The sequence below is a fragment of the Amycolatopsis sp. NPDC034160 genome (assembly GCF_055575355.1).
Genome location: NZ_JBVISU010000012.1, coordinates 202,614 through 248,507, shown reverse-complemented (window position 1 = coordinate 248,507; position 45,894 = coordinate 202,614). Strand labels below are relative to the sequence as shown.

General features: G+C 66.3%; 38 protein-coding genes, 1 tRNA gene and 1 pseudogene (1 of these 40 cut by a window edge). 17 read left to right on the top strand and 23 right to left on the bottom strand.

Annotation, left to right across the window (positions count from 1 at the left end):
- Positions 1 to 128: MerR family transcriptional regulator (locus tag ACZ54P_RS24265; protein WP_465463855.1), on the bottom strand; the 128-nt coding region annotated here is incomplete at its 3' end.
- Between the two features lie 428 nt (positions 129 to 556).
- Between ACZ54P_RS24265 and ACZ54P_RS24260 the strand changes: the two genes are divergently transcribed.
- On the top strand, positions 557 to 694 hold the full coding sequence (locus tag ACZ54P_RS24260) for a hypothetical protein (protein WP_465463849.1): 138 nt from the start codon (positions 557 to 559) through the stop codon (positions 692 to 694).
- A gap of 413 nt (positions 695 to 1,107) precedes the next feature.
- Entirely contained in the window at positions 1,108 to 1,653 is a 546-nt protein-coding gene (locus ACZ54P_RS24255) for a hypothetical protein (RefSeq protein ID WP_465463848.1), read from the top strand.
- Positions 1,654 to 1,765: 112 nt separating this feature from the next.
- Here the strand turns inward: ACZ54P_RS24255 and ACZ54P_RS24250 are convergent, their stop codons facing one another.
- Entirely contained in the window at positions 1,766 to 2,356 is a 591-nt protein-coding gene (locus ACZ54P_RS24250; RefSeq protein WP_465463847.1) for a dihydrofolate reductase family protein, read from the bottom strand.
- A gap of 395 nt (positions 2,357 to 2,751) precedes the next feature.
- On the opposite strand from ACZ54P_RS24250, the gene ACZ54P_RS24245 reads away from it, so the two are divergent.
- Together ACZ54P_RS24245 and ACZ54P_RS24240 are read left to right on the top strand one after the other, a co-directional pair.
- Positions 2,752 to 4,326 (top strand): hypothetical protein, encoded by a 1,575-nt coding sequence (locus ACZ54P_RS24245; protein WP_465463846.1) that lies wholly within the window; start codon positions 2,752 to 2,754, stop codon positions 4,324 to 4,326.
- A gap of 112 nt (positions 4,327 to 4,438) precedes the next feature.
- Complete coding sequence (locus tag ACZ54P_RS24240) at positions 4,439 to 4,738, top strand: hypothetical protein (RefSeq protein WP_465463845.1); 300 nt, start codon at positions 4,439 to 4,441, stop codon at positions 4,736 to 4,738.
- A gap of 134 nt (positions 4,739 to 4,872) precedes the next feature.
- On the opposite strand, the gene ACZ54P_RS24235 is transcribed toward ACZ54P_RS24240, so the two are convergent.
- From ACZ54P_RS24235 to ACZ54P_RS24225, 3 genes are all read right to left on the bottom strand, one after another.
- A complete protein-coding gene (locus ACZ54P_RS24235) occupies positions 4,873 to 6,303 on the bottom strand; it encodes a neutral/alkaline non-lysosomal ceramidase N-terminal domain-containing protein (protein ID WP_465463844.1) in 1,431 nt (476 codons plus the stop codon).
- A gap of 250 nt (positions 6,304 to 6,553) precedes the next feature.
- Positions 6,554 to 6,835 (bottom strand): hypothetical protein, encoded by a 282-nt coding sequence (locus ACZ54P_RS24230; protein ID WP_465463843.1) that lies wholly within the window; start codon positions 6,833 to 6,835, stop codon positions 6,554 to 6,556.
- 387 nt (positions 6,836 to 7,222) lie between these two features.
- Complete coding sequence (locus ACZ54P_RS24225) at positions 7,223 to 9,310, bottom strand: NACHT domain-containing protein (protein ID WP_465463842.1); 2,088 nt, start codon at positions 9,308 to 9,310, stop codon at positions 7,223 to 7,225.
- Positions 9,311 to 9,557: 247 nt separating this feature from the next.
- Between ACZ54P_RS24225 and ACZ54P_RS24220 the strand changes: the two genes are divergently transcribed.
- Positions 9,558 to 10,004, top strand: coding sequence for an NUDIX domain-containing protein (locus ACZ54P_RS24220; protein ID WP_465463841.1), 447 nt, complete (start codon positions 9,558 to 9,560; stop codon positions 10,002 to 10,004).
- 237 nt (positions 10,005 to 10,241) lie between these two features.
- Positions 10,242 to 10,697, top strand: coding sequence for a hypothetical protein (locus tag ACZ54P_RS24215; RefSeq protein ID WP_465463840.1), 456 nt, complete (start codon positions 10,242 to 10,244; stop codon positions 10,695 to 10,697).
- A 162-nt stretch (positions 10,698 to 10,859) separates the two neighbouring features.
- Here ACZ54P_RS24215 and ACZ54P_RS24210 read toward each other — a convergent pair whose 3' ends face one another.
- From ACZ54P_RS24210 to ACZ54P_RS24200, 3 genes are read right to left on the bottom strand one after another with little or no spacing between them, the layout of a single operon-like run.
- Entirely contained in the window at positions 10,860 to 11,540 is a 681-nt protein-coding gene (locus tag ACZ54P_RS24210; RefSeq protein ID WP_465463839.1) for a cysteine hydrolase family protein, read from the bottom strand.
- A gap of 44 nt (positions 11,541 to 11,584) precedes the next feature.
- Complete coding sequence (locus ACZ54P_RS24205) at positions 11,585 to 11,968, bottom strand: hypothetical protein (protein WP_465463838.1); 384 nt, start codon at positions 11,966 to 11,968, stop codon at positions 11,585 to 11,587.
- A 52-nt stretch (positions 11,969 to 12,020) separates the two neighbouring features.
- Entirely contained in the window at positions 12,021 to 12,881 is an 861-nt protein-coding gene (locus ACZ54P_RS24200; RefSeq protein ID WP_465463837.1) for an NB-ARC domain-containing protein, read from the bottom strand.
- Positions 12,882 to 13,160: 279 nt separating this feature from the next.
- Between ACZ54P_RS24200 and ACZ54P_RS24195 the strand changes: the two genes are divergently transcribed.
- Positions 13,161 to 14,522, top strand: coding sequence for an FG-GAP-like repeat-containing protein (locus ACZ54P_RS24195; RefSeq protein ID WP_465463836.1), 1,362 nt, complete (start codon positions 13,161 to 13,163; stop codon positions 14,520 to 14,522).
- 578 nt (positions 14,523 to 15,100) lie between these two features.
- Here ACZ54P_RS24195 and ACZ54P_RS24190 read toward each other — a convergent pair.
- Positions 15,101 to 15,934, bottom strand: a complete 834-nt coding sequence (locus ACZ54P_RS24190) for a hypothetical protein (protein WP_465463835.1) — start codon at positions 15,932 to 15,934, stop codon at positions 15,101 to 15,103.
- An 816-nt stretch (positions 15,935 to 16,750) separates the two neighbouring features.
- On the opposite strand from ACZ54P_RS24190, the gene ACZ54P_RS24185 reads away from it, so the two are divergent.
- Positions 16,751 to 17,494, top strand: a complete 744-nt coding sequence (locus ACZ54P_RS24185) for a hypothetical protein (RefSeq protein ID WP_465463834.1) — start codon at positions 16,751 to 16,753, stop codon at positions 17,492 to 17,494.
- 2,979 nt (positions 17,495 to 20,473) lie between these two features.
- Here ACZ54P_RS24185 and ACZ54P_RS24180 read toward each other — a convergent pair.
- The 8 genes and pseudogenes from ACZ54P_RS24180 to ACZ54P_RS24145 all read right to left on the bottom strand — a co-directional run bounded on the left by ACZ54P_RS24180 (position 20,474) and on the right by ACZ54P_RS24145 (position 26,665).
- Positions 20,474 to 20,547: transfer RNA gene (locus tag ACZ54P_RS24180), tRNA-Ile, on the bottom strand.
- Positions 20,548 to 20,883: 336 nt separating this feature from the next.
- Positions 20,884 to 21,660 (bottom strand): polyphosphate polymerase domain-containing protein, encoded by a 777-nt coding sequence (locus ACZ54P_RS24175; RefSeq protein WP_465463833.1) that lies wholly within the window; start codon positions 21,658 to 21,660, stop codon positions 20,884 to 20,886.
- Positions 21,657 to 22,241 (bottom strand): DUF4956 domain-containing protein, encoded by a 585-nt coding sequence (locus ACZ54P_RS24170; RefSeq protein WP_465463832.1) that lies wholly within the window; start codon positions 22,239 to 22,241, stop codon positions 21,657 to 21,659. The genes ACZ54P_RS24175 and ACZ54P_RS24170 overlap by 4 nt, the downstream gene beginning before the upstream one ends.
- A gap of 57 nt (positions 22,242 to 22,298) precedes the next feature.
- Positions 22,299 to 22,964 (bottom strand): response regulator transcription factor, encoded by a 666-nt coding sequence (locus tag ACZ54P_RS24165; protein ID WP_465463831.1) that lies wholly within the window; start codon positions 22,962 to 22,964, stop codon positions 22,299 to 22,301.
- Positions 22,961 to 24,358: a sensor histidine kinase gene (locus tag ACZ54P_RS24160; RefSeq protein ID WP_465463830.1), complete on the bottom strand. Its 1,398-nt coding sequence runs from the start codon at positions 24,356 to 24,358 to the stop codon at positions 22,961 to 22,963. Before ACZ54P_RS24160 ends, ACZ54P_RS24165 begins: the two co-directional genes overlap by 4 nt.
- A gap of 15 nt (positions 24,359 to 24,373) precedes the next feature.
- Positions 24,374 to 24,640: a hypothetical protein gene (locus ACZ54P_RS24155; protein WP_465463829.1), complete on the bottom strand. Its 267-nt coding sequence runs from the start codon at positions 24,638 to 24,640 to the stop codon at positions 24,374 to 24,376.
- A gap of 70 nt (positions 24,641 to 24,710) precedes the next feature.
- Positions 24,711 to 25,859, bottom strand: a complete 1,149-nt coding sequence (locus ACZ54P_RS24150; protein WP_465463828.1) for a N(5)-(carboxyethyl)ornithine synthase — start codon at positions 25,857 to 25,859, stop codon at positions 24,711 to 24,713.
- Positions 25,860 to 25,940: 81 nt separating this feature from the next.
- A pseudogene (locus ACZ54P_RS24145) lies at positions 25,941 to 26,665 on the bottom strand (SDR family oxidoreductase).
- Between the two features lie 146 nt (positions 26,666 to 26,811).
- Between ACZ54P_RS24145 and ACZ54P_RS24140 the strand changes: the two are divergent.
- The 6 genes from ACZ54P_RS24140 (at position 26,812) to ACZ54P_RS24115 (ending at position 31,260) form a co-directional block, all read left to right on the top strand.
- Positions 26,812 to 27,957 carry a CaiB/BaiF CoA transferase family protein gene (locus ACZ54P_RS24140; RefSeq protein ID WP_465463827.1) on the top strand — a complete coding sequence of 382 codons (1,146 nt, stop codon included), beginning with the start codon at positions 26,812 to 26,814 and terminating at the stop codon, positions 27,955 to 27,957.
- A gap of 59 nt (positions 27,958 to 28,016) precedes the next feature.
- Positions 28,017 to 29,192 carry an FAD-dependent monooxygenase gene (locus ACZ54P_RS24135; protein ID WP_465463826.1) on the top strand — a complete coding sequence of 392 codons (1,176 nt, stop codon included), beginning with the start codon at positions 28,017 to 28,019 and terminating at the stop codon, positions 29,190 to 29,192.
- A gap of 221 nt (positions 29,193 to 29,413) precedes the next feature.
- Positions 29,414 to 30,001 carry an RNA polymerase sigma factor gene (locus ACZ54P_RS24130; RefSeq protein WP_465463825.1) on the top strand — a complete coding sequence of 196 codons (588 nt, stop codon included), beginning with the start codon at positions 29,414 to 29,416 and terminating at the stop codon, positions 29,999 to 30,001.
- Complete coding sequence (locus tag ACZ54P_RS24125) at positions 29,992 to 30,561, top strand: Asp23/Gls24 family envelope stress response protein (protein WP_465463824.1); 570 nt, start codon at positions 29,992 to 29,994, stop codon at positions 30,559 to 30,561. The genes ACZ54P_RS24130 and ACZ54P_RS24125 overlap by 10 nt, the downstream gene beginning before the upstream one ends.
- Positions 30,551 to 30,958 carry an Asp23/Gls24 family envelope stress response protein gene (locus ACZ54P_RS24120; RefSeq protein ID WP_465463823.1) on the top strand — a complete coding sequence of 136 codons (408 nt, stop codon included), beginning with the start codon at positions 30,551 to 30,553 and terminating at the stop codon, positions 30,956 to 30,958. The genes ACZ54P_RS24125 and ACZ54P_RS24120 overlap by 11 nt, the downstream gene beginning before the upstream one ends.
- Positions 30,955 to 31,260: a hypothetical protein gene (locus ACZ54P_RS24115; RefSeq protein WP_465463822.1), complete on the top strand. Its 306-nt coding sequence runs from the start codon at positions 30,955 to 30,957 to the stop codon at positions 31,258 to 31,260. Before ACZ54P_RS24120 ends, ACZ54P_RS24115 begins: the two co-directional genes overlap by 4 nt.
- Before the next feature lie 60 nt (positions 31,261 to 31,320).
- On the opposite strand, the gene ACZ54P_RS24110 is transcribed toward ACZ54P_RS24115, so the two are convergent.
- The 3 genes from ACZ54P_RS24110 to ACZ54P_RS24100 form a co-directional block, all read right to left on the bottom strand.
- Positions 31,321 to 31,998, bottom strand: coding sequence for a fasciclin domain-containing protein (locus tag ACZ54P_RS24110; RefSeq protein WP_465463821.1), 678 nt, complete (start codon positions 31,996 to 31,998; stop codon positions 31,321 to 31,323).
- Positions 31,999 to 32,088: 90 nt separating this feature from the next.
- Positions 32,089 to 33,654, bottom strand: coding sequence for a molybdopterin-dependent oxidoreductase (locus tag ACZ54P_RS24105; protein WP_465463820.1), 1,566 nt, complete (start codon positions 33,652 to 33,654; stop codon positions 32,089 to 32,091).
- Positions 33,655 to 34,744: 1,090 nt separating this feature from the next.
- A complete protein-coding gene (locus ACZ54P_RS24100; RefSeq protein WP_465463819.1) occupies positions 34,745 to 35,059 on the bottom strand; it encodes a helix-turn-helix domain-containing protein in 315 nt (104 codons plus the stop codon).
- 337 nt (positions 35,060 to 35,396) lie between these two features.
- On the opposite strand from ACZ54P_RS24100, the gene ACZ54P_RS24095 reads away from it, so the two are divergent.
- Together ACZ54P_RS24095 and ACZ54P_RS24090 are read left to right on the top strand one after the other, a co-directional pair.
- On the top strand, positions 35,397 to 36,581 hold the full coding sequence (locus ACZ54P_RS24095; RefSeq protein WP_465463818.1) for a PQQ-dependent sugar dehydrogenase: 1,185 nt from the start codon (positions 35,397 to 35,399) through the stop codon (positions 36,579 to 36,581).
- Positions 36,582 to 36,698: 117 nt separating this feature from the next.
- Positions 36,699 to 37,988 carry an SON protein gene (locus ACZ54P_RS24090; protein ID WP_465463817.1) on the top strand — a complete coding sequence of 430 codons (1,290 nt, stop codon included), beginning with the start codon at positions 36,699 to 36,701 and terminating at the stop codon, positions 37,986 to 37,988.
- Positions 37,989 to 38,080: 92 nt separating this feature from the next.
- Here ACZ54P_RS24090 and argG read toward each other — a convergent pair whose 3' ends face one another.
- Both argG and ACZ54P_RS24080 read right to left on the bottom strand, forming a co-directional pair.
- Positions 38,081 to 39,529: an argininosuccinate synthase gene (gene argG, locus ACZ54P_RS24085; protein ID WP_465463816.1), complete on the bottom strand. Its 1,449-nt coding sequence runs from the start codon at positions 39,527 to 39,529 to the stop codon at positions 38,081 to 38,083.
- Between the two features lie 123 nt (positions 39,530 to 39,652).
- Positions 39,653 to 42,679, bottom strand: coding sequence for an AfsR/SARP family transcriptional regulator (locus tag ACZ54P_RS24080; protein ID WP_465463815.1), 3,027 nt, complete (start codon positions 42,677 to 42,679; stop codon positions 39,653 to 39,655).
- A 221-nt stretch (positions 42,680 to 42,900) separates the two neighbouring features.
- Between ACZ54P_RS24080 and ACZ54P_RS24075 the strand changes: the two genes are divergently transcribed.
- On the top strand, positions 42,901 to 44,112 hold the full coding sequence (locus ACZ54P_RS24075; protein WP_465463814.1) for a hypothetical protein: 1,212 nt from the start codon (positions 42,901 to 42,903) through the stop codon (positions 44,110 to 44,112).
- Between the two features lie 314 nt (positions 44,113 to 44,426).
- On the opposite strand, the gene ACZ54P_RS24070 is transcribed toward ACZ54P_RS24075, so the two are convergent.
- Positions 44,427 to 45,894 carry the 3' portion of a tetratricopeptide repeat protein gene (locus ACZ54P_RS24070; protein ID WP_465463813.1) on the bottom strand. Its footprint extends 554 nt past the window's final position, so the window shows 1,468 of its 2,022 coding nt (coding positions 555-2,022); the start codon falls outside the window, past its right edge — the gene reads right to left on this strand; it ends in the stop codon at positions 44,427 to 44,429.

Here is a 45,894-nt window from a genome sequence, read left to right as displayed (position 1 = left end):
CCGTACCGCCGGTAGCCGGAGCTGTCGCGTCGTGGTTCGTCGAGCAGCCCGTGCTGGTGGTAGTGCCGCACGGTCTTCACCGTGATCCCGGCGAACGCCGCCGCCTGAACTACACCAGTGTCAAATATTCTGGTCGTAGCGAAGCATTCTCATGCCGCGGACCGCGCTGCCATGGCGTGTACATGAGCCGATGTTCGGATGTCTCCTTTGCCGCGCATGACGGGACCGAGATTTCGATCCGGAACGCGAGGAACTGTAGTTGCCAGATCCTCGCCTGCCCCTTTGCCCGTCTCGCGTCCCTTACGTGCACACGCGTTGTCACCCGGAGTCGCATCGTGTACAGGATCAGGCTGCGGGCGACCGGTGTTGGCCATCAAAACCGGCACCAGCTTGCTCCAGAGGGCGAGCAACGGAGGCTTTCCTGCCCTGACATGTTGTTGCTACGCTCGATCGGCGACTGGGCTTCTCCCCGTCAGCTCTCGGTAACTAGCCCGAGAGCCCCGGGGAAACTCGGGGTCAAGGTTCACGCGAGTGAACCATCACCACGGAGAAGTCCATGGCGCATCGGAAGCACAACAGAGAAAAGAAGACGACGAGGTTGCGCGTCGCGGCAACCATTAGTTCGCTCGTCCTCGCCCTCACACTGGCCGAGCAGGTACTCAACCTGATCCACCAGTTGAAGGATCTCTGGTGAGGCCCCGGGACCTCCCCCCTCGCCGGGGGCCAAAGTTTCTCCGATGCGCATACACCAAGGAACGGGTCAACCTCGGATTCGCGGCGGTCGTATTCGCTGTCGACGTAGTTCGCCATACCCGTCGGTCGGTGCGGCTGCCGCCGAGATCCCGCGCCACCCGCAGATGCGTGCAGCACCCCGTCCTCACCGGCCAGCCTCATCGTCCTACCAGCCTTGGCGCGGCTCACCAGCCGCTCGACGATCTGGTCGTCCAGTCCATCTAAACCGGTCTTGAACTTCGAGCCCCTTGACGTTCTCCAAACCGGACACCATTTCAGTCCTCAGGCGCACTTCCATGATCGGGAGTTACACCGCTCGTTTTACAGTCCATCCGACGTCCGCTCATGCCGATGAGAGGACGTTAAAGTTGATAGGTGGACGATGGCTCGGTGCGAACGGCGCTCCTGGTGGCGAGGGTGACCGAGTCCCGTGGTGTCCTCCAGCCGGGCGACTGGCCGGATGTCGCGGTCAGCCTGCTTCTGGAAGGCAATGAAGATCCTGAGATCGCCGAACTGGCCGGCCTGAGCCGTCGGGTGAACGGGTGGGACACCGAACCACTGGTGGCCGCCGCGTGCGAGCGGTACGAGATCTCACTTCCCGGCCAGGATGAGTCAACGGATCTTGTCGCCCGGTTGATGGCGGACGACCTCCGTGCCCGGCCGGCCATGGTCACCGCCCCGATGATTCGCCTCATGGCCCGGTTCTGGTCGCCGGATTTCGACTCGGACTTGGCCAACCGATGCTTCGCCGCGGAGGAATACCTGGATTGCGGCTGTGCAGAGGTCGATCTTGAGTTCGAGGTGGAACTGCGATCGGCACCGACGCTGGGGCTACCCACGCCCGTTGTGCAGGCAATCGCGCGATCACTGCGTTCGACGCTCCCCACGGCTCAACCCCCTCACGGGCATCACGATCACTGAACGCGCAAGCTCCGCTTCGTCGCAGTCGCCAGCAAGTGTCGGTGGCCCGAGCAGTGCGGCCCTTCGGCGTAACCGCTGACGTCGGGGGCACCGATCATCGGCAACGCGGCGGTCATGGCTGTTGTGCTTCTTGGTGGACTACGCGGTATCGCAGGTGTGTGACGTCGCGGCCTTCGAGCCGCCGGACGGGCTCCAATTCGATGCGGCCGAGTCCGGTCGCCTCGAACAACCGCCGTCCGTCGCCGAGCAACACGGGGACGAGGTGTAGTTCGAGTTCGTCGAGCTGGCCTGCCGCCAGCAGAGCCCGCGCCGCACCCGCACCGTGGACCAGCACGGCTCGATCTCCCGCCGCTTCCCTGGCCTCGTTGGCACACGCGTTGACGTCGGTGTAGAACTTCGCGCTGCCCGGTGGCTCGTCGGCCGGGTCGATGGTGTGGGTGAGCACATGAATGGGCACGCCGTCGTGGTGGTCGCCGTTCCAGCGGCCGGCCAGCTCGAACGTGCGGCGTCCGGATATCACGGCGCCGGTCGAACCGGCCTCGGCGTACACCTGCCCGTTGATTCCCTCGGACATCCGGTCGTCGAGCCAGTTGAACAGCCGCCCTCCGCCGCGGCCGAGTTCCTGGCCAGGCCGGTCGCCCGGCCCGGTGATGTACCCGTCGACCGACATGGACATATACAGCCGCAGTGGTGTCCTACTCATCCTGAATACCCTTCCTCTGGCCAGTCGGCGGGGCCGTCGGTGTGACATGCGGGCCACTGGACACGTTCGATCCGTCGACCGTCCGCCGCTCTCACCCGTACGTCGATCGCGCGGCGCCGGATTCGACAACAGGTCCGAGATTCCCTCCCCGCAGATGGCTGGCTCTCCGGCCGCATGAAGCACGGCGACCTGCCCAGGGCTATGGCCCGATCATCGGGTGGACTCCCCACGTCCACGTCCGCTCATGCCGCTGACCGCGCTGTCGCGAGGCGCGCATGTGCCGAGTTGAGGATGACGTCGGTAACACTGCGGGCTGGGGTATTTGGTTTAAGGCCAAGGTTCGGGACTTGTATCGTCCATGGCGTGTTGTCGTGGATATGCGGGGAGTGACGTCTGTGTCGGTTGACCTGCCGGTGGCGATGGCCGGGGTTGCGCTCTACGAGCACATTCGCCGGAATCTTGATCCGTCCGGGCGGCTGCCAGCAGAGGTGGGGTTGCCGGACGACGCCAAGGTGATGTCCGATCGGCTTCGGTGGGTGCCTGGTGCCATGGATGGGGTCATCGGTCACCATGGATCCGCCGATGGCACTGACCGCGCCACTGAGGTCGCACGCTTGCTGGCCACGGCGTGCCAGCGGCCATCGGTCAGGCAGCTCCGCAAGCTCTATGCCGGTATCACGGATGACGACGTCATGGACTACGTCGACGCGTTGATGGAAAGGCTGGGCCGCGAGCGGCTGGACGGGAGGGCGCTGCATAGGGTCGGGAAGTGGCTTGCCGTAACGGCCCCCGATCGAGGGCCGGTCAAGCTGGGTATCGCACTGCTTGGTGTCACCGGGCTCGGAGACGACGTGGCCGTCGTGCGGACGCTCGGCGCACACGAAGAGTTCACCCTCTTTTGCGCAGTGGCCATCTCCAACGGGCTACCCGCCCCGGAGTCGGAGTTGTGGGCGCTGGCCGCATCGGTGGATGGCTGGGGCCGGATTCATTGCGTGGAGCGATTGCGGGACACGACCGATCCGGACATTCGCTCGTGGATCCTGCGTGAGGGATTCCGAAACTCCATCATGTACGAGTACTTGGCCTGCATTGCCGCCACGACCGGAGGTCTGCTCGAAGCTCTGCGCGATGAGACGGTCGATCGAGGGTTGTTGACCTCCGCTGGTGAAATTCTGGAAGCGTTGATCACGGGTGGACCGGCGGAAGACGTCGACGACTACGAGTCCGGCGCCGACGCCGTGGAGGCGTTTCTCGCCACGATGACCACCCAGGCGCAGACCCTTCAGGACTTCTCGACCGTGGCTACGATCCGCTCCTTCCTCGCCCGCGAGACCGGGTGGGACCAGCGCAGCCAGAACGGCTGGACCGCCACCCGCCGACAAGCCTTCGAGCACGCCAGTGACCAGATCCTGAGCCAGGACTCATGGATCGGCCGCATCACCGCGGGGCTGGCATCAGACGACCCCGTTGAGTTCTCCCTGGCAGACCGTGCTGCCCGTGTCCGGGGCATGGACACTTTCGACGCACACCTCGAGAAGATCAAGACCGATCCGTTCGGCAGCGGGTGGTTTCACGCTTGGCAACAGGCAGACACCGGGCGCGCTCAGCAGTTGGCAGACCTGGCACATACCCTCCTGCCGATCGACCAGATCACGACCGGGCCAGCCGATGCGCTGGGAATGGGCCCGCAATGGCGCGCCCACAATGCGCTGGACTGGACCCTGCAAGCCCTGCGCGACCATCCGGGCACCGGAGCCGATCTGCTGCTGGCAGGACTGCACAGCCCGGTTACTCGCAACCGGAACATGGCGCTGACAGCGTTCCAACAGTGGCCGCGAACCGCATGGCCGGCCGACGCTCGCGACGTGATTCACGACCTTGCACGTTCCGATCCCAACGACAATGCACGCCGGTTCGCCCTCGAACTGACTACCGGACAGGTAGAGGAGGACGAGCAGCATGATCGGTAAGACAACCACCCTCCGCTGAAATTCCACATCTCGAAGAGAACGAGCTCTCCATTCGCACGCTCATGCCGAATTGCGGGTGCTGCGACAGGACCAGGTGATACATGATCTATGAGTGCGCGAGGTAAGTGGTTGGATCTTCGAGGACAACCTGGCCAGGGTTGTCGAGTACGTCGCCATGCTTGTTCACTACGAGTGGAGTGACCTCGACGATGGTGCACTCGAAGCCGGCATTCCGTCGACTGACGCTGATCTACCGTCTGTTGCCTGGTTCGAGTACCCAGTTGCGGGTGCCCCGGAGGTCGTCCTTCGGATCGCGCGTGATCACGAAGGGGGCATCCTGAGCATGACCATCGGGGGCGACTTCGACGCGGTGCTGGCAGCTCGGTTCGAAACGTTGCTGGATCTTCACTGACGAGGGTGAACGCACTCTTCTGCCGCTGATCGTGCATCCCCGCAAATGCCCGTACATGCCGATGAGCAGTCGCGATGAGCGGCGCCGGCTGTTACGTGTGAGTCGGGCACGAGCAGTGTCCGGCTCATCGGCATCTAAAGCATTGCGGTCAGGGCGGCGATCAGTGTGTGCTCCACGCCGTTGCCCTGGGCGTTGCGCAGGTAGTGGGCGATGAGGCCGTAGGCGCACATCGCGCCGCCGCCCATGCCCGGGTAGTCGGTGGACCAGCCGCAGGCATAGTGCAACGCGCCACCGGTGGTCAGCAGTTCGTCGCTGGGCAGGTAGGCGGGTACCTCGCCGGCGTAGCCACTGATCCAGATGCCGTCGCTGCCGCCGTAGTTGTCACGGCAATGGGCCGCGTAGCCTGACACCGGTTCACCGCCGATCATGACCATCCTCAGCGGCGTGCCACCGGCGAAGCGCCAGACCTGTACCGGTACCGGGGTGCTGAACGTGAAGCTGTGTGCGTCGATCTGGTTGATCATGATCTCGGCGTGCCGACTGATCCACCCCGGCGAGTTTGCCTGGCGAACGGCGAAGTTGGCGCGGGCCACTGCGAGATTGCCGGGTGTGTCGGTGATGTCCAGCTTGATGTCGACGTCGCGGTACGCGGTGAGGATGGGCCCGCTGATCGGACGGCCGGGTGCGGAGAGCGTGTTGAGCACGGTTTGGCCGAGGTCGGTGCCGTCCGCAGCCAGTGCGGGCCAACTGGAAGCGTTGCGGGGATTCTGGTCGCCGGCCGTGCCGGTGAGGAACTGCGCGAAAATTCCGGCGTCGTCTTCGATTACCGAAACGGCCAACCCTGGGTAGTCCGGGTCGATCAAGGTCACGCCGGGGCCGGATACAGGGTGGCAGCCGTAGCCGAACAGCACGGCGATGGGGGCGCCGTCGAGCGTGCGGGCGACCAGGACCGGCAGATCGCGTTCCACGGAGGATAGGCCCTCCCTGTTGTAGGAGAAGTCCTCGTCGGCGACTTGGTAGTCAAGGGTGCACGCCGTCGGGGTTTCTGTGAGCGTTTCACGGACCAAGTCCACGATCTGATCCTGCAGCCGGGCTGCGTAGGCCCGAATTGCGTCCCGCTCCGGCGACGGGTCGGCGATGTTGTAGAGGGTGTACGCGGTGACGTCGTCGTTGATCACCGGGCCGTTGTGGGTGTGCGTTGCCGTGATCACAAAATCGGACGACGCGACGCCGAGCGCGGTGATCCGTGTTCGGATCGCTTGATGGATGGTGCGTGGGAAGGCAAGGATGTCTGCGGTCACGATGACATTCGGGATGCCAGCGTCCCAGATGATCGTGCACCGCGCGTACAGCGGCCGGTTCACACCGGTCGCCGCACGAGGGCTGTCACCTGCGTACCCGGCCAGCGCGATTCCGAGGCCTGGGGTGATGTCGACCTTGCCGACCGCGATCGCCAAAGGAGCAGCTGCCGCGTCGGACCGGCCTGGCTGCAGCCACGGTGCGGCGAGCCCGTAGCCGGCCAGCATCACACCGCTCTTGAGTACCGGTCTTCTCGGGATCTCCATCTTGCCCCTCTCGTGCGTGAGTATGGATATGAGTCAGGTCTTTGACCGCTCGAAGAAGCTACAGCGCCGGCTGCAACAGATCTCGACAGCGGCGGTTGCTTCATCGTCGAGCTACAGCCGCCTCGCGTTACAAACGCGATATGGCCGGGCACGCAAGAACCTCGGCCGGCTCGGACGCGACCTCGGCATGACTCTCCCGCGCTCGGCCGGTGTGGGAAGGAGTCGTTGGCGCTCAACACGATCGACGGGTTTAGCGCGACTCCAACTCCTCCTGCACCGACTCGACGCGCAATTCGGGATCGGCGACCTGCGCGGCGCGCGGCGCACCTGCCAGCACAGCCGCCAGCATCTCGACGATCACGTCCGGATCGAGCGCATCCCTCTCGGTCAGATAGTCCCTGGTGAGTTGGTCGGCCGCCGTCGCGTAGAGCCGCACTGCCAGCTGCACCGCGGGCGAGTCGAAGTCCAGCCCCAGGCTCGCGGCGAACGGCGCGCGACACCGCCGCCAGTTGGCGCTAGACAACGTCCTCAACGCTGCAGCGGATGAACTGGTTCGATCCCGCGTCGTGGTGCGGGTGCATGACCTGACCCGATGGGCAGTCATAGATCGAACAGCCCTTGCCGCCCACGTCGGGCAGCAAGGGCCAGCCTCGGATATGCAACCGCAGTCCCGTAAATGGACGTAGACGACAGCGTGGTGGCTGATCGGTCGAGGAAATGCCAAGAGTTTGAGATTGATCTTGGTGGAGTGACCGCGAGACAACCGAGAACGCCCAGGTCGTGCAAGAGCGACATGTCACGAGCGGCGAGACCCTACAGCTGTAGGGTCTCACGCTCTGTGTCGAAATCTTGTAGTGCGGATGTCGTCAACGACATTCGCGCGAGATTCCGCGACTGACCCGGTGTGCCAGCATCGGAACTAGTGTTGCTCGTAGCGGGCGGCGAGGTGCTCCTCGAGTTCGGCGTGGCGGAAGTGGTAGGCGGGCCCGACCGCCCGCAGCAGGCCGAGGCGGTGCGCGTCATCCAGGAAACGCATGAGGTTCCGTGGCAGTTGGCCGGTCCTGGCGAGTTTGTTGACGGCGATGACGTAGGCAGGCCATGCGTGGTGCCGCCCGGGCAGGAGGCCTGCCAGCAAGCCGATGATGCCGGCCCCGGCGATGGTGACCGTCACCGTCGCGAAGGCCGGCGCGTCCATGCGGGCGCAGATCGCGAGCGTGCCCGCGGCTCCGGCGGCCGTGGCGACTGCCACCTGGATGAGGGTGACGCGTCGAGCGGAACGCCAGACCGTCATCGAGGTGAGTTTGTCGAGGCCCGTGGTCGGCACTGCCAGGATCTGGTTGAGGGCGGAGGCCGCCAGGAACAGCAGGGGCGCGGCGAGTAAGACCGCGATGTCCGATGGCGTCGCGGCATCGGCGCTCTCCCGCTCCGAGCTTCCGAAGATGGCGTTCATTGTGAGGATGACGGTGTAGCCCGCGACGCCCACACCGCCTGTGAACCCCAGGATGGTCATCACCGCTAGGACATGGCTGCGTAGCCCTGCCACGATTCCCGGCTCTTCTTCTCGCCACCTGGCGAAGTGGGTGTCGGTGCTCGCGGCAACCATCCAGGTGTAGGACAAAGCCATGCCGACAAAGCCGATGTACCCGGCGACGCCGAGGTCAGCGCCGGACACGATTCCGGCGGCGACGATCGTCGTCGCGATAGCAGTGAAGACAGCCACTGACAGTTTGATGGTGAGTGACGGGCCGTTCACGGTGGCGGCGACGTACCACCACAGGAGCTCTCGACGTTGCTTCTCCTGGTGACTGGTCTTGATGGTGCATAGTTGGGCCAGATACCCGAGCCATGACCGGACCTGGTCTGGGTCGTAGTGCCTGCTTGGTCGGAACCGCTCGTCCGAGCGAGTGCTGGGTGGTCTCTTCCTGATCAGCGCCGGGATGACATGGGCGAGCATGTGCGCTCGGAGAGTCTCGGGATCGCGGTTCACGTTCGGATCGAGGAGTTCCGACGGATCACGATCGCCGTCGCGGTAGACGGTGCGGAACAGCCACAGGTCCAATGCCTTGGTCATATGGGCCTTCTCCTGGCCCGGGGTCCGGCTGCGGTCGCCGTTAGCGGGGATGAGGGCGTCGACCACCACGTCCCCGACGTCGTCCGATGAGATCGCGAGATAGTCGCGCGCGTGCTGCGGATCGATGGGCATCGATTCCAGCACCACGGAGCCTGGAATGACCTTCCCTGTGGTCTCCACCAGGTGGCGGTACTCCTCCGTGCGACAGGTCAGCACCAGGGCGTCGCCTACGGCCAGCGAGGTGTTCAGCGTCGAGAAGAAGTGCCGTTGAACCCGCTCGGGCAGGTCCTCCAGACCGTCGATGACGGGGATAACGCGCTGCCTGTGAACCAGTTCTTCCGGTGTCCCCGGGCCGCCGTGGTCCGGGTCGGTCAGTCCGGGGTAGAGGCGGCTGAGCTCGTCGGTCAGCCACTCGCGCAGTGAGCGGTCTTCCGCGGCCGGCCATCGTGACGCGGTGAGGAACACCGGGACGGGATCGTTCTGCGACCGGTTTTTCAGCAGTTCCAGCAGCAGGAGGACCGCGAGGGAGGTCTTGCCCGTTCCGGACGCGCCGAGCAGAACCAGGCGGCGCTGGAGCAGCATCGGGAAGTTGCGCGCGAGGGAATCGAGGTCTCCCTTGTCCACCGCTAGCTCGTCGAGGTTCAGGTTCGTCACCTGGCTGAGGTGGTCCATCAGATTCCTGCTGCCTGTGACCTTCCAGCGTACGGGAAGGATGCGGTTGCGCCACGTGCGCACGTCCTCGTCCCATTGCCTTTTCACACGGGCTGCGAGGTGCACCGCCGCCTGATCGAGCACCTCGGTGTCGGGCGGCCGGACTGTGCGGCGGCGCCACACGACCAACGCCCAGAGCAAAGGAATAAAGGCAGGTGCCAGGGAGATCAGCTGGGCCATGTTGGCCGACACCTGCAAGCCGTCGCGGAACAGGAAGTAAAGCACGGAGCCGAGAACGGCGAGGAGGGCGAGCCAAGCAGTCCACCACAGGACAGCCAGTCGGCGACGCCGTTGAACACGTCTTCGCATACCGGTGATGGTCCCCGAGCCATGCCTGCGGTCACAAGGTCGCCCTCGTAGCTCACCAGCGGCAGGGAGCATCATGACAGCTGCGTCGAACGGCCTGTCGGTATCGATCCGTGTCCGGCCACCAAGCACGGGTTCCGGAGATCGTGGCCCTGGCCCGACATAGATGTTCGGACCTTGCACGCGGCGGCGCCGTGGCGAACGTCCGATCGTGCTGGTCTTCGAGCACCAAGGTATCCCCGAGGCAGGCAAGCAGATCCCCGTCGGCGGTGTCCGACCCGGCGAGACCCTCAGCCGCGTTGTCCAGCGAGAAGTCCTCGAGGAAACCGGGATGACCGACACAGTCGTCGTCAACTCGCTGACCACTGAGGACAAGCCGCACCCGCACAGCGGCCAGTCGCGGCGCACCACCTACTTCCACCTGCGCGCTGCAGCAACTGTTCCCGGCAGTTGGTCCCACCACGTCGGCGGCGAGGGATACGACGCGGGCCTGATTTTCGTCTGCCGATTCCAGCCCCTACCACTGGATCGCCCACTCGCTGACCAACAGGATGCCTGGCTCGGGTTGATCAGTCCAGAACTGGCCACACGTGAGGAATTGCCTCGAAACTGAGACCGATCTCAGTACGTCGCGGTGAGGCAACCACGAAAGCCCAGGGGCACTTAAGATCGACATGCCCCCGCGCGGTGAGATCGTGCAGGTCCTCGGCCTACCCCTGGGTGCGGGGTGGTCACCCGCTGACCGATGGCACGAACAACTGACACTCACCGATCACAACCGGAACCAGGAGCACGAGCAGGCATGCCAGACCGGCACGAACCCGAAAATCCACTGACCAGACTGTACGCGTTGGCCGATCTCGTCAGCTCCGACCTGGCCATCGCCGGGATACCCCTGGTTCCCGATTACATGCACGGCGGCCATCCCCTGGGGTCGGTCGGCGCGCACGTCTTCGCCGACAACCTCGGGCATCGTGGTGTGGTCATCAGTTGGGTCAGTCATTCGATCCTGAAGTCCGCATCCCTAGAGGCGTGGAGCGAGGGCCGTACCGGTCCGGACAATCCCGCCGGGCAGTGGAAGACGACCATCGACACCGCGATGCAGAACGCGATGGCGACGATCCTGTCCTCGATCGGCTACGAGGTGTTGACAGTCGATGACGACGCGGGAGCGGAGCTCATCGTGACGCAGCGAGCGGCCGAAAGCCCCTGGTTGGAGTGGTACCGAAATCAGACGGACCGGGTGCGAGCCAAGTCGCTCGAGACCGCGGAACGGCTCAGGGCCGAAGAAGTGAAGCGGCCGTGAGACTGATGCTGATGAAGCGGCCGTGAGACAAGCTGCGAGACCGCAGGTGACGCAAGATCAACATGTCAGGTGCGATGAGACCCTACATTTCCCACCGCCCTGATCCTCCGCTCTGCGAGACCACATAAGGGACACCGTTCGGGCCAAAGTGCGGGCCAGCAGTTACGTGTTGGCGGTGGTCTCGGTCCAGTACGCCGGATCGCGGCCGTAGTTCGGAGTGGTGAACGCACGGTCCCAGGCCGCGTCGGGCGCGAGGAGCTCCCGCCACGGAGCGACCTCGGTATAGAGGACGCGCAGGGAGTTGAGCGCGCCCTCGTGCAAAGCAGGGCCGTCGGTTGATACCGCATCGCTGGGGACGGCGACCTCGAAGTTGCGGGCCAGCGCGGCGCGGGCGGTGGCTTCGACGCACACGTTCGTCTGCAAGCCGGCCACAACGAGTCGCTGGACGCCGAGGTTGTGAAGCAACGGATCAAGTTCGGTGTAGTCGAAGAAGCTGGCCCGGGTCTTGTCCAGAATGACGTCACCCTGCTCCGGCGCGACGGCGTCCATGATCTGCCGGTTCCACTCCTGCTCGGCCGCTCCCACCTCGGGAATGAGGCGGGAGCGGTGAGCCAGCAACCGAGCCATGCGGGGACTTTGTCCGAGAGGCCCGGCAGTACCGCCGGTCGACCGCGAGTAGATGACCTGCATCCCTTGTGCCCGCGCAGCCGCCAGTAGATCCGCGCAGGCGGTGATCGTGTCCTGCAACCTCCAGATCGGCGGCCAGCCCAGCGCATTCCGGACGCCGTCTCTCGCGACGTACGAGTTCTGCATGTCGATCATCAACAGCGCAGTAGATTCCATCGCTTAACGCTCCTCAAGCTGAACAGGTCAACCATTGATCGTCACTACGGTTCGGCTCGGCGGCAGGAATAGCCAAAGTCACGCGGAAACCCGCAGCTCGCTCTATCGCGCGTCCTTGGTTCCAACGTCAGAGCAGGCCCCACCCGGCCGATCTCGACGTCCAAGGACGGAAATCCCCGATAGAGCAACCGGTCGGCGAGCTGTGCGCCGTAGGCGTACCACGTCAGAACCCGTTCACGTGCGGCGTGCTGCTCGTCCGGGGCGTCGAGGCGGGCGCGGGCGCGGGCGTAGGCATTCAGCAGATCGTGCATCCGGTACCGGTACCGGTGCCGGGCCACGGGTTCGATCAGATGTAACTCGGCGAGTGCTTCCAAGCATCGGTCGGCTTCGCGGTGCTTCAGATCGCACAGGGCGGAGACCGCGGGCACGGAGAACTCCGTGCCCGGATGCCAGCCGAGAAAGCGAAAAACCTGAGCCTGCTCAGAGGTTGAGACGGGCGTAAGACCAGTCGAACACCGCCTGGACCGCTCGGCCCACCACCCCGCTCGTGCCGTCATCAGCGAGCTGATCCTCCCTGATCTCGTCGACGACATCGGCGATCCGCCACAGCGGGCGTAACGCGATCCGGGTGGCCGCGACCCGGAGGGCCAGCGGCAGCCCGGCGCACAACCGGACCAACTCGCTCGCGGCGTCTAGCTCCTGTTCGATGCGGGCTGGACCGAGCACCGCCAGCAACAAGGTGTGTGACTCGACGGGTCCGAATAGATCAAGGCTGATTCGGTAGGCCGCGTTGGACACGAACATGTCGGTGAGGTTGTCTCTGCTGGTCACCACTGCCATACATCCGGCTGTCGTAGGCAGCAACGGGCGCACCTGCTCGGCCGCAGCAGCGTTGTCCAGCACCACCAGAACCCGGCGGCTCGCCAGCAAAGATCGGAACAACCCGACCGCGGCGTCGAGTTCAGCGGGGACCTGATCCCGAGGCACGCCGAGTCCGGTCAGGAAGCCACCCAGCACGACCGCAGGATCCAACGGCGCGCTCGGGCCGTAGCCCCGCAAATTCACGAACAGCGTGCCGTCGGGGAACTGATCTTGGACCCGGTGTGCCCACTGGATGACCAGGCTGGTCTTGCCTACTCCGCCGGTACCGTCGAGGACAGCGACTGTGCTGTGGGCGGTGGTGTCGCTCGGCAGCACGCTATTCAGCGCGGCTACCTGGTGCTCGCGACCGGTGAAGTCCCGCACCGGGGCAGGCAACTGCCGCGGCACCGGCGCGTTGCCCCGACCAGGGGCGGAAACGACCTGCCCGATGCTGCCTGCTTGCACTACCGATCGGGTCACGGACCCACTGATCGTGTTGCTGACGCCCCGCTGATCACCCACGCAGCCAGTCTTGACCTGATCGCGCTCACGAGGTGACGCAAGAATCCAGCACCACACTGATGGAGCATCGAATCGCCAGCAACTATTGACGGCGCGAGCGTCCTGTCATGCCGCTGGTGGGGTGTGCTGGTCTGGGTGCCCGCTACGCCGATTGGCTGGTTTCAAGGCGAGCAGGGTGCGTCGTGACGTCCTGCGAGCGACTTTGCTCGGTCGGGTTTCCGTGGACTGGAGGATGTCGTGAGTCGAAGACGGATGCTGATTGCCCTGGCCATCGCGTTGTTTGCGGGGTTGGTTCTCGTGCCGGTGGCCAGAGCGGGTACGGACGATTATCCGGCGCAGTGGCGCGACGTGGCCCAGGACTCGGTAGTCGACTCGTGGGGTTACTACAACCGTGAGTGCACCAGCTTCGTCGCGTGGCGGCTGCACGCGCGCAACGGATTCGAGATGCCGAGGGCGATCGGCAACGCCGGTACCTGGGGCTCCTGGTTCTCTGCGCACGGGTACGCCGTGAACGGCACTCCGGGGGTCGGTGCCATCGCCGAATCGTCCGGGCATGTCGCCTGGGTCGAGGCGGTGAACGGTGACGGCACGGTCACGATCGAGGAGTACAACTACAACTACAACGGCACTTACAACGAGCGCCGGGTCGCGGCGTCGATGTTCCGGTACATCCACGTGCGCGACATCGCGGGTGTCGGCACCCGCCTGGTGGGAGACGTCAACGGTGACCATAGGGCCGACGCCGTCGTGATGTACCGCGACAGCGGGTCGGCATTCGTCGGCCTCTCCACTGGCTCCGGCTTCGGAAACCCCGGTCAATGGAGCTCCGGCCACTCGGTCGGCGCGAGCAGGTACTTCCTGGCCGACGTCAACGGTGACGGCATGGACGATCTGGTGTCGTTCTTCGCCACCGCCGGACAGTGGTACGTCTCGCTGTCATCCGGTAGTGGTTTCTGGTCGCCGACACGGTGGGCCGAGGGGCAGGGGGTGGGCACCAGCAAGCAGTTCCTGGCGGACGTCAATGGCGACAGCATGGCCGATCTCGTCACCTTCGACGCCAATACCGGCGACTGGTACGTCTCGGCCTCCTCGGGAAGTGGGTTCTGGCCGCCCACGCGGTGGATCCAAGGCAACGGATACGGAAGCAGCCGGCAGCTGGTCGGTGATTTCAACAGTGACGGGAGGGCGGACGCCGCGGTCTATTTCGCTTCGTCCGGCAATTGGTTTGTGGGCCTGTCGAGTGGCAACGGCTTCGGCTATCCGGGGCAGTGGTCGGCAGGGCATGGCATGAGCAGCGCCAACCAGATTGCCGGCGACATCAGCGGTGACCATCGGGCCGATATCGCCTACTTCTACACCACGGGCACCTGGGAAGCCGGGACCTCGTCAGGATCGGGCTTCTGGCAGCCGACTTACTGGGCTTACGGCCAGGGCGGCGGTTCCACCGACCAGTTCTTGGCCGACGTCAACGGCGACGGCATGGCCGACGAGGTGACCTTCTTCGCCTCGGGTGGAGATTGGTACGTCGACACGTCATCCGGCTCCGGATTCTGGGGACCGCCGCAGCTGTGGATCCACGGGCTCGGCGCCGGTTCGTGAGAAAAACACCAGCCACTCGCAGGCGACGGGACATTCGGGACGGTAGCGTCACGCGCCTACGCGTGCCTCAAGTCAGACCCGATCACGCCGACACGCGTGATCTCGTGGCCCAGGTGCGGCTCGAGCGCGGTCCGGAACCATGGTCGTCCGGCGTGGCAGGTGTCCCAGAACCAGTCCGCCGCTTGTTTCGATCTCGCCAGACGTCTTTGCCAGGCGGGCGCGACCGGGCCGGCGGTCAGCAGGCTATGACCGACTGAGATTCCGAGCCGGAGCGAATGCACTCTCATGCCGCGATTAGGACGCTTGGGCAGGCGGGTGGCTTAGCCCATGCTGCCCGGCTACCTCAGGCATCTGGCTCACGTCAGCCGAAGAACTGTCATGAGTTTGAGACTGATCATGGTGACGTCGCCGTGAGACAACCTAGAAGACCCAGGTCGCACCCGATCGATATGCCACGAGCGGTAAGAACCTACAGCGAATGTAGGATCTCACGCTCTGTGTCGAAATCTTGTCGTACGAATGTCGTCAACGACATTCGCGCGAGATTCCGCGACTGACCCGGTGTGCCAGCATCGGAACTAGTGTTGCTCGTAGCGGGCGGCGAGGTGCTCCTCGAGTTCGGCGTGGCGGAAGTGGTAGGCGGGCCCGACCGCCCGCAGCAGGCCGAGGCGGTGCGCGTCATCCAGGAAACGCATGAGGTTCCGTGGCAGTTGGCCGGTCCTGGCGAGTTTGTTGACGGCGATGACGTAGGCAGGCCATGCGTGGTGCCGCCCGGGCAGGAGGCCTGCCAGCAAGCCGATGATGCCGGCCCCGGCGATGGTGACCGTCACCGTCGCGAAGGCCGGCGCGTCCATGCGGGCGCAGATCGCGAGCGTGCCCGCGGCTCCGGCGGCCGTGGCGACTGCCACCTGGATGAGGGTGACGCGTCGAGCGGAACGCCAGACCGTCATCGAGGTGAGTTTGTCGAGGCCCGTGGTCGGCACTGCCAGGATCTGGTTGAGGGCGGAGGCCGCCAGGAACAGCAGGGGCGCGGCGAGTAAGACCGCGATGTCCGATGGCGTCGCGGCATCGGCGCTCTCCCGCTCCGAGCTTCCGAAGATGGCGTTCATTGTGAGGATGACGGTGTAGCCCGCGACGCCCACACCGCCTGTGAACCCCAGGATGGTCATCACCGCTAGGACATGGCTGCGTAGCCCTGCCACGATTCCCGGCTCTTCTTCTCGCCACCTGGCGAAGTGGGTGTCGGTGCTCGCGGCAACCATCCAGGTGTAGGACAAAGCCATGCCGACAAAGCCGATGTACCCGGCGACGCCGAGGTCAGCGCCGGACACGATTCCGGCGGCGACGATCGTCGTCGCGATAGCAGTGAAGACAGCCACTGACAGTTTGATGGTGAGTGACGGGCCGTTCACGGTGGCGGCGACGTACCACCACAGGAGCTCTCGACGTGCCTGCGCCGTTGCGTGTCGAGGTAGACGTGGCCTTGAGCGGGCCCGCCAGCGACTCAACATCCTGACCTCGACCTTGTCCGACTGCAGAATGCGTGGTGCACCGCTAGCAGAACGTATCGGCGCCGACGAGGTCATGCACAGTCACAACCAATTCCTCGCCGTGTGAACGTAGGTACAAGTCATAGCCTCCAGAATGCAGCGGCTGTCCAGCTATCAACAGTTGGTGAACCGCTGCGGCTACGAGCGTCAGAGCGCCGAGGTCAGCTTAGGACAACTCCGCTTGCAGCATCCGACCGCCTCGCGTGCGCAGCGAACAAGAGGTCTCATCGGCGGCTACGACAGCAAGAGATGCTCTGGGATACATTTCCAGCATCGATGCCGTCCACCGTCGGGCTTCCTCTGCGCCCACTGCATCAGCCCGTACGTGAACCTGTGCGCTGTTCAACAGCTTCGGCTGGGTCTCGCCCCACTGACACAACAGAACGCGGTCTGAACGGGCCTGGGCGACCTTCACCAGTCCGGCGGGAAACCGCTCTACCAGCGCGTCGGATGACCGTCGATCGCGTGCTCGCAGCCTCGTCGAGGCCAAGGTTGACATCGGAGGTTCACCTTGCAGGGCATGCGAGGGCTGAATTGACAGCGGCCGTGGATGACGCTTCGGTTCCGGCAGTCCTATGAGGCCGTACACCTGACTCAGCAAAACCCGCATCGACTCGCCGGGCAGAACGAACATCCGCCGGTCCGGACCACGACGACTGCATCAACCGGGCCAACCGGATGGTCGCCGACCCCAAGGGCGAGTCCGAACACAATGTCGCGATCTGCAACCAATTCAAAGGACACAGCGAAGAAGCGTTCAACAACTGCTTGAAGGGTACCTACAACCCTGCGCTCACCTACCTGATTAACAAGGCGATCGCCGACGCACAAGACGAGGCGGACACCGAGCAATTCTGGATCACCGCCGGCGTTATCGTCGCCACCGTTGCCCTCGTCGCCGTCGGGTTGTACTGCGCGGAGGTCTGCACCGCACCAATGATCGCCGGGCTAGCCGGCCTGGAAGCAGGCTTCCTCGCCGAAGCCGCCGGCGCAGGGCTCCTCATCACCATCGGCGCCGACCTCGCCACAGGATTCGCAGCCGAAGCACTCCTCGCCTCCCGAGTCGCCGCACTCAGCGACGCAGCTTTCCTCAGTGGAATCGCGGTACGGACAGGCCTGGCGCAACTGGATCTTAGCTTCATCCGCAACGGGTTCAAGAACTGTGCTCGAGCGGCGGCCCATTCGATAGCCGCAGCCACCAACGCAGACCTCTGCCTTATTCCAGTTAAATATGATCGATGGGGTAACGAACTAGCCGATAAGGCCTATAAATTTCGAGAAGCTGTCGCCAGCATGCGCCCAATTGTGAATATCGCAGTAGCAAAACTTCCAGGCTGGGTTGACCCCGTCTTCAAGGACGAATACGTCAGAGCATACAGCGGCAAGGGTACCCCCATGGGAAACAGCATTCATTCCGAATGATCGTATTTTTAGAACGATCGTGGATTGCCAAATTCAAGCTTCCAGATGGTCGAATACTTCAACCAATCGACGTTACAGATATCTTCACCGAAAGATCTCCCTGCAAGGCGTGCACTGAACTTATTCTCAAGTCGGCTCCAGGCGCAAATGTACACTACGCTATCACTTATCTTGGCAACTCCGATCTTGAAGCCGAGCTGCTAGAGGACTTTTTGTACCTTAGACACATCGGCGGCAGGTGACCCCCGGAAACACTTACTTGATACAGGCAGCCACGTGGGACTTTGCTATGATCCCTCATCTTCCATTAAGCAGACAAGGTACGACATGGTCAGTCCATTTGAGTTCTACAAAGAAGCACAACTTGCCGAGGACGCACTTTTTCGCGCACCTCAAGATGCCGTTGAATCGTGGCATAAACTGGCGGACAAGGTCGAAAAAGAGCTCCTGCGAATTGGCTTTCCGGCCTCAGTCACTTCAGACCAGGAACGTAGGTCCCTAAAGACCCCAGGGGGACAAATTGTTATTCACCACGAATTTCCTTTCGGCGTTATCTTAGATTGGCGGGCACCTCTACAGGATACTGATATCTATCGAAACAGCGTAAGGACGGGTGACGCGCGTGATAACTTGTTCCGCTACACAACCCATTCTCGCCGGATAATCATCAAAGCAATGCACGACGTGCTCAGCGAAGCCGGATTCTCTACGATGATCGACCATGAGGAGGGCGACCGGTACCGGTATCGGGTCCTAGCGGCACCCGAGCACCCCTTGTCCTAGCAATCCCTCAATGAGCTAGGCACCCCCAGCAACTTTGAATCGATAGCGTAACCCTCGGCGACGGCGACCATTGGCAATCATGACTGTCCATGGCCGCCGTCGCCGTCTTATTCGATCGCGCGAATACGCGATCAGGCGACCGGCGTAAGAGTGCTGCCAACGTGACGTCGATACACTCGGACGGCTCCTGATGGCGTGCTACGACTTGCTGCGCCGGATTCCGTACTTTCGCAACTTCTTCTTGATCGTCGTGATGGACGTCGTAGCGCTCGGCTAGGTCCCTTGGCTGTTGCACCGGCCCGGTAGGTGGCGATGATGTCGGCCATCTCTTCGGGGGAGAGGGCCTTGTACGTGCGGTCAGGAGGCTGCCCTACCCTCGATAGTCGTGATCGTCTCGTGCCCGTCCTCGGCGGGGTCATTAGCCCGCCGCAACACGCTGGCCAGCCGTCCCAGAAGGTCGGGACAGTTCGAATAACGCCGGAGAAGCTCCACTCTTTCTGAGAATCTCCTTCGATTTAGCCGTTCCGGCAGGTCGAGGGCTCTTCGTGTCCGAGTCGATCTTGGGTACTCCGCTTTGACCGGCGATGGGTGGTCCCTGCTGGGCATTTAGAGCACCTCGCTCCAGCCCACCGAACTTCTGGCGCCACGTTGCCGCTGCTCGTGAGCAACTCCGCTCTCGTTGTGCCTCCTGCAGCGGCGACGGGACAGCAGAAACCAGCCCCTGACGTTTGGCTTGCGGAACGGTCCGCGGGCCGGGGTGTTCGCCGGCGCTTTCTGCCGCGGCTCCGTCGGGTAGGGACTGCGAGAGCGACTACATTCCGAACTCGAAGAGGAACGTCATGCCGACCACGGTCCCCACCATCGTGCTCACAGCCGACACCACCGGATCGCGCCGGGCCTCGACCGTCATCGTCCGCTCCACCCGGCAACGCAGGCATCCAAGGCGGCTGGACCAAGCGACAGAACCCGGCATCCGCGAGCCCGAGACGAGCCCGAGAGGTCTGAAACAGTCCGACACCAGGAGACACACCCCGACACCGCGGACACGCTGCGACCAGACGAAAAGGTCTTGTTCGACACCATCCGACACGCCCAGGTGCCGACTCTTAACCAGCTGGTTGCCAGCCCCCAATTCGCAGGCGAAGTGGCTGTCTCGAACGCGAAGTTTGTGGTCACGCCAGCCTGTCGTCGCACAGTCGTCCTCGACTCTCACACCAATTTTCTTGGAGCATTTCTGGAGCACGACGTCGGTTACAACAGCGCCCAACAACGATAAACCGCGCTGAACGGTACACAACCACTCCATCCGACCAGCGGGTTCTCTATGACCGCAGGTCAGCGCCCTGCACGAACCTGACTGGCGGTGAGGGGGTCAACGACGCTGTTCTCGCAGTTCAGAAGGGTTCCACTTGAGTGGCGCCGCTTTCCGCTAGCGTCCGCACCGCTGAAGCCAGCTATCCGCGTGCAGCACACCGAGCGCTGCCCATTAGCCGAAATCTTCACCGTGCCTCGCGCACCCCGCCGGAGACCCACGTCCAGTCGAGCCTACCCGGACGTCGGTATCGCTCCCTAAGCGGCACATCAGGGTGAACGCCTGGACAGGCGTCAAAATCGACACTAAATCGCCCCTAGGCCCCAGACACCACGAAGCCCAGGCGCTTGGCTTGGGCTTGTACTCCCCCACTTGGACTCGAACCAAGAACCCTCGGGGTGACTGGTTCCAGTCGGTATCCGGTCTCCGCCCGACTCCGGGTCGTTCGAAGCCAAAGCGGACCACGAGTACATCCAACGCCTCGAACAGATCGAACTCGCCAAACACCACCACGACGCCATCGGGTACGCCACGCTCTACCTCAAGTTCACCGCCCGACGTGACCGCGTCGGTTCCAAGATGCGCAGTACGAGGGTGAACCCGCGGACGTCGCTGGCCTTCTGCTCGAGAACACGGATCACGCCCGACCGGCCTGCGGCCACACCAGCTCGTCCAGCTGTGGAAGCAAAGAACTCCGGACCTGCTGAAGTCCCCACCGCAGCGGTTGTGACGAGGAAGCAGAAAGTCTGCTACGCCACCAACCGGCCCCACAGAGCACACCGGAGCAAACGGAGACATAACGGAGCCCAGTCGCGCTTGACGCGGAGGCGAAATTGCCGCCGAAGGACCAGCATCTCTGCAGGTCAGCGGCGATGTTGATGTTGTGGGCCGGGTCGGGCTCGAACCGACGGCCAAGGGATTATGAGTCCCCTGCTCTAACCAACTGAGCTACCGGCCCCAACGGTGTCCCAGGACCTCCGCGGGAGCCGTCACCCCCACCAGCGGGTTTGCTAACGCACAGAAGTCCCAGTTCGCTCAAAGTTATCACAGCGCTCACCAGCCGCGATCGTCCAGGCCGCGACCCAGGCCCATCAGCTGGTTTCACCCCGCAGGGGCGCACTCGCTAGTCTAGGTTGCCGGGCCTGAGGTACCCGGCCCATCGGTACAGGGAGGCGCTCGTGGCGAACTCCGTCGCCTGTCGGGCTCGGGGTCGTGAGCGTCCTCGGCGCCACGGCCCCGCAGCGGGACCATTCGGTCCCTTGTGGACAGTCGCCCTCCCCGGGCGCGGCGAGCGTCAGACCACGCCGAGCCGCCGCAGCGCCGGACGCCACCGGTTGCCGCCGGTCGCGAGCCCCAGCGCCACCAGCCCCGCGCAGTATTTGCTCACCGACTGTTCCCGGATCCGCAGTTTCGCGAGCGCCTCGGTGACGCTGTTGCGCTCGGTCGCCGACTTCACCTCCAGCAGGACGAGGTCGCTCCCGGCGGCGAGGCTCCGCTGCCCGGAGCGCCAGACCAGAGACGTGTCGCAGGTGATCCGCGTGCGGCGGTCGGCGGTGACGAGGGTGGTCCGCCGGTAGTCCGTGCTCAGCGCCGGGTGCAGCGGCCGGGGCGCGGGGCGGCCGTAGGCGGCGGTGAGGGCGTCGTCGAGGAACGTCAGCGCGGGCGCCGTCAGGCCGTGCGCCGACTCGGCCGGATGCGGGCGGCGTACTTTCACCGTCTCGTCGCGGCGGCCGCTGACCTTCAGCTCGCAGTAGGTGTCGGCCGAGTCGGTGTAGGTACGGGTGCGGATCTTGAACCGGCGCCGCCGATCCTGCCGGTGTGCGCGGTAGATCGCCAGATCCGGGGTGTCGAAATAGGTCGACGAGTAGCCGAACACTCGCCGCCCGTCGATCTCCAGGCAGTGCAACGACGGGCCGATGGCCTCGGCGATGGCCAGGAAATCGTTGAGCCGCACCACGTACTTGCGGTCCGTCCGGCTCATCAACCCGCTCGTGGCGACGACTTCGGTGAGCGACAGCGGCGGAAGTCCTTTGGCCACCGCGGTGACGGTGGCCGTTCCCCGGGCGCTCATCGGGTACCCGCCGGGGCGCCGTGGACGACCGGTGTGGCGTCCGGCCGGAACCGGACGTCGACGACGGTGACCTCACGGACATAGTCCACTTCGGACACGGTGTGCCGCACGACGGTGCCGCCCAGCCGTACCCGCAGTTCCATCAGCATGGTCTGCTCGTCGGGGTACACGGTGTCGAGCACGACCGTCCGCCGCTGCGGCCCGCGGGTGCGGGACGGATGGTCCGCGACGTACATGACGGCGAGCAACAGGACGTTGAAGACGGCGACGATCCGCCAGTCCGCGGACGGCAGCCCGTTCACCAGGCCCAGAACCAGCGCGACGAAGTAGTACGCGACCTCCTGCTGGGTGATCGAGTCGGAGCGCAGCCGGATGATCGACAGCACGCCGAACAGGCCGAGGCCGAGCGCGCTCGCGGTCGACACGGACAGCAGCACGGCGACCGAAACACAGACGCCGACGTTCAGCGCGAGGTAGGCGCAGGCGAGGTCACCGCGGTGGTGACGACGGGCGTAGATGCCGTAGGCGAGGATCACGGCGACGACGAGGTCGACGGCGAGATGAAGCAGTGTCGTGGTCATGGGAACCACTGTGCCGCCGGGAAAAGAGAGCACCGTGAGAGCCGGATGAGAACCGTCTCATCGGGACTCGCCCAGCCGGTACCCCATTCCCCGGACGGTTTCGATCCGGTCGGCGCCGATCTTTCCGCGCAGGTAGCGGATGTAGACGTCCACGACGTTCGAACCGGGATCGAAGTCGAAACCCCAGACACCGCCCAGCAACTGCTCGCGCGACAGCACCTGACCGCGATGGCGCAGCAAGGTCTCCAGCAGCGCGAATTCACGTGCGGTGAGGTCCTTCTCCGATCCCGCCACCGAAACCTTCCGGGTGCGGAGGTCGAGGGTGAGGTCTCCGGCGCGCAGCACCGCCGCGTCGGCCTCCGGGTTCCCGCGCAGCCGCAGCCGGATCCTGGCCAGGAGTTCCTCGAAGGCGAACGGTTTGGCGAGGTAGTCGTCCGCGCCGCCGGACAGCCCGGCGACCCGGTCGACGACACTGTCACGCGCGGTCAGGATGATCACCGGCACGGTCCGGCCCGCCGCCCGCAGCGCGCGCAACAGATCCGAACCGTCGAGGTCCGGGAGGCCGAGGTCGAGTACGACCAGATCGTGCGCGCCGGTCAGCGCCTCGGTCAGCCCTGCCGAGCCGGTCTGGACCCAGCGGGTCGCGAATCCCTGCGCCCTCAAGCCTTTCTCGACGAACGCGCCGATCCGGGCGGAATCCTCCACCACCAGCACACTGGTCACCGGTTTTCACCTGCTTCGACCGATACGGGGATCTCTATGGTGAACCGCGCGCCTTCGCCGGGCACGGTGTCGAGCAGGACGCGGCCGCCGTGCGCTTCGGCGATCGCGGCGACGATGGGCAGACCGAGTCCGGCACCGTCGTCGCCGCTCGAGTTGCTGCCGCGTTTGAACCGTTCGAAGATCCGGCTCCGCGAATCGGCGGGGACGCCTTCCCCGGTGTCGCGGACCCAGAGCCGCGCGGTCGACGCGGTGACCTCCGAGCCGAGGGCGATCTCCTGGCCGGGGGCGGTATGCCGGACGGCGTTGGAGACCAGTTGCAGCAAGGCCTGCGTGAGCCGCTGGCCGTCCGCGCGGACGACGACCTCCGCGACCGCGTCCAGCCGCCAGGCGCGTTCGGCCAGCGGGCGGGATTTGGCGAGTGTCTCGACGGTGAGGTCGGCGAGGTCGACGTCGCCGGGCGCGACGAAATCGGGGCTGCCGGATTTCGCGAGTACCAGCAGATCGTCCACGATCCGTTGCATCCGGCCGAGTTCGTCGAGGACCAGATGCCGGGTGGCCGCGTTCTCCTCGGGATCCTCACCCATCAGTTCGAGATGGCCGCGGACGATGGTGATCGGCGTGCGCAGTTCGTGCCCGGCGTCGTCGATGAAGTCGCGCTGCCCGGCGAAGGCGCTTTCGAGCCGGTCCAGCATGGTGTTGAAGGTGCGGCCGAGCGCGGCGACGTCGTCGGAACCGCGGACCTCGATGCGGCGCGACAGATCCGTCTCGCCGATCTGTTCGGCCGCCAGGCGTACTTCGCGCACCGGGGCGAGGATGCGGCCGGCGACCAGCCAGCCGATCAGCCCGGCGAGTATCAGCGCGGCGCCGGACATCGCGGCCATGACGCCGATGACGTCGTTGATCTCACCCGCGGCGTGGTCGACGAACTCGACGATCACGAAGGCGCCGCGCCCCGGTGAGCCTTCGATGGTCACCGGGATCACGCCGTAGCGAGCGGAGCCGACAGCGGTGGTGACGGTGCCGTACGCGGGGGTCGTGGCTCGTGCCAGCTCGGCGACGAAGTTCGGGTCGGTGTCGAGCCGGACGGGCGGTTCGATGGCGCTCCGCCGCGACGCGGTGCCGTCGATGATCGAGAAGAAGGTCTCGTACTTCTCCGGCAGATTCCGTTCGAGATGACGGCCGAGGACCGCCTCGACCGTCGCCGGACCACCCGCCGGACGGGCGTCCGGTGAGGCCAGGAAGACGCGGAGCTTGCCTGCCTCGTGCGCGATCTCGTTGTCGAGCCGCTGATCGAGCTGATTGTGCAGCACCGTGCGGGTCGCCAGCAGCGATCCGGCGAGCGCCAGCAGCACGACCAGCAGGACCCACGCGAGGATCCGGGCGCGGGCGCTCATCGACGGCGGCCCCGCTCAGTCGTCGAGGTCGAAGTCGAAGTGATCGTCGGCGTCATCCGGGCCATCATCGAGGTCGTCGTCGTGTCCGGCCAGCCGGGGCGGCACCACCGCCGGCGGGGCACCGCCCTCGACGGGACCGCCGACGGCCTGCCCCGCGGGGGCGACGACCGCCGGTCCGAGGTCGGGCGGTGCGGCGGCGGTGGCCGCGACCACGGCGAACGTGCCGGCGGCCGCCACCACGACGGTGGCGGCGCCGGCCAGCAGGAGAATTCGGGATCGCATGAGGTTCAGCGTGCCCGTTGCGGGTGAGCCGCCGATGAGGGCCGGATGAGAACTTTCTCATCCGGCGGGCTCACCGCCGGGCGTGCGGATACTCCGGCGCCCGGTCCTGGAAGGCCAGGATGTCCGGATTGCGGATCGTGCCCTCGCTGATCTCCACGGCCCGGTCCAGCGTCGGGTCGGCGGCCCAGGCGGCCGGGCCGTCGAGCACCGTTTCCAGATGCGGCAGCAGGGCGCCGCTGATCTCCCACGAAGCCGAATCCCAAAGGTAGGACGGGCTGTGGTCGACGGCGTAGTAGGTGATGCCGCCGACCTCGAAGGTCGGCTCGATGAACGTCGTCGGCTTCGCCCAGCTGAACCCCATGGCCTCGTCGCAGGAAACGTCGACGATGAGACCGCCGGGTTTGAACGCCGCGAGGTCCTCCTCGTTGAGGAACGTCAACGGCGCCTTCGGGTCCTGCAGGACGCAGTTGACGACGATGTCGTGTCCGGCGAGGAAGTCCGCCAGCGGCCTCTGACCCTCGTCGGTGATCGCGTGACTGCGGCGAAGATCGGCCGGGCCCTTCAAATCGTGGTCGAGATGTACGATGTTCGCCGAATGGATCGGCGAACCGACCGCGGTGACGCCTCGATGGGTGAGCACGTGCACGTCGTGGATCCCGTGCGCGTTCAAGGCCGTCACCGAACCACGCGCTGTCGCCCCGAAGCCGATCACGACGGCGCGCAGACGACGGCCGTAGTCACCGGTCGAACCGATCAGCTGAAGCGCGTGCAGCACCGAGCAATAGCCGGCCAGCTCGTTGTTCTTGTGGAAAACGTGCAGCCCGAAAGAACCGTCGCTCCGCCAGTGGTTCATCGCTTCGAAGGCGATCAACGTCAGTTTCTTGTCGATGGCCAGCTGAGTGAGCTTGTCGTCCTGGACGCAATGCGGCCAGCCCCACAGGGTCTGCCCGGCCCGCAGGTCGGCCAGGTCCTCCGCGAGCGGTTTGGCCAGCAGGATGACGTCACATTCGGCGATCAGTCGTTCACGGGAACTCAGGCCGGCGACGAGCGGCATCAACTCCTCGTCCGAGATGCCGAACCGCTCTCCATACCCGATTTCGAGGTGGATATTCCGCCGCAGCGCGGGGTCGATCCGCTCGAGGTGGCGTGGGTGGATGGGAATTCGTCGCTCGTTTTCTTTGCGCGAGCGGGAAAGTACGCCGAGAGTGAGTTGGTCCACGTGGGGCCCCTTAACTAGACCTTATTCTAAACATACGCGCTTTTCGCGACGTCAGGTAAGCCCCATTCGCGCTCGCTCAGCTCATTCGAACACCACCGCGTTCCGTGCCGCCCACTCGCCGAAAGTCCGCGCCCGCCGCCCGAGCACGCGCTCGACGCCCGCGTCCACCCGCTGCTCGTCCACCGTCGGTGCGCCGAGAATGGCGAGCGTGGCCTCCCCTGCTGCCTCGGCGACACCGGCTCGGGACCGGTCAGCACATAGGTCTGTCCCTCGTGCCCGGACTCCCGCAGGACGGCGGCCGCGACCTCGGCGATGTCGAACGGATCGATCACCGGCAACGCGACATCACCGAACGGCGCGGCGACGACGCGGTCCGCCCGGATCGACGGCGCCCACTGGAAAGCGTTGGAGGCGAGGCCTCCCGGCCGCAGCACTGTCCACTTGAGACCCGAGCCCTTGACCGCATCTTCGAACGACGGTGCGTGCCGCCCGGTGCCGACACCCTGGGAGGACAGCAGCACGACCTGTCTCACCCCGGATGCACGCGCCGCCGAGACGACGTCCGCGACATCGCCACCCGCGGCCATGAAGTCCCCTGACGTCAACAGGAAAACGCGGTCCGCTCCGGCGAACACCGGCCCCAGTCCGGCGGGCTCCGTGAGGTCGGCCGGTACCGGCCGCACGCCATCGGGGACGTCGGCCGCCGAGACCCGGCGTGCCACCGCCGTCACTTCTTCTCCCGCCGCGGCAAGGGTTTCCACCAGCCGACGGCCCACATTCCCGGTCGCTCCGGTCACCACGATCATGTCGCTCCTTGGGCCGTGTGCTCTTGACGCGACCGAAGCTACCTTCGCGGGGATAGTAGGTACCTAGTGGAAAGTAATGGGAACTGAGTCCTTTCGTGACCGTGATCACAACTTCATCGGCCGTCATGGCCGCTTAGGGTCGGCCCATGCCCGACACCGCACTAGGCCCACTGCGCGTCCTCGACTTCTCCCGGGTGCTGGCCGGCCCGTTCGCCACCATGCTCCTCGCCGATTTCGGCGCGAAGGTGGTCAAGGTCGAGCGGCCGGGTACCGGCGACGACACCCGCAGCTGGGGGCCGCCCTACGACGCGGCGGGCCAGGCGACCTACTTCCAGTCGGTGAACCGCAACAAGACGAGTGTGGCGCTGGACCTCGGCGATCCGGACGACCTCGCCAAGGCCCGGGCGCTGGCGCTGGAGGCCGACGTCGTGGTCGAGAACTTCCGGCCCGGCGTGATGGACCGGCTCGGGCTCGGCCCGGACGCGCTCCGCACCGCCAACCCCGGGCTGGTCTATTGCTCCATCACGGGGTTCGGTTCCGGCGGCGGTGCCGCGCTGCCCGGCTACGACCTGCTGATCCAGGCCGTCGGCGGGCTGATGAGCATCACCGGCGCCCCGGACGGCGAACCGCAGAAGGTCGGGGTCGCGCTGGTCGACGTGCTGGCCGGGTTGTTCGCGAGCGTCGGGATCCTCGCCGCTCTCCGCCACCGCGACCGGACCGGCGAGGGGCAGCGCGTCGAGATCGACCTGCTGTCCAGCCTGCTCGCCGCGCTGGTCAACCAGGGCAGCGCGTACACCTCGGGTGGCGCGGTCCCGGCGCGGATGGGCAACCGGCATCCGAGCATCGCGCCGTACGAGCTCCTCTCCTGCGCCGATCACGAGATCGCCCTCGCCGTCGGCAACGACCGCCAGTTCGCCGCGTTGTGCGAGGTCATCGGCCTGCCGGAGCTGGCGGGACAGGCCAGGTTCGCGACCAATCCGGCCCGCGTCGAACACCGCGCCGCACTCCGCACGCAGCTGGAGGACCGGCTGAGCCGCCGCACGGCCGCCGAGTGGGCCACGGAGCTGAGCGAGGCCGGAGTGCCCGCCGGAGAAGTCAACGACGTCGCGGGCGCGTTCGCGCTCGCGGAGCGGCTCGGCCTGAACCCGACGGTCGATCTCCCCCGGCCCGACGGCACGTCGGTGCGGCTGACCCGTAACCCGATCGGGCTGTCGGCGACGCCGCCCCGGTACGAGACGGCACCGCCGGAGGACCCCGGACAGCTCACCCTCCCCTTGCCCGGCTGGGACTGACGGGCGACGGTCAGCGGATCGTCAGCACTTCGTCAACGACGGCGGCGAAGCTACCGGCCATGACGAACAAGACAGTCCTCATTTCCGGTGCGAGCATCGCCGGGCCGTCGCTCGCCTTCTGGCTTTCCCACCAGGGCTACGCGGTCACCGTCGTCGAACGGTCGGCGGCGCCGCGCAACGGCGGCCAGGCGGTCGACTTCAAGGGCGCCACACACCGGGCCGTGCTGGAACGGATGGGGATCCTCGACGAGGTCCACCGTCGCCGGACCGGCGGCCACGACCAGACCATCATCGACGCCGAGGAACGACCGCTCGCCGTCATGCCCGGCGAGTTCACCGGCGGCGACGTCGAGATCCGGCGTGGCGATCTGGCCGAGATCCTCTACGAACGAACGGCTCAGGACTGCGAGTACGTCTTCGGTGACTCCGTCACCTCACTCACCGACACCTCCGACGGGGTCGACGTCACCTTCGAACGCGGTGCCCCGAGGCGGTTCGATCTCGTTTTCGGCGCGGACGGCATCCACTCGGCCGTGCGGCGCCTGGCGTTCGGCCCCGAGGCCGACTATGTGCGGCACCTCGGCCACTACTACGCCCTGGTCGAAACCGGCGAGCAGGACGACTTCCGCGGCGCGGGCGGCGTTTCCCTGATGTACAACGAGCCCGGCCGCATGGCGGCCACCGGCGGGCCCAAGGCTTCCGCGTTCTTCGTGTTCGCCTCCCCTGAACTCGCTTACGACCGCTATGACATGGCTCAGCAGAAGGAAATCCTCGCCACCGCGTTCGACGGTGGCGGCTGGCGGCTGCCCGAACTGATGGCGGCGGTGAAGCGGTCGGACGAGGTCTACCTGGACTCGATCAGCCGGGTCACGATGGACGGCTACTCCCGCGGCCGGGTCGCGCTCGTCGGCGATTCGGCCTACGGCAACACGTTGGGCGGCTTCGGTACCGGCCTCGCCGTCGTGGGCGCTTACGTCCTCGCGGGTGAACTCGCCGCGGCGAACGGGAACCACGAGGTGGCCTTCCGCCGGTACGACGAGAAACTCCACGGTTACGCCAAGATCGCCCGCGGCGCCAACGCCGGCCCGTTCCTCGCGCCGCCGACGAAACTGCGGATCAGCCTGCGCAACCAGCTGTTCCGCCGCCGGTCCGTCCTGCGCGGGATGCTGTGGGTGACCGACAAGCTCGCCACCGACATCGTCCTCGACGACTACCCCGCACTTCAGAGCTCGTGAGTGGTAATGACGGTTAGAACCGTCATTACCACTCACGAGCGGGGTGGACGCCGTCTCACTCGACTTCCGGGTGCGCGATCTCCTCCGCCGTGTTCGGCTGGTCACCGGGACATCGGGGTTTCCCGCGTGACGTTTCCGGGGAAGCCGTGTCCAACGGGTGTCACCGGACGCGGGTGGCGTGAAGGGAGCTTCGGCATGGCGGCACTGCACAGGTGTGCTGGATGACGACGTCGGCGAAAGAGAACGCGACCGCACCCGCCGCCGGCGAGACGGTGCTGGACGACGCGACGCTGGTCGCGCGGGCCCGTGACGGCGAGATCCGCGCGTACGAGCAGCTCGTTCTGCGGTTCCAGGGGACCATGTACCGGCTGGCGCTGCGCATGCTCGGGAACAAGGGAGACGCCGAAGACGTCGTCCAGGAGGTGTTTCTCGTCGCTTGGAGACGGCTCGACCAGCTGCAGGAGAACGCGGCGTTCGTCGGCTGGCTCTACCGGATGACGACCAACCGGTGCCTGAACGTCATCCGCGCCAGGAAACCGGTGGCCGACGTCGAACTGGATCAGCAGGAGTCCGCCGGTTCCGCCGGGCGGCCGGACCGCGCCGCGGAGACGAGCGCGCAGATGGTGGCGTTGACCGGGGCGCTGGACCAGCTGACCGCCGAGCAACGGGCCTGTTGGCTGTTGCGGGAGGTCCACGGGCGCTCCTACGAGGAGATCGCGAAGGCGATCGGGGCGACCACCACCGCGGTGCGCGGACGCATCGCACGAGCACGAGCACAGTTGGCGGAGGTGATGGCGCCATGGCGATGAACCACGCGACTCAGGACTACCTTCTGCCGTGCGGCCGTGATGTGGAACAGGTCTGGGAACGGCTCGACGAGGTCGACGCCGGACGGGCGGACGCGCACGAACTCGACTGCCCGCATTGCCGGGCGACCCGCGAAAGCCTGCGGGTGCTGCGCGGACTGACCCACGAACTCGCCGAGGACGACACCGAGCCTTCGCCCGATCTCGTCGGCCGGATCATGTCCGCGGTCCGCGCCGAGGTACGGCGCCGTGACCTGGTGCCGCTGGCCAGCCCCGAACCGGGCGAGGTCCAGGTGAGCGACCAGGCCGTCGCGGCGGTGCTGCGGTTCGCCGCCGACACCGTCGACGGGGTCCGCGCCCGGCGCTGCTGGGTCCGGCGTTCGGCGGAAGACCCCTCGGACGCGCCGGGCGTGGATGTGGAACTGAGCCTCGCGATAGCGCACGATTTCGACGGCGACGCGCTGGAGGTCGTCCGGGAACGGGTCACCGGGGCCGCGGGCGCCCGCGTCGGTATCCGGCTCACCCGGCTGGATCTGGTGGTGGAGGACATCTATGACGCGTGAGCAGCCGACGGCCCCGGCCGGGCAGCTGGTCGAAACGGTGATCACCCCGCCGGTGATCGCGGCGGTCGCCGCGCACGCCGCGGCGAAGGTCCTCGGGGTGGCCCGCCTGGAACCCGGCCTGCGCGGGCTGGCCGGTTCGCTGACCCGGATAGCGCGGCAGCGGATCAAGGGGCTCGACCCGGCGCCGACCGAAGGGGTCCGCGCGTTCGTCGACCACGATCCGCCGGACGTGCGGGTGGAGATCGATCTCTCGGTCACCGGACTGGATCAGACCGCCGCGACCGCGCAGGCGGTCCAGCGCGCGGTCAGCCGCGCCGTCACCGAGGCGACGGGGCTCACGCCCTCCGCCGTCTCGGTGACTGTTCTGGACATCGAAATCCGTGGAGGACTGTTGTGACCGCTCGTGCCGAACTGACCGCGTCGCTGCTCAGCGCGCTCCGCGACGTGCCGGGACTGCGCGCGGCGACGCCGTCCACCACGGCCGTCGCGGCGAATCTGCCGTGGGACATCGACGTGATGGCCGTCGACATCTCCGAGAACGTCGTCGAGATCCGCGTCGTCGCGCTGAGCGTGCCGATCCCGCCGTTGACGAAGACCGCCGGCGCCGTCCTGCGCGCCGTACTGGCCGGAACCGCTTGGGAGCACGCGAGCCTGCGGATCGTGGTGACCGATGTGGACGCCGCCGCGCTGACTCCCTGACCCAACGACGATCGCGGTGGCCGCGCCCGAGGGCGTGGCCACCGCGATCTGTGGAGAGGACTAGTTCTTGTTGGTGCCGGGGGTGAGCACCTTGTCGATGACGAAGACGGTGGCGTTCTTGGTGGGGATGTTGCCGCACAGCACCTTGGCACCGTTGACGGTCATGTTCTCGCCGGAGCCTTCGATCTTGACCGGGCCCCCGGCGGTGTTCAGGCTCTCCACCGACTTGGCGGACTCCAGGCCCTTGGCGTCGTAACGCTTGCCGACGACGTGGTACTGCAGGATCGGGGCCAGCTGGTCCGGCTTGCCCGCGAGCTCGGCGAACTTCGCGTCACCCAGCGCCTGGAAGGCCGGGTCGGCGGGCGCGAACACGGTGATGGCCTGCTGGCTGTTGAGGGTGTCGACCAGGTTGGTGGCCTTGACCGCGGCGACCAGCTTGGTCAGCAGCGGGTTGGTCGAGGCGGCGCTGGCGACGGGCTGCGGGCCCATCGAGTCCAGCGAACCGGGCTCGCTGCCCTGCGGCAGTTTCGAACAGGCCGGGCCGAACACGTCGGCGTTGGTGGTGACCCCGTCACCGGAAGCGGCGCTGGACATCGGGGCCGACATCGAAGAGGACGGGGCGGGCGCGGGGGCACTGCTGGAGCTGCCGGACGAAGCGCTGTCGTTGCTGCTGCAGGCGGTCAGGGCCAGCGCGGTGACCGCGGTGAAACCGATTCCTGCGACGCGAAGCTTGCTCACGGAAAATCACTCCATTTGTTTTTTTCGGGCTCTTACCAGGTATTCGGAACTGCCGCGGGATCGGATTGCCCCTCTTTCGAGTGACCCCGATCACCGGGCGGTGAAACTGATGGTGTGCCAGCCCGTCGCCCCGTCCGGCACCGTTCCGGCGCGGGCGTCGGTCTGCGTGTAGCCGGATTTGTCGATCGCGCGGACGACGGCCTGATGACTGCCCGCCGGGAGGTCGAATTCGGTCCACCACATCCGCCAGGTGTTGCGGCCAACCTCGCGGGAAAGCGTTGCGGGCTGCCAGTTCCCGGAGCCGACGCGGACTTCGACCCGGTCGATGCCGGTGTGCTGTGCCCACGCGACACCCGAAATACGGACCTTGCCGGCGGATACCGTTTCGAATCCTTTCGGACTGTCGATCCTGGACTGCGTTTTGATCGGGGCCTGTTCGCCCCAGCCGCGGTCGAGCCAGTACGCCCGGCGCGCTTTCCAGGTCGTGATCTCGAGGTCTTTGACCCATTTCGTCGCCGATACGTAGCCGTAAAGACCGGGGATGACCAGGCGGGCGGGGAAACCGTGTTCGACCGGCAGCGGTTCCCCGTTCATCCCGATCGCCAGCATCGCACCCCGCTCCGGATCGAGCGCGGCGGCGACCGGACTGCCGGAGGTCCAGCCGTCGACACTGGTGGAGAAGACCTGCTCGGCACCGGGGAGGATTCCGGCCTCCCGCAACAGATCCCCGAGGTCGATGCCGATGAAGTTCGCCGTGGACACATAGGAACCACCGACTTCGTTGGACACACACGTCATGGTGATCGTGCGTTCGATCAGCGGCCGGTCCCGGATGTCGGAATAGCTGTACCGCGTTTCGTCGGCCACCATGCCGTGCAGGCGGAGACTCCAGTCCTCGGTCCGGACCTGCGGTACGGACAGAGCCGTGTCTACGCGATAGAAGTCGCGGTTCGGGGTGAGGAACGTCGGCGTGCCCAGTTTGGCGAAATCCGCGTCGGCCGGGATCGGCGGCGCCGCGCGGACCGGCACCAGCCGCCCGACGGCCGCCCGCGAGGACTCGGCGTCACGGCTTCCGGCGAAGAGCTGGCCGCCCGCCCCCGCCGCACCCGCGGCGACGACGGCACTCGCCCCGGCCAGCAGCACCGACCGGCGCGACGGGGAGACTTCGCCATCCGGCGCCTCTTCCACCGCGAGCACCCTCGCCATGGCCAGGCGGTGCAGCCAGAAGAACACGCCGACCCCGGCGACCAGACTGGCCAGCGGCGCGAGCAGCGCGACCGTGGACAGGTCGGGCCGCTGAGAGACGGCGAATCCGCCCAGGAGACCGAACGCGGCGATCAGCATCAGCCCCGGCACAGGCCCCCGGCGCGAAGCAACCCCGGCCGCCGCGGCGGCGAGCACCATCACCACGGCCATGCCGCCGAGCAGTACGAGCTTGTCGTAGACACCGAACGTGCGGACCGCGAAATCCTTCAGCTCCACCGGCGTCAGGTCGATCGCCCCGTTGCCGACCGCCAGGTACGGCGAGGCGTTGGCGTTGATGAAGCCGGCGACGAGGTGCCCGGCCGCCAGTGCCGCGGCGAGAGCCACGACGCCGAGCGCCGCCGCCCCGAACAACGGGAGGCGTCGATCCTGGCTCGCTCGCGAAGTCTTCATATGAGGTATTCGCGACCGACGCGGTCGCGGACTGGTTTTTCTTGAAATACAAGGAAAACGTGAATCCGCAGAACGCCTCGCGGAGTATTCGAAGCGGGCACGGCCGCGGAAAGGTCACGAAACGGACACGGCCCCTTGAGCCAGGTCCAGCGGATGCCTGGATCGACGATGGAGGATTGGGACATTGAGTGGCCCCGATCCCCCGTTGATCAACGTCAGGTCGGCCACGACCTCCGGCTGACCTGGACGGGGAGGATTCCGGACGTTCAACGTCCGGAATCCTCCCCGTCCAGGTGCCGAGATCGACGATGAAGGAAGCAGGACACTCAACGTCCCGATTCCTTCATCGTCGCGACTTCGCCAGACCCTGCTCGGGTTCGGCCCGCTCTCGACCGTCCACCGACGACACTTCTCGCGACCGTCCCCCCTTGGCACTCACGGCCCCACCAGCCACGGAGACGACACGGAAGGCCGACGTGTCACAACAGGCGATTAAGGTACCGGTGAGTAATCACCTTAAAGTACCAATGCGCGTTGCGGAATGCTACTCAGTGGTGATTTACCTACGGCCAGCGAACACGTTAGTGATGAATATCGTTCACAAATTGGACTGATTCAGCGGCTACCCGTTAGTAAACTTGGCGTGTCGCGTTCCGAGGGTTTCCGCCAGTCCCGCGCGGCTCGCGTCGGCGACGCCAGCGCCGGGACCGCTTGCGTAGTCGCACAGTGAAACAGCACGTCAAACCATCGTGTCGCGTGTCGCTGACGGCCTTTACTCAGAAGTGGTGTGGGGCGGTTCTTCCGGTCGTTTGAGCATGTGTAATCTTCCCTCAGTCACCCACAAGGTGCCCTCGCTCCAAGTCTGCTCAAAAAGCGCAGTAGTACTTCATGAAGCTAGAGATTCGACCTCATTCGGCAGCGCCGATGACCACTATGACATGCGAAAGGAGCAGGCGAGCGGCATGGAGCGCTACATCTGGATTGTGTACGCAGTGTGACGATGAAGGTCGTGTGCTGCGAGTAGGGCACCCGGTTTTCCGGGCGGCGACGCTCGCCCGGAAAACCGGCTCCGAGCGAGCGTCCGCCGTGACTACTGTCGCCCTCTGGGGCGGAGGACCACGCCTTCCGCGAGAAGGATTCGGCGGGTCTGGTTGTAGCTCATGCCGTGGATGTCCGCCAGCTGCCGAATGCTTCGGCCTGCCAGGTAGGCGTTAACGAGTCCCGGCGGCGTGGGTGGCAGCTGGATTTTCGGCGGCCGCAGGGTGACCCCGGCGGCCAGCAGAGTGGTCCGCACCTTGCGATAGCTCAGCGCGTACCTGTCGGCCAGGCTCTCGATCGTCGCGCCGTTGTTGTAGAGGCGGACGAGTTCGGCGGGCTCGCCCGCGCCTTCGTCGCCTTCGGTCACCGGATCATCGCCGCCCCACACAGCTGATCGCTCGTTGCCCGATCTGAGGGAACCCGGCCACCAGGCTCCATCCCGATCCTCCAGACAAGGGCACGAACGGCCAGTCTCACACCGCCAACCGAGTGCTTCACTCGAATGTGGTGTTCCTAACGGCGTGTCAGACGTGACTCGCGAGCCGTGTAGTGACTATCTCGCGCCTTGCTTCGAAGCAATGCGATGGTCCAGAGGCCGACTTTCGGGGGAAACAAACCGACAAGAAGCTCGCATCTGGAGGTACCACCGCTGCTCCGGCCGCTGTTGAATTGGACCAGACCATTCAACGGTGATTGGAGTCCACATGACGCGACGGCACCTTCGCCGGGGGTTGTCCCTGGTGGCAGGCCTCGCCTTGGCGGGAGCACTCCTTCCGACCGCGAGCAGCGCGGAACCCCAGGCAGCCGGGGGTGTTCCACTCGGTGAGCTGACCGCCACGGCGACCAAGGTCGCGTCCGGGCTGGTGAATCCGACCGCGATCACGGCGCTCAACGACGGCAGCGGCCGGATCCTCGTCGTGGAGAAGAGAGGGGTCGTCCGGGCCTACCATCCCCGGACCGGGCTCGCCGCCAAACCGGTCCTGGACATCAGTGACAAGGTGAACGGCGCGGACGTCGAACGCGGGTTGCTCGGGCTGGCCGTCGCCGAGGACAAGCGGGTCTACGTCGCTTACACCCGCAAGTCCGACAGCGCGGTGACGCTGGGGCGCGTCCGGCTGGACACCGGCGAACTCACCGAACTGGTGACCCAGCCGCATTCGGAATTCCCCAACCACAACGGCGGGCAGCTGGCGTTCGGCCCGGACGGATACCTGTACTGGGGGATCGGCGACGGCGGCGGCGCGGCCGATCCGCTGGCCAGCGGGCAGCGGCTGGACACGCTGCTCGGCAAGATCCTGCGCATCGACGTCAATCGCGCCTGCCGTCCGCTGCGGTACTGCGTCCCGGCAAGCAACCCGTTCGTCGGTGTCACCGGCGCGCGGGCGGAGATCTGGTCGTATGGGCTGCGTAATCCGTGGCGGTTCTCCTTCGACCCGGCAGACGGCTCGCTGTGGATCGGTGACGTCGGCCAGGGCAGGTTCGAGGAGGTCGACCACCTCGCCGCGGGCAAGGGTGGCGCGAACTTCGGTTGGTCCTGCAAGGAAGGCCCGGTCGTGTTCGACCAGACGCGGTGCGAGGACGGCGTGGCCTACACCGATCCGGTCTTCCACTACATCTCGGGCGCCGAAGGCTGCGCGGTGATCGGCGGGTACGTCTACCGCGGCAGGAAATACGCCTCGCTGGCAGGTGGGACCTACCTCGCCACCGACTTCTGCCAGGGCACCGCCTGGGCCGTGCGCAAGAAGGCCGACGGGAGCTACGAAAGCGCCCGGATCGGCGAGTTCCCGCTCGACGCCACCACGTTCGGCACCGACCAGAACGGCGAGCTGTACCTGGCCGACGAGCAGTCCGGCGGGCTGCACCGGATCTCGTTCGCCCGCAAGGGGTGAGCCCGGTCCTCGGCCGCGTCCGCCCGGCGCGGCCGAGGACCCGGCCGGCGTTTCATCAAGTTTTCATCATCCCTCCATAGCGTGATGCCGTCTGGTGAATTCAGCGATGGAGGCGACGTGGAGCACACATTCCCACCCGAAGGCGCGCAGTGGCCGCCGCAGGGCTGGGTCCCCCAACCGGCCCCGGCGCCGCCCGCCCGGAACCCCCGGCGGTGGCTCCTGTTCGGCGGCATCGCCGGGCTCGTGGTCGTGCTCGTCGCCGGACTGACGACCTGGCTGCTGTGGCCTTCGAAAGCGGGCCGCGAGCCCTTCGAGCAGGCGCTCGCGGGACTCGCTTCGGCGCCGGCGGTGCGAAACAGCACCTCCGCGGTCGGTGGCATGATGAAGACCGACGTCAAGACGACGGCGTTCGGCGAGACGTCCGGCACGATCTCCTTCCAGGGCCGGAACATCGAGATCCTCGTCGTCGGCGGCAAGGTCTACTTCAAGGCACCCGACGGCATGCTGCCCGGTTCGCAAGCGGACTCTTCGGCCGCCGAAGACCTCAAGGACCGCTGGATCACCGGCGAAGAAGCGCTGTTCGGCCCGGTGCTGCAGCAGTTCGAAGCACCGGAGAAACTCGCCGCCCGGTTGCGTGAGGCATTCGAGCGGGCCGGGGAGATCGACGGCGACCAGAACGAGACGGTCCGGGACGTCCCGGCGATCAAGGCGAGCACACCCGCCGGCGACCTCTACGTCTCGAAGGAAGCACCACATCGTTTGCTCCGGTACTCGGTGAAGATGCCCGGCGGCATGCCGTCCGTCCCGAAGCCGCCGACGATGCCAGTGCCGGAATCGCGGCCGCAGCTCCCCTCCAGTGCAGGCATCGGCGAGTCCGATGTGGACGCTCTGTCGCCGCAGGAGACCGACGCCGTCTACGAGGATCTGGTGTCGAACACCAAGAAGCTCTCCGGTGCGGTCGACACCGGCGTGCGGTTCGACATGGACGGCGCGGCCACGGTCGCCTGCAGCACCTCGGGATGCACGGTGACCGCCAACGTGTCGAACTCCGCGTCGGCGAACAGCGGCGGGAAGGTCACCGGCCAGGTCAACGCCACCATGACCGCGAACGTGACCATCGAGGGCCGGGGTGCGGGGAGTTGCCGGAACACGGCGACCCTGCCGCTGAACGGATCCGGTTCGATCAGTTGTGTCAACGGCGGCGCCGGCGGTGTCTTCGCCTCGGTCGAAGCGGAGAAGAAGGCGGATGCCGAGGCGCGGTCACGGGCCTCCGGCGGAGTACCGGTCCAGTATCAGATCCAGAGCATCGCGGCGGTCTCCGTGCTGGCCGAAGCGATCGGTCAGGTCGAGATCACCCGGCTCGTCGACGAATTGGGGCGGAGGCGGGCCGAGATCGGCGGCCGGTGATCCCTGCCGGTCCTCGACCGGAAGACAGAACAGCGCCGGGCGAACGGCTTCGATGCCGCGCGCCCGGCGCTTTCGCGTCCCGTTGGTCCGGGTCAGTCCGTGCCGAATTCGATGGCCGCGTGGTCGAGCAGCTCGTCGTCGCCCGAAGCCTTGCCGCGCGAGGCGATCGCCTGGGCGCCGCCCGCGTCCATCGCCCCGATCAGCCCGGTCGACGCCGCCTGCGCGGCGCCGATCAGCGTCGGGTGGGTGCCCCCGACCATGCCGAGCTCGGCGTACTGCTCGAGCTTGGCGCGTGAGTCGGCGATGTCGAGGTTGCGCATGGTGAGCTGGCCGATCCGGTCCACCGGGCCGAAGGCCGAGTCCTCGGTGCGCTCCATCGACAGCTTGTCCGGGTGGTAGCTGAAGAACGGGCCGGTGGTGTCGAGGATCGAGTAGTCCTCACCACGCCGCAGCCGCAGGGTGACCTCACCGGTGACGGCCGCGCCGACCCAGCGCTGCAGCGACTCGCGCAGCATCATCGCCTGCGGGTCCAGCCAACGGCCCTCGTACATGAGCCTGCCGAGCCGCCGTCCCTCGTTGTGGTAGCTGGCGAGGGTGTCCTCGTTGTGGATCGCGTTGACGAGCCGTTCATACGCCGCGTGCAGCAGCGCCATGCCCGGCGCCTCGTAGATGCCGCGGCTCTTGGCCTCGATGATCCGGTTCTCGATCTGGTCGGACATGCCGAGCCCGTGCCGCCCGCCGATGGCGTTGGCCTCCAGGACCAGGTCGACCGCGGTGGCGAACTCCTTGCCGTTGATCGTCACCGGGCGGCCCTGCTCGAAGCCGATCGTGACATCTTCCGGCGCGATCTCGACTTCGGGGTCCCAGAACCGGACACCCATGATCGGGTTCACGATCTCGATGCCGGTGTCGAGGTGTTCCAGCGACTTGGCCTCGTGCGTCGCGCCCCAGATGTTCGCGTCGGTGGAGTAGGCCTTCTCGGTGCTGTCCCGGTACGGCAGCCCGTGGGCCTGCAGCCACTCGGACATCTCCTTGCGGCCGCCGAGCTCGCTGACGAACGCGGCGTCCAGCCACGGCTTGTAGATCCGCAGGGACGGGTTCGCGAGCAGGCCGTAGCGGTAGAACCGCTCGATGTCGTTGCCCTTGAAGGTGGAGCCGTCACCCCAGATCTGGACGTCGTCCTCGAGCATCGCGCGGACCAGCAGGGTGCCGGTGACCGCGCGGCCCAGCGGGGTGGTGTTGAAGTAGGTGCGACCGCCGTTGCGGATGTGGAAGGCGCCGCAGGACAGCGCCGCGAGCCCTTCCTCGACCAGCGCGGCCTTGCAGTCGACGGCACGCGCGATTTCGGCGCCGTAGGCCTTCGCCCGGCCGGGGACCGAGGCGATGTCGGGCTCGTCGTACTGGCCGATGTCAGCGGTGTAGGTGCACGGCACTGCACCCTTCTCGCGCATCCACGCGACCGCTACCGAGGTGTCGAGGCCGCCGGAGAAGGCGATCCCGACGCGTTCGCCGACAGGCAGAGAGGTGAGTACCTTGGACATGATGGAAGTATATGCATAGGTGTGTATGACCATGCAAGCCGGGGTGAGCAGGGCAACTCGGATGGGCAAGCGGGACAGGGCACATACCCTGCTCCGCAGGCTCCCCCACGCACATGGAGAGGCTCAGGCACCGTTCCCGCGGAGGATGCGGAGATGCGGTGAGGGCATCGCCACGGTGTCTCCCACAGCTTCACGAGCCGCCGGAACGAGGGGACCGTGCGCGTCGAGTTCGGCCAGCAAGGCCTCGATCGCGCCGGCCTTCGCCGTCCGCGCCCGGCCGCGGAAGAGTTCCGCGGCATCCCTCCACAGCTCCCGCGCGGCATCGGGGTTGCCGTGATCGCACACGATGGCCGCCAGGACCGAGAGAGCCCGCGCCTGCCCGGTCGCGTGCTGTGTCCGGTTCGCCAGATCGACCGCGCGGTGCGCGTGCCGCAACGCCGCAGGGTCATCACCTTCGGCATGCCGCAGTTGGGCGAGCACCGTGTTGAGCTTCATGACCGTCGGAAGGTCTTGACTCGCGTCGACCAATGTCACCGCGGCTTGACATTCCACTGACGCTTCGGCGAGCCTGCCAAGCCGGACCAACAACGCCCCGAGCGCGATGTGCGCCCGCATCAGCTCGGTGGCATCGCCGGCCTCACGCCGTCGCCGCAGGGACTCCCGATACAGACCGAGCGCCTCCTCGTCGTGGCCGCCCATCTCGACCAGCGCGTCGGCGAATCGGCGTTCCGCGCTGGCACACAACATCGGTTCGCCCAGTTCACGAACGGACGGCAGCACCTTCCGATACCTTTCGACCGCTTCCGCCGCGCGACCGGCGTGGAAGTGCACACGGGCCAGATTCAACCTGACCGTCAGGCCGCCGATCGTGATCCCATGGGCGTCGACCAGTTCGAGCGCGCGCAGCAGGCACCGTTCGGCGGCGTCGTCGGCGCCGATGAACATGTGCACGACCGCCAGATCGTTCAGGCAAGAGGCCAGCGCACCCACGTCACCCTGTGCCGCCGCCGCGCGGACGGCGATGGTCAGCCCCTCGACTGCATCGGGGAACCGTCCCTGGAGAAGGAAGAATTCCGTTGTCATCGCGGGGATGGCGTACGCGATGGTGTTCAAAACGCCTTCCGAAGCGGCGATAACCCCCATGAGGGTGGTTCTTTCCCTCAACACCCATTGCCGCGCTTCGGTGACGGTACGAAGCGTGCACGTCCACTCCGTCGGTACCATCGGCGGCAAGTCGAGCAGGCTCTTGTGCGGGACCTGAACCCGATACGCGTCGATGACCATTCTCAGGTAGAACTCGAACATTTTCCTTCGTGCGAGGTCCACATCGGACAGCTGAGCGGCCAGTGACGCGGCGTACAGGTGCAGCAGATCGTGCACGCGATAGCGGTCGAGATCGGCCGGATGCTCGATCAGGTGGGCGGCGACCAGCACGTCGAGCGACCGGCGCACCTCCGGCACCGGGCGCCCGTCCGCGGCGGCGATCGCGTCTCCGGTCACCTCGGCGCTCGGATGCAGGCCGATCAGCGCGAACACGCGCCGTTCCGCGGGCTGGAGGGCTTGATAGGAAAGAGCGAACGCGGAACGCAGGCTCGTACCCGGCCAGTCCCCCTCGTCACCGAGGTCCAGCAGCATTTCCGCCGCGCGCAGATGACCGGCCAAGGTCCGCATCCGCGTGCCCGCTCGCGACACCGCGCGTTCGGCCACCAGGGTCAGCGCCAACGGGTTGCCCTGGCACAGCCGCACCAGCTCTTCGATCCCCGCGACGTCGTCTCGCGCACGGGGCCCGATCCGCCGGGTCAACAAAGATGAGGAATAGCGGTCTTCGAGCGGGCCGACCGTGATCACCGGCGGCGTCAGTTTCGCCGACAGGGACTTCAACCGCCACCGCGAAATGATCAGCACCGTGCAGGACGACAGGACACCCAGCAGGGGCGCGACCTGATCGGTACTGCGCACATTGTCGAGGATGACGAGCATCGAGCGCCGGGCGAGCAGTGCGCTCAGTTTCGCCGCACGGGCGATCGGATTGACCACTTGATCCACTGGAAAATCCAGCAATGACAAGAGAGTGTCGACTATTTCGCCCGCATCGGCCCGCGCGGCTCGACTGTCACCACGAAGATCCAGCATGACCGCGCCGTGCCGATAGCGTCGTTCGGCGCGATGAGCCCACTTGGCCGCCAAGGTCGTCTTCCCGACTCCAGGCCCTCCGGTCACCACCACGGTGGACCGTCGCGGAGCACCCGCCGAATCGGTCGTGCAGGCGTCGAGCAGGGCGATCAGATCGACCCTGCCCGTGACGTCGTCGATGTCCGGCGGCAAATGCCGGATCGCGTACTCCGGCTGCCCGGCGGAATCAGAAATCGTTCGTCCCCGCCGCGGCATCGCCTGTTCCGGTCGAATGACCACTTTCTCGTAGACCGCCCGGAGTTCCTCCGCCGCCCGTATTTCTCCCAGCTCCCGGTAAGTGCCGTGCATCGCGCGGAAGAAGTCGGTGGCTTCCGCGGGCTGGTCGGCCTCGACCAGTGCTCGAATACGCAATTTCGCGAAGATCAATTCCATCGGATGCGCCTGCTCGAGCTCCCCGAGTCTCCGCACGGCAGCCTCGGCTTGGCCGATCGCCAATTGTTCGGTGACGACGAATGCGTTCGCCGGAATCCACTCCGCGCGGATCCACCTGGTGCGCCATCCGTCGGCGCGTTCGGTACGCAGATCGGACAAGGCGTCGTCTCGCCACAACCGGACGGCCGCGAGTGCCTCGATCAGCGCGCGGTCGTGCTCCCCGTCCCGGCGGAATCCGCCGGCCTTGTCCATCATGGCCCGGAATCCGACATGGTCGATCAGTGCCGGTTCGACCTCCAGGAGACAGCCACCTTTGCCGACACTCACCTGTGCGGGCACAGATTTTTCGTGGAACGCCTGGCGAAGCCTGGCCGCGTACTGATGCAGCGTCGAGCGGGCGTCCCGTGGCGGTTCCTCGTGTTCTTCCCATACCCAGTCCACGAGGACGTCCACCGGCATCCGCCGATTCGGCGCGGTCAAGAGCGCGGCCAGCACCTGTCTCGCCCGCGGACCCGCCCAGTTCACGTCCACATTCCCGTGCATGAGCATGGCCGTTTGCCCGAGAATTCCGAATGCGATTTCCACGAGTACTCCTCTTCCCCATGGCGAACCGGGTTCGCCACCCCTGTCCCGCAGGATCATTTTTCCACCGGGCGGCGCATAAGGCCAGGTAATCGACATATTTGTCAACCAGTGGCGATCATCGTTGATCAATTGTCAATGGACTGACAACGGGCAAAAGCCGTTTTCTCCACGTTCGCTCCCATGCTGACTGCGGATACCGGAGTTCGAACGAGGGGAATGACATGACCGAGTCATCTTGGGAACGCAGTCCGGTGGGGAGTCCTGACCTCCGCTTCGCGACACGCAAAGGCGTCAAGTCCGTGCTGGTGATGATGCCGCACATCGTCGCCGGAAACCGGCTGCTCGATCTCCTTCCCTTACTCGAAGCCGATCACCGACTCCAAGTCGTCTTCACGGTGCCGGAGCCGTGGGAGTCTTGGCGCGCCACGCGGGACTTCGTGGACCGCCAGGACGGAGTCGTCCTGCCGTGGGCACAAGCCCGCCGCGGCGACTACGACCTCGTCCTCGCCGCCAGCCAGCGTGGCATCGACGAGGTCACCGGACCGGTACTGCTGATCCCCCATGGCGGCGGGTTCGGCCAGTACCGGCCGTCGCGACCGCAGGACGCCGGACACGGCTGGAGTCCCCAGATCGGACTCGACTCGAGCCTCTTGATGCGAGAAGGGCGGGTGCGCGCCGACTCGATCGTGCTCGTTCACGACCGTGAGATGGACATCCTCGCCGAGACCTGCCCCCGCGCGCTCCCGGCCGCGATCGTCGCGGGCGACATCGCCCTGGACCGGCTCACCGCCAGCCTTCCCTTCCGCGACCATTACCGGCGAGGCCTGGGTGTCTCCGACGACCGCCGTCTGGTGGTGGTCACCTCGACCTGGTCCGACCGCTCGGCCTTCGGCCGTCATCACGACCTGTTCGAGCGAGTTCTCAGTGAACTTCCGCCAGAGCGTTTCCAGGTGCTCGGGGTCCTTCACCCCCAGATCTGGTCCCACCACAGCCGCTGGCAGATTCGCGCGTGGCTGGCCGACAGTCTGCGGTCCGGGTTGACTCTCCTGCGTCCTGAAGGAAGCTGGCGGGCCGCCTTGGTCGCCGCCGACCACGTCATCGGTGACTACGGCTCCGTGACCGGCTACGCGGCGGGCATCGGCAAGCCGGTGCTCCTGGCCGTGGACGGCACGCAGCCACTGTTGCCCGGCACGCCCAGCGCGGTCATCGCCGAACACGCGCCACGGTGGACGCCCGGCGGACCACTCGTCCCCCGGTTGCGCGAGGCGGAGTCCGCCGGCGTGGCCGAGCGGGTCCGCGCGCTGCTGTCGTCTCGCCCGGGCCGCGCGGGGACGATCCTGCGCACCGAGATGTACCGGCTCCTCGGCTTGACCGAACCCGTCAGGACGATCCCGGTGTCGCCGGTGCCGATCGCGGAGGTGCTGCCGTGCTGATCCCGGCGGCGCGAGTGCGCGTCACTTCCTCGCTTCACACCGGGATCCACCGCATCGACGCGGGAGGAAGCTCGTTCCTCCTCGCCACGGCCGGTGACGGCATCCCCGCTTCTCTCGCCGACGTACTGGTCCACTCCGGACCAGTAAGTGCCGCGGACGCCCGTGCCGTGATCGCGGGCGCGTTCGACCGACTGCCCGGTCTCACGATCGTCGCCATCCCCTGCCCACCCGGGCACTGCCTTGTCGGCGACCGCACAGGAGACCTGGCCGTCATCCCTTGCGAGTCCGCCGCACTGGCGGGCGCGGGGGCGTATCTATGGTTGCTCGGCCGTCGCCGACTCCGGCGGCTGAGGTCGATCAGGTCGGGCGTCCAAGGCCCCCAGCCAAGCCTGGACCCGCTCGACCAGCGGCCCGCCGACCGGACCGCACAGCTCGAGCGCTTGGCTCAGCCGGAAGCGAACGGCGTCGAAATCACCTTCGAACTCGGCGACCTCGGCGAAAGCGACCTGCACCTCGGCCTGATAGACGGGCGAACCTGACTCGGCGAACACCGCGGCGGCGCGTTCAAGCTCGCGTTTCGCCGCGGTGATCTCGCCGGCGCGCGCCCCGATCAGCGCCAGTACCACACAGACCCGGGCCTCGGCCTTCACATCACCGATCTCGATGAACATCTCTTGCGCGAGACTCAAGTGCCGCACGGCGTCGGCGGTCCGGCCCGCCTGGAGCAAGGCCTCACCGATCCGGCGGTGTCTCAGTGCCACGCCACGGTCGATCCCGAGTTCCCCTTCGATCACCAGGCTTTCGCTGAAGAACTCGACCGCCCGCTCGAAGTCGCCGCGCCCTTGGGCCGCCATGCCCAGCCGGTCCAGTGCCACGGACTCGTTGTGCCGGCTTCCCGCTCCTCGTGCCAGTTCCACCGCTTTCGAGCATTCGTGCTCAGCGGCCTCGAAGCGCCCCAGATCCAGGTAGGCGCGGGCCAGCTGGCAGCGCAACCGTGCTTCGGCCACCGGGTCGGAGCACCGGTGTGCCGCGGCGATCCCGATCTCGTGCGTCCGGATCCACCGCTGATAGTGCTTGCGGTACGTGAAAAGTTCCCAGAGAGCTTCACACAGTTGCCAGGTCAGTTCGTCGTTCCCGAGCGCGAACGTCTCTTCGAGCACCTCGACGATGTCCGGCAACCGTTCGTCCAGCCAGCGAAGGGCTTCGGCGCCCGTATCGAACAGTGGCGGCGAACCCTCGTACCGGGCGCGCACGGGGCCGACCCGCCATCTCATCGGGATCACCACCATGTTCGCCCGGGTCATCCGGTGCAGGTACCAGTCCGCGATCCGGGGGACGACGTCGAAGCGTTCGTCGTCGGGTATCGACTTGGCGTGCAACCGCACCAGATCGTGGAAGCGGTAACTGCCCTCGCCGACCTCTTCGAGGAGGCTCGCGTCCGCCAGCGCCTGCAGCCCGTCCGCGGCCTCGTCTTCGGGGACCCGTACGGCCGCGGCCGCGACCCCCACTTCGACGGCCAGGCCTGGATGTTCGCTGATCAGCCGATAGAGCCGGGCGGCGTGCGGCGGCAGGGCGGCGTAGGACGAGTCGAAGGTCGCCGTCAACGACGCCTCACCCACCGGCGAGAGCTTCGCCAACCGCACTCGTTCGTCACGAAGCTCCGCCACCATCCGGGCCACCGGCCACTTCGGCCGCGACGCCAATCTCGCGCCCGCGACCCGGAGCGCGATCGGCAACCGGCCGCACAAGGTCGCCAGCGCAGTCACATCGGACAGTTCGGCG

Bases quoted from the DNA above. Each gene is read 5' to 3' on its own strand.
- ACZ54P_RS24130 (WP_465463825.1), top strand. From the start codon at position 29,414: ATGACGACGTCGGCGAAAGAGAACGCGACCGCACCCGCCGCCGGCGAG.
- ACZ54P_RS24135 (WP_465463826.1), top strand. From the start codon at position 28,017: ATGACGAACAAGACAGTCCTCATTTCCGGTGCGAGCATCGCCGGGCCG.
- ACZ54P_RS24125 (WP_465463824.1), top strand. From the start codon at position 29,992: ATGGCGATGAACCACGCGACTCAGGACTACCTTCTGCCGTGCGGCCGT.
- ACZ54P_RS24175 (WP_465463833.1), bottom strand. From the start codon at position 21,660: ATGAGCGCCCGGGGAACGGCCACCGTCACCGCGGTGGCCAAAGGACTT.
- argG (WP_465463816.1), bottom strand. From the start codon at position 39,529: ATGTCCAAGGTACTCACCTCTCTGCCTGTCGGCGAACGCGTCGGGATC.
- ACZ54P_RS24210 (WP_465463839.1), bottom strand. From the start codon at position 11,540: ATGGAATCTACTGCGCTGTTGATGATCGACATGCAGAACTCGTACGTC.
- ACZ54P_RS24140 (WP_465463827.1), top strand. From the start codon at position 26,812: ATGCCCGACACCGCACTAGGCCCACTGCGCGTCCTCGACTTCTCCCGG.
- ACZ54P_RS24235 (WP_465463844.1), bottom strand. From the start codon at position 6,303: ATGGAGATCCCGAGAAGACCGGTACTCAAGAGCGGTGTGATGCTGGCC.
- ACZ54P_RS24120 (WP_465463823.1), top strand. From the start codon at position 30,551: ATGACGCGTGAGCAGCCGACGGCCCCGGCCGGGCAGCTGGTCGAAACG.
- ACZ54P_RS24260 (WP_465463849.1), top strand. From the start codon at position 557: ATGGCGCATCGGAAGCACAACAGAGAAAAGAAGACGACGAGGTTGCGC.
- ACZ54P_RS24105 (WP_465463820.1), bottom strand. From the start codon at position 33,654: ATGAAGACTTCGCGAGCGAGCCAGGATCGACGCCTCCCGTTGTTCGGG.
- ACZ54P_RS24155 (WP_465463829.1), bottom strand. From the start codon at position 24,640: ATGCGATCCCGAATTCTCCTGCTGGCCGGCGCCGCCACCGTCGTGGTG.
- ACZ54P_RS24075 (WP_465463814.1), top strand. From the start codon at position 42,901: ATGACCGAGTCATCTTGGGAACGCAGTCCGGTGGGGAGTCCTGACCTC.
- ACZ54P_RS24170 (WP_465463832.1), bottom strand. From the start codon at position 22,241: ATGACCACGACACTGCTTCATCTCGCCGTCGACCTCGTCGTCGCCGTG.
- ACZ54P_RS24220 (WP_465463841.1), top strand. From the start codon at position 9,558: ATGTTCGGACCTTGCACGCGGCGGCGCCGTGGCGAACGTCCGATCGTG.
- ACZ54P_RS24250 (WP_465463847.1), bottom strand. From the start codon at position 2,356: ATGAGTAGGACACCACTGCGGCTGTATATGTCCATGTCGGTCGACGGG.
- ACZ54P_RS24095 (WP_465463818.1), top strand. From the start codon at position 35,397: ATGACGCGACGGCACCTTCGCCGGGGGTTGTCCCTGGTGGCAGGCCTC.
- ACZ54P_RS24185 (WP_465463834.1), top strand. From the start codon at position 16,751: ATGGTCGCCGACCCCAAGGGCGAGTCCGAACACAATGTCGCGATCTGC.
- ACZ54P_RS24160 (WP_465463830.1), bottom strand. From the start codon at position 24,358: ATGAGCGCCCGCGCCCGGATCCTCGCGTGGGTCCTGCTGGTCGTGCTG.